Raw genomic sequence first — 56901 nt, forward strand, 5'->3', positions numbered from 1 at the left:
AGGATATCGGTCAGCGCAACACCGACCTTCACCGGCCCTGCCCCCTCATCCCCTTCCGGCCGGCCAGTCAGACTCATCAAGCCGCCCAACCCTTGGATCATGAAGTCGTAACCGGCACGCTTGGCGTAAGGGCCCGTTTGACCAAACCCGGTGATGGAGCAATAGATCAGTTCCGGGTTGATTGCTTTTAGCGAGTCGTAATCCAGACCATAGGCCGCAAGGCCACCCACCTTGAAATTCTCGATCAGGATGTCGGACTTGGCCGCCAGTTCCCGGATCAGCTTTTGCCCTTCGGGGCGCGTGAAATCAATCGTGACCGATTGCTTGTTGCGATTGGCCGACAGGTAATAAGCCGCCTCGGTCGTATTCTCGCCATAGGCGTCTTTCAGAAAGGGCGGCCCCCAGGCACGCGTATCGTCACCGTTACCCGGACGCTCGACCTTTATGACCTCCGCCCCCAGGTCCGCGAGGATCTGCCCGGCCCAAGGCCCAGCCAGAACCCTCGATAAATCCAACACCCGCAGATGCGAAAGCGCGCCCATGGCCGTTCCCCTATTAATAGAACGCTTGAATGCCGGTTTGCGCGCGGCCAAGGATCAACGCATGAACATCGTGCGTACCCTCGTAGGTGTTCACCACCTCAAGGTTCACTAAATGACGAGCAATGCCGAACTCGTCGGAGATGCCATTGCCGCCCAGCATGTCCCGCGCCATGCGTGCAATATCCAGGGACTTACCGCAAGAGTTGCGCTTCATGATCGAGGTAATCTCTACCGCAGCCGTGCCTTCATCTTTCATACGCCCAAGACGCAGACATCCTTGAAGCGCGAGGGTGATTTCAGTCTGCATATCGGCCAGTTTCTTCTGGATCAATTGATTGGCAGCCAACGGGCGACCGAACTGCTGCCGGTCGAGCGTGTATTGACGGGCGGTGTGCCAGCAAAACTCGGCAGCCCCCAGGGCGCCCCAGGAAATGCCGTAGCGAGCCGAGTTCAGACAGGTGAACGGCCCTTTCAAGCCACGCACGTCCGGAAAGATGTTTTCTTCCGGCACGAATACGCTGTCCATGACGATCTCGCCGGTAATCGAAGCACGCAGCCCGACCTTGCCGTGAATCGCCGGAGCAGTCAGGCCCTTCCAGCCCTTCTCCAGCACGAAGCCTCGGATATCGCCGGCGTCGTCCTTCGCCCAAACGACAAACACATCCGCGATCGGACTGTTGGTGATCCACATCTTGCTGCCGGTCAAGCTGTAGCCGCCTTCAACCTTGCGCGCCCGAGTGATCATCGCGCCCGGGTCGGAACCATGGTTCGGCTCGGTCAGGCCAAAGCAGCCTATCCATTCGCCTGAAGCCAGCTTCGGCAGATACTTCTGTTTCTGCGCCTCGGTGCCGAATTCGTTGATCGGCACCATGACCAGTGAGGACTGCACGCTCATCATCGACCGGTAGCCGGAGTCCACACGCTCCACTTCCCTGGCGATGAGGCCGTAGCTGACGTAATTCAGGCCGCTGCCGCCGTATTGCTCGGGAATGGTGGCGCCCAGGAGGCCCACTTCGCCCATTTCACGAAAGATCGCCGGGTCAGTCTTTTCATGACGGAACGCCTCCAGTACGCGCGGCGCCAGCTTCTGCTGAGCGAACTGCTCGGCAGTGTCACGAATCATGCGTTCTTCTTCGGTGAGTTGCTGGTCCAGCAACAAGGGATCGATCCAGCTGAAGCTCGCCTTACTGGCCATGAAAAAGTCCTCGCCAATCAAATGGAAAATCGTGGACTGATCCTAGGCCCGGTTTCCCACAAGAGCAAACGAGGATTCGGCATGTTGTTGTGCTAATTTCTCACTCGGTAAACGCCAAAGACCGCTGTTGTGCGGATAACGAGTGAGGCTTGCGTATATGCGTCGTAAAATCCCAAGCACCGCCGCCCTGATCAGCTTCGAGGCTGCCGCACGCCACGAAAGCTTCACCAAGGCGGCACTGGAGCTCTCTCTCACCCAAGGCGCTATCTGCCGACAGATTGCCAGCCTGGAGGACTTCCTTGGCGTGGAGCTTTTCCGACGCTCAAGACGCGGCGTCAAGCTGACTGAAGCGGGGCTTTCATATAGCCGTCGAATCGCCACGCAACTGGATGCCGTCGAGCGCGATACCCTTTCAGTGATGGGGCACACCGGCGCGAACGTTATCGAACTCGCCGTCGTGCCCACCTTCGGCACTCAATGGCTGCTGCCACGCCTCAAGGATTTCCAGCAGCAGCACCCTGAGGTGACGGTCAATCTCACCAACCGCACGCGCCCTTTCCTGTTCGCCGATACGGATTTCGATGCAGCCATCTACTTCGGCGACGCGGACTGGTCCGGCACCGAATCTCACAAATTAATGGGGGAAAAGCCGTTGCCGGTATGCAGCCCCTCCTTGCTGGGCAACCGCAAAACTCTGACGCCAGAGGCAATCGCCGAGCTCCCCCTGCTCCAGCAGACAACCCGCCCATACGCGTGGCGCCAGTGGTTCAACTCACAAGACCTTAATATCGCGCGCGACCTGACAGGTCCGCGCTATGAACTATTCTCCATGCTTGCCCAAGCCGCCATGCACGATATGGGTGTTGCCTTGATCCCGCCCTTCCTGATCCAGCGCGAACTGGCGGAGAAGCGCCTGGTCATTGCCAACCCCAATGCCCTGTCGAGCCTCAAGGCGTATTACCTGATGATCCCGGAACGGAAGGTGGAATCGGCCTCGCTGCGGGCATTTCGCGATTGGCTGGTCACCGAAGCTAGAAACTATGATGTTGAAAAATAAGGAAAAACGGACCGTGTAAATAAGTAGTAATACTATATTAAGCACTACAGATATAACTATTTGTCGCATTTAACCAAACTGTGATCATATCGGCACAAACGTCCTAGAACCGTTGAAACACGTGGCTTTAAGCCATATCGAGCGAGTCATATCGCTCCATTCATCTGACCGATGCAAAAAGAATCGTAATTACCGTTATCCCTTGATTTGTCTGGGTTTAGCGACCTTTACCTCGCCAGTTGCGACATTCGGTCACAGGGTGACTTGTAGTTATATTTACGTCACCCGTCATAATCCCTTGAAGGGCTGAATATTCGCCTGCAAAATGCCGCGCCCCGCCTGGTCAGGCGGGATCGTGCTGATCGGCCGCCCCAGTCGCACCATCCGAAGTGCCTGGGTTTACTCAATAAGATCACGCAGGAGATTTGACGTGCACATTGGTGTTCCTCTCGAAACCCAGACGGGTGAAACACGGGTTGCTGCTACCCCGGAAACCATCAAGAAGCTGGTCGGCCAAGGCCATAAAGTCACTGTTGAAAGCGGCGCCGGCATCAAGGCCAGCGTTATTGACAGTGCCTATGAGGCAGCGGGCGCAACCATTGGCAGCGCCAGTGATGCATTCGGGGCCGAACTGATCCTCAAGGTGGTCGCCCCCAGCGACAGCGAGCTGACGCTGATCAAGAGCGGCACCGTTCTGGTGGGCATGCTCAACCCGTTCAACAACGAAACCATCGCCAAGCTGGCCGAACGCGGCATCACCGCATTCGCCCTTGAGGCCGCGCCGCGTACCTCCCGCGCTCAAAGCCTGGACGTGCTGTCGTCTCAAGCGAATATCGCCGGCTATAAAGCCGTGTTGCTGGCCGCCCATCACTATCCGCGCTTCATGCCGATGCTGATGACCGCCGCAGGCACCGTGAAAGCGGCGCGCGTGCTGATTCTCGGCGCGGGCGTGGCCGGACTCCAGGCGATTGCCACGGCCAAGCGCCTGGGCGCTGTGATCGAGGCATCGGACGTGCGTCCCGCAGTGAAAGAGCAAATCGAATCCCTCGGCGCCAAGTTCGTCGACGTGCCTTACGAGACCGACGAAGAGCGTGAATGCGCCGTCGGCGTGGGTGGTTACGCCCGGCCCATGCCTGCCAGCTGGATGCAGCGCCAGGCCCAAGCCGTGCACGAGCGCGCCAAGCAGGCGGACATCGTCATCACCACCGCATTGATTCCGGGCCGCAAGGCACCGACTTTGCTGAGCGCCGAAACCGTCGCGCAGATGAAACCGGGCTCGGTGGTCATCGACCTCGCAGCAGCACAGGGCGGTAACTGTCCGCTGACCGTGGCCGATCAGGTGGTGGTCGAAAACGGCGTGACCATTTGCGGCCCGACCAACCTGGCCGGTGAAGTCGCGGCCGATGCTTCGGCGTTGTACGCCCGCAACCTGTTGGACTTCCTGAAGCTGGTCTTCACCAAGGAAGGTCAGTTCGACGTGAACCTGGAAGACGACATCGTCGCCGCGTGCCTGATGTGCCGCGACGGCCAGGTCATCCGCAAAAACGCTTAAGCAGGGATTCAGACAATGGAAGAGCTTATCTCCCCCGGTATCTACAACCTGATCATCTTCGTGCTGGCGATTTATGTCGGTTACCACGTGGTCTGGAACGTTACACCCGCGCTGCACACGCCGTTGATGGCGGTGACCAACGCCATCTCGGCAATCGTGATTGTCGGCGCCATGCTCGCCGCCGCCCTGACTGTAACGCCGCTGGGCAAGACCATGGGCACCCTCGCCGTGGCCCTGGCCGCGGTCAACGTGTTCGGCGGCTTCCTGGTGACGCGCCGCATGCTTGAGATGTTCAAGAAAAAAGCCCCGAAAGCCGTAAAAGAAGAGGCGCCCAAGTAATGAGCATGAACCTGGTAACGACGCTCTACCTGATTGCGTCGATCTGTTTCATCCAGGCCCTCAAAGGCCTTTCGCATCCCACCACCTCCCGCCGAGGCAACCTGTTCGGCATGCTCGGCATGGCGCTGGCAGTGCTCACTACCGTGGGTCTCATCTATAAGCTGGGGGCAGAGCTGGCCACTGCCGGCATTGGCTACGTCATCGTCGGCCTGCTGGTTGGTGGTACCGCCGGCTCGATCATGGCCAAGCGCGTCGAGATGACCAAGATGCCGGAGCTGGTAGCGTTCATGCACAGCATGATCGGCCTGGCGGCGGTGTTCATTGCCATCGCGGCGGTAGTCGAGCCGCAATCGCTGGGTATCGTCAAGCAACTGGGCGATTCGATCCCGGCCGGTAACCGTCTGGAGCTGTTCCTCGGCGCGGCCATCGGTGCAATCACCTTCTCCGGTTCGGTGATCGCTTTCGGCAAGTTGTCGGGCAAGTACAAGTTCCGCCTGTTCCAGGGCGCACCGGTACAGTTTGGTGGCCAGCACAAGCTCAACCTGATCCTGGGCCTGGCAACGCTGGGCCTGGGCCTGACCTTCATGTTCACCGGCAACCTCGGCGCGTTCGCCTTGATGTTGGCCTTGGCCTTCGTGCTGGGTGTGCTGATCATCATCCCGATCGGCGGCGCGGACATGCCGGTGGTGGTCTCGATGCTCAACAGTTATTCGGGCTGGGCGGCCGCCGGTATCGGCTTCTCGCTGAACAACTCGATGCTGATCATTGCCGGCTCCCTGGTAGGTTCGAGCGGTGCGATCCTGTCTTACATCATGTGCAAGGCGATGAACCGTTCGTTCTTCAACGTGCTGCTCGGTGGCTTCGGCAACGCCGCAGATGCGGCTGGCCCGGCAGGCTCGAAAGAAGCCCGCCCGGTGAAATCCGGTTCGGCAGATGACGCGACCTTCCTGCTGACCAACGCCGACACAGTGATCATCGTGCCGGGCTACGGCCTGGCGGTGGCACGGGCGCAGCATGCGTTGAAAGAGCTGACCGAGAAGCTGACCCACCATGGCGTGACCGTCAAATATGCGATCCACCCGGTGGCCGGTCGCATGCCCGGGCACATGAACGTCCTGCTGGCCGAGGCCGAAGTACCTTACGACCAGGTGTTCGAGATGGAGGACATCAACTCCGAGTTCGGCCAGGCCGACGTGGTGCTGGTGCTGGGCGCCAACGATGTGGTCAACCCGGCGGCGAAGAACGATCCCAAGTCGCCGATCGCCGGCATGCCGATCCTCGAAGCGTTCAAGGCCAAGACCATCATCGTCAACAAGCGCTCGATGGCCAGCGGCTATGCCGGCCTGGACAACGAGCTGTTCTACCTCGACAAGACCATGATGGTGTTCGGCGACGCCAAGAAGGTCATTGAGGACATGGTCAAGGCCGTGGAATAAGCTCCGCAGTGTTATCAAAACGCCCCGACTTGTCGGGGCGTTTTGATTTGTATCAAGGCTGAAAGTTACCGATACGGTAATGATGTTTTGCCTGAAACGCCCGTAATAGACGCCTCAAATGCGACTTTTGTAGCGGCTCGGGCACGGCGCGAATTCTCTACACTGCGCATCCTGCTTCCTGCCCGAGACAACCATCCATGTACCGTGACCGCATCCGCCTGCCTTCGTTGTTGGACAAAGTGATGAGCGCTGCCGAGGCAGCCTTGCTGATTGAGGACGGGATGACCGTTGGCATGAGTGGCTTCACCCGCGCCGGAGAAGCCAAGGCGGTACCTCATGCACTGGCCGAACGGGCCAAGCTCATGCCGTTGAAAATCAGCCTGATGACCGGAGCGAGCCTGGGCAACGATCTCGATAAGGAGCTCACGGAGGCAGGCGTGCTCGCGCGACGCATGCCCTTCCAGGTGGACAGCACCCTGCGCAAGGCCATCAACGCTGGCGAGGTCATGTTCATCGACCAGCATCTATCGGAGACCGTTGAACAGATGCGCAACGCGCAGCTCAAGCTGCCCGATATCGCCGTGATCGAAGCCGTGGCTATTACCGAACAAGGTCATATCGTGCCCACCACATCAGTGGGCAATTCGGCCAGTTTTGCGATTTTCGCCAGACAAGTGATCGTCGAGATCAATATGGCCCACAACCCGAATCTGGAAGGGCTCCACGACATCTATATCCCGAGCTACCGCCCAACCCGCACACCCATTCCCCTGGTGAAGGTCGAGGACCGCATCGGTAGCCCTGCCATTTCAATCCCCGCGGAAAAAATTGCCGCCATTGTCATCACCCATCAAGCGGACTCACCCTCCACCGTCCTGCCACCTGACAGCGATACACAGGCTATTGCCGATCACTTGGTCGATTTTTTCAAGCAAGAGGTGGCAGCCGGACGGATGACCAACAAGCTCGGCCCCTTGCAGGCCGGAATCGGTAATATCGCCAACGCCGTGATGTGCGGTTTGATCGATTCCCCGTTCGAAGAACTGACCATGTATTCCGAGGTGCTGCAGGACTCGACCTTCGACCTGATCGATGCGGGCAAGCTGAGTTTCGCTTCTGGCAGTTCCATCACCTTGTCGGCTCGACGCAATGCCGATGTCTTCGGCAACCTGGAAAGGTACAAGGACAAGTTGGTCCTGCGCCCGCAGGAAATCTCCAACCATCCAGAAGTTGTGCGCCGCCTGGGCATCATCGGCATCAACACAGCGTTGGAATTCGATCTGTACGGCAACGTCAACTCAACCCATGTGTGCGGCACGCGGATGATGAACGGCATTGGCGGATCAGGCGACTTCGCCCGGAATGCGCACCTGGCGGTGTTCGTTACCAAATCCATCGCCAAGGGCGGTGCCATTTCCAGCGTCGTGCCGATGGTCAGCCATGTGGACCATACCGAGCACGATGTCGACATCCTGGTAACAGAGGTCGGCCTGGCCGACCTGCGGGGGCTCGCACCACGGGAGCGAGCGAGGGTCATCATCGACAACTGCGTACACCCTATCTATCGCCAGGCGCTCAGCGACTATTTTGAAGCCGCTTGTAAGCTGGGCGGACATACGCCGCATATCCTGAAGGATGCGCTCAGTTGGCACCTCAACCTCGAGGAAACCGGACGCATGTTGGCGATTTGATACAGCTGGCCTAGCGATACAGCAATAACAGTTTCGGTGAATGCTTACGGCAGGGACAGTCGCCGTATAAAACTGTACTACTGTACGGGTGATTTCTTACACCCCACTCCTACAAAACCGGGAAGAACAGCCTAAAATGCACCTAAATTGTGCAGATAGGTACAGTCGCCTCAATATCGACCAGTACACCGCGCTTTAACAGTTAACTGGTCTCTCACAATACAAGTGAACTGTATCTAGAGAGACTGGCCAAACGAGAGGATCATGGGCACCAGTCAAACCACTACCTGATCCCGCCACAAGCGGAAGGATGTCAACCATGGAACGTACACTCAGTTCCGAGCTGTTTTTCGAAGACAAAGCTGAAAAAAACCAGGCTTCCCTGCCTCTTCGCGTTATTGCCAACCTGATGTTGTGGCAGCGCCGCATTGCCAGCCGCCATCAACTGGCTCGTCTGGATTCGCGTCTGCTGGCTGACGCCGGTATCAGCGAAGCACAACGCTACGAAGAGCTGAGCAAGCCGTTCTGGCGCTAACTCAGCGTCGCTGGCCCTGACCCACCGGGTCCATCGCCAGCATCGAATTGAATAAACGAGACCCGTCGTGGGAAACCACGACGGGTCTCGTCGTTTATGAGGCCAGGGTTGAATTTTTACTGAAACTGAACAGTTTTAAAATTTTCAACTATGACAGGTACAGTTCAAACTGCTCGCCTTATTATTGTTCTGTAGCTGTCAGCCGCCGCGTTCTGTCCTAATATCGATCCTGACGTGGCGAAGCGAGTCGAATCTGCGTCTCTTCCTTAACAGCTACACGCACCGGCATCCTTCATCATCAAGGAGTTACATCATGATCCGTCTTCGCCTGCTCAGCACAGCTGTCCTGCTGGCCGTAGCCGCCCATTCCAACGCCAGCAGCTTTATCGTCACGACTGACTCCATCGTCGGCGCACTAAAAGCCACTTCCGACGTAACCTCCGACGCCACCTCTTCACTGCGGGACAACAAGATTGTTCAAGCTGCCCGTGATGATGCCGCCAGCTTCGTGGCTAGCGAAGGGGCCATCCGTGGGGTGAAGCTGGAAAGCGCGCTGGATTTCATTCGCCAGCAGGCTCCCCAGCTCAACGCCACCGATGCGCAGTTGGCACAGGCCATCCTGGTTATTTGATGCAACATGAAACATCGGACACCCAGAGGTGTTCCGATGTTTCAGCGCTGGCTCTGGCCCGCCGGTTTGCGCTAGCCTTCAGGCTCGCCAACAACTGTCGAGTCCCATGCGTTTTTCAAATCTGTACCGAGCCTTTTTCTTCGCAGCTTTCTGCTGGTCTGTTCCGGCCCAAGCCTTTGACGTGTCCACCCAACAGCTGGTGGCCAGCGCTTATGCCACAAGCCTCGTGACCTCGGCGCCCTTCGACAATAAACTGGTCGTCGCCGCTCGCGATGACGCCGCAACATTCATTGCCAGCGATGGACAGTTGCGAGGCGCACAGTTGGAATCGGCCTTGGCTTACCTGCGCCGGAGCCAGCCAAAACTTCACGCCAGCGACCTTGAACTGGCACAGGCAATTCTCGTCCAATAGCTATCTGTTTTTTCTTTTCGGAGTCGTTCCATGCGTAGCCCGCTGATTGCTGCCGCCCTTGGCCTGCTGGTGTTGGCCGATGTGGCCCAGGCACATACCTTGGTAGCCACCAGTAACATCATCGTTCGCGCTTCCCAGCGCTCGATCGATTTCACCTCTGACACCACTACCTCCATCCGTGATTCGAAAGTCGTCCGTGAAGCCCACGATGACGCGGCCAGCTTCGTCGCCAGCAACGGCGAAATTCGTGGCGCTCATCTCGAGGCCGCTTTCGAAACCTTGCGTACCCGCGTACCGGAAGCTCGCGACGCCAGTGATCAGGTTCTCGCCGAAGCCATCCTCGCATTGTGAGGCGACTCGCCGCCTGGCTGACGGCCGGGGTCGTGCTGCTTATCGGCAGCACTGCCCAGGCCGGCCTGCAGCTACACCTCAATAGCGACGGCTTGAGCCCGGCGCAACAGCAGGCCAGTCAGGCATTGCTCGATGAAGCCATGCAAGCATTACCTCCGCGCTTCATCGAGCGATTGGACCGGCGCATCGATGTCGGCTGGACCGACCAGATGCCGGAAAACGCCTACGGCCAGGCTTCGCTGGTGTCACAGCTGGACCTCAACCGTAACCTGCTCGACAGCCTCACCGACGGCAGCGCCGCCAGGCAAAAGACCCAGCGGCCGCACGGCACGGTGCGGCGAGAGATGCTCGCCACGGTCCTCCACGAACTGACTCATATCTATGATCGCTCGCGTCTATGGCCGGATGCCGAACGTGCGCTGATCCAGCGCTGTACTCGACGCAACAGCAGTGCAGGATTGATCGGGCTCCAGGATGAATGCCGGGGCGAGAACGACCGCCGCTTCACCCTCAGCGATGATCCACGCTTGCTCGACTTGGCCGGTTGGCCGCAATACGTCGGCCGCCGCGGCGAACGGGAACAGCATAACCGCCAGGTCGCCCGCAGCCCGGACCTCTACGAGACGAGCAGTCCCAAGGAGTTCGTCGCGGTGAACATGGAGTATTTCCTCCTGGACCCGAGCTATGCATGCCGGCGCCCCGCCCTGTATCGCTATTATCAGGAACACTTCGGCTGGGCGCCTGCCGCCAAGGACACCTGCGCCCAGTCCTTCGCTTTTCTCAACGCCGGCAATGATTTTGCCAAGACGCCGCTGGGCAAGGTCGATCCGGAGCGCGTCTACGCCATCGATTACCTGCTGGCCGAAGCCAACCAGAACTGGGTCAGTCGCTGGGGCCACAGCATGCTCCGGCTGGTGATCTGCGCGCCGGGCCGACCACGTGGGCCGGATTGCCGGTTGGACCTGGATCAGCATCTGGTGTTGTCTTACCGTGCGTTTGTAGGTGATGTACAGCTGTCGAGCTGGGACGGACTGGTGGGCAAATACCCATCGCGCCTGTTTGTGCTGCCGCTGGCCCAGGTAATCGATGAATACACCAAGACTGAACTGCGCAGCCTGGCATCAGTTCCGCTGAACTTGTCTCGTGCCGAGATCGAGGAGACCGTCGAACGTGCCGCCGAAATGCATTGGAGCTACGACGGAAACTACTATTTCCTCTCCAATAACTGCGCAGTTGAAAGCCTGAAGCTGCTGCGCAGCGGCAGTAACAACGAGCAGCTCAAAGGCCTGGACAGCATCATGCCCAACGGCTTGCTGGAAATCCTCAAGGGTCGAGGCCTGGCGGATACCAGCGTACTGGATGATCCCAAGGAGGCACTGCGCCTCGGTTACCGTTTTGACTCGTTCCGCGACCGCTACCAGGCAATGTTCGAAGTCCTGAAAAAGCATCTGCCCATCAAACAGCAAACCGTAGAAGACTGGCTGGCCCTGGACGCCACTGAACGCCGCGCCTGGTTCGAGCAGGCAGACCTGCGCACCAGCGCGGCGCTGCTTCTATTGGAGCAGGCGAGTTTCCGCCGGCAATTGCTGCTGGCTCAGGATGAGGTCAAGCAGCGCTACCTCAATGCCCGCGAATTGCAGAACGGCGGTATGGAACGGGCAAACGCGACGCTGCAGCAGATTCTCGCCAACAGCGGTTTCCTGAGCCGCCCGGCCGAATTGCTGGGCAGCGGCGGCTATGGTCTGCCGCAACCCAGCGAGTGGCAACGACTGGAATCGGAAAGCAGCCTGCGCCAGAAGCAACTGCAAACGCTCACAGGCGACCTGGATAAGGAGGTTCGCGCGTTGCTGGAGCCGAGCCGCGCAGCTGAAATTGCTGCAAGCGAGGCCAACGTGAAGGTGATCGGCGAACATCTGCGCAAGCTGCACAAGGCAGGGGGCGGGTTGGAGTTGCCCTGACCCGTTTGGATGAAACTTTAAAAAGGGGCTCAGAACCCAGTTCTGAACCCCTTTTTTTGTTGCTGCAAACCGAACCTGGAATCAGCCCAGACGCGCCTTGCGCACGCCGTCAGCCAAGGCAGCACACAAGCTCAACACGCCATCGATCGCCTGCTCCGACGTGTCGGCACGGGCGATATGGTCGATCAGCGCCGAGCCAACCACTACCCCATCGGCCAGCCGCGCGATAGCTGCCGCCTGTTCAGGCGTGCGGATACCGAAACCGATACTGATCGGCAGATCGGTATGGCGACGCAAACGCGCCACGGCCTCTTCCACATGTTCCAGCGTTGCGGCGCCGGCACCGGTCACACCGGCAACTGACACGTAGTAGACAAAGCCGGAACTGCCGTTGAGCACGGTAGGCAAGCGCACGTCGTCAGTGGTTGGCGTAGTCAGGCGGATAAAGTCCAGGCCGACAGCCTGGGCCGGTTCGCACAGTTCGCTGTTGTGCTCGGGCGGCATGTCCACCACGATCAGGCCATCGACGCCGGAGTCCAGCGCCTCGCCGATGAAACGCTGCACACCATAACGATGGATCGGGTTGAAATACCCCATCAATACCAGCGGTGTCTCGGTGTTGTCCTTGCGGAACTCACGCACCATCTGCAGGGTTTTCGCCAGGTTCTGCTGGGCCCCCAGGGCGCGGATATTCGCCAGCTGGATTGCCGGGCCGTCAGCCATCGGATCGGTGAACGGCATGCCCAGCTCGATCACGTCCGCGCCGGCGCCAGGCAGGCCCTTGAGGATCGCCAGCGAAGTGTCGTAGTCCGGATCACCGGCGGTGACAAAGGTCACCAGCGCGGCGCGGTTCTGTTCCTTGAGTTCGGCAAAACGGGTTTGCAGGCGGCTCATCAATGTTTCTCCTGCTGGGACTGTTCCATATGGTGCATTACGGTTTGCATGTCTTTGTCGCCGCGGCCGGACAGGTTGACCACCATCAGGTGATCCTTGGGCAGGTTCGGTGCGCGCTTGAACACTTCAGCCAAGGCGTGGGCGCTTTCCAGCGCAGGAATGATCCCTTCAAGACGGCAGCATTTATGGAAAGCTTCCAAAGCTTCGGCGTCGGTGACCGAGGTGTACTGGACCCGACCGATGTCATGCAACCAGGCGTGTTCCGGACCGATCCCCGGATAATCGAGACCTGCGGATATGGAATGGGCGTCGATGATCTGACCGTCGTCGTCCTGCAGCAGGAACGTACGGTTACCGTGCAGCACACCCGGAACGCCACCGTTCAGGCTCGCGGCGTGCTTGCCGGTCTCGATGCCATAACCAGCCGCTTCAACGCCGATGATGTCGACGCTCTTGTCATCCAGGAACGGATGGAACAGGCCCATGGCGTTGGAGCCGCCACCGATGCATGCCACCAGGCTATCCGGCAGCCGGCCTTCCTGGGCTTGCAACTGATCGCGGGTTTCCTTGCCGATCACCGCCTGGAAATCGCGGACCATCGCTGGGTAAGGGTGCGGCCCGGCCACGGTGCCGATCAGATAGAAGGTGCTGTCGACGTTGGTCACCCAATCGCGCAGCGCCTCATTCATCGCATCCTTGAGGGTGCCGGTGCCAGCAACCACCGGGATCACTTCGGCGCCGAGCAGTTTCATCCGGAACACGTTGGCCTGCTGGCGCTCGATGTCGGTGGTGCCCATATAGATCACACACTCAAGGCCAAAACGCGCAGCCACGGTGGCAGTCGCCACGCCGTGCATGCCAGCGCCGGTCTCGGCGATGATGCGTTTTTTGCCCATGCGCCGCGCCAGCAGGATCTGGCCGATGCAGTTGTTGATCTTGTGGGCGCCGGTGTGGTTCAGCTCTTCACGCTTGAGGTAGATCTTCGCGCCGCCGCAGTACTCGGTCAGGCGCTCGGCGAAATACAGCGGGCTCGGACGACCGACATAATCCCGTTGGAAATAGGCCAGTTCCTCAATGAACGCAGGATCTTCCTTCGCCACTTCGTATTCACGGGCCAGATCAAGGATCAACGGCATCAGCGTTTCGGCCACGTAGCGGCCGCCGAACGCGCCAAACAGGCCGTTGGCATCGGGGCCGCTGCGCAGGTTGAAAGAGGTCGTAGGCTGGGTCATCGGGCGCTCCAGGCGAATGCGTAGAAAAACAGTGAGGGCCACTCTACCCCTGCCATCGCGTCCTGAAAACCGATAAGATCGCTGCAACCTGTCAGGAAAACTCACAGATACCATGAGCCACGACCTCCCGCCGCTAAACGCCTTGCGTGCCTTCGAGGCCACCGCCCGCCTGAACAGCGTAAGCCAGGCGGCGGAGCAGCTGCACGTCACCCACGGTGCCGTCAGCCGGCAATTGAAATTGCTCGAAGAGCACTTGGGTGTCAGCCTGTTCATCAAGGATGGCCGTGGCCTGAAACTCACAGATGCAGGTTTGCGTCTGCGTGACGCCAGTGCCGACGCATTCGAACGCCTGCGCACGGTTTGCGCGGAGCTGACGCAAAGCACTGCGGACGCGCCGTTCGTGCTGGGCTGCTCGGGCAGCCTGCTGGCGCGCTGGTTCATACCCCGCCTGGGCAGGCTCAACGCTGATCTTCCCGACTTGCGCCTGCACCTGTCCGCCGGCGAAGGCGACCTGGACCCGAGGCGACCTGGACTGGACGCCCTGCTGGTATTCGCCGAACCGCCCTGGCCAGCCGACATGCAAGTGTATGAACTGGCCAGCGAGCGAATCGGCCCGGTGATCAGCCCGCGCTACGCCGGATTCGCCCAACTGCGGGACGCACCGGCCAGCACACTGTTGGGCGAGCCGCTATTGCATACCACCTCTCGCCCACAGGCCTGGCCAACCTGGGCACGGCAAAATGCCTTGGAACCCCAGTCACTAAGATTCGGGCAAGGTTTTGAGCATCTGTATTATTTACTCGAGGCCGCGGTAGCCGGGCTTGGCGTGGCAATCGCACCGGAACCGCTAGTAGCCGAGGACGTTCGTGCCGGACGCCTGGTCGCGCCGTGGGGCTTCAGTGAAACTCCGGCGCGGCTGGCGTTGTGGTTGCCCAAGCGCGCCGCGGATGGACGCGCCCGGCAATTGGCACAGTGGCTCAGGCATGAGCTGAGCCCACCCATTCAGTCACCGCGCTTGCACAACAAATAAGCGGCCAGCAAACCAAGCGCCCCAACCGCGACACCGGCCGTGGTCCAGGGGTGTTCTTGAGCATAATCACGGGTGGCGATCCCGGTTTCACGGGTTTTCACCTTGACCTCTTCATACGCATCGCTGAGCAGATGCCGAGAGTGTTTCAGTGCGCTTTCGGCATTGGCCTTGAGCGACTTGAGGGTTTTGCGCGACTCGTCCGAAGCGTCGTCCTTCAGGCTTTCCAAGGACTTGAGCAGACTCTCGATCTCCGCTTCCATGCTTTGCAACGAGGCTTTACGTAACGAAGTGCTGGCCATTGTGGCTCTCTCCTGCAGTGGTTGAGTAGCGTGTGTGGATTGGGACTGCGACCGCTTGCGAAAGTGCAGTAAATCTGAACTTTCGCAGCGAAAACGGCGACACACGTAAGGCGAAAAATCGCTGCTAGGCTGTTAAAGACAACCAAGGAGAACGTCATGAGTGATCATCACACGTACAAAAAGGTCGAACTGGTCGGCTCGTCTCCCACCAGCATTGAAGACGCCATCAACAATGCCCTGGCGGAGGCCAGCAAAAGCCTCAAGCACCTGGAATGGTTCGAGGTCACCGAAACCCGCGGTCACATCGAAAACGGCCGTGCCGCGCACTTCCAGGTGACCATCAAGGTCGGGTTCCGGATCGCCAATAGCTGAGCTGATTTGAACTTGCACGCTGGCGGAGTGCCATAGGGAATGGCCATGCGCTATGGTTGGCGCATCAGGCCTTTCTGATACCTCCCTATTTGATCCGTCCAAGGAGTGCGAGCGATGAAGAAGTTGATGGTGGCCCTGGGTCTGCTGAGCCTTGCGGGTAGCGCGTTTGCGGCCGGCAAGCCCTGCGAAGAGCTGAAAAGCGAAATCGCGGCGAAGCTTGATGCCAAAGGTGTATCGGGTTATTCGCTGGAAGTTGTCGATAAAGGCGCAGCGGCTGACGCAAAAGTCGTCGGCACCTGCGAAGGCGGTTCAAAGGAAATCGTCTACAAACGCGGCTGATTGCGCGTTCAAATCAAAGCCGACGCGGTGCGTCGGCTTTTTTGTGGCTGTGATTCAGCCTTTCATGACTTGCGCCAGCAGCTCATAGGAGTGCAGCCGGTCGGTGTGCTCGTACAAATCGCTGGTAAAAATCAGCTCGTCGGCCTGGGTTTGCTCGATCAGCACCTCCAGCCTGGCGCGGATTTTCTGCGGCCCACCGATCATCGCCAAGCCAAGGAAGTCACCGACCGCTTCTTTCTCATGGGGCAGCCACAGGCCATTCATGGTTTCCACTGGCGGGCGCTGTACCAGACTTTGGCCGCGCATCAACGCCAGGATGCGCTGGTATACCGAAGTCGCCAGGTAATCGGCCTGCTCATCGGTATCCGCCGCCACCAGCGGTACGCCGAGCATGACGTAAGGTTTGTCCAGCACCGCAGACGGTTTGAAATGATTGCGATAGACGCGAATCGCTTCATGCATGAAACGCGGTGCGAAATGCGAGGCGAAGGCGTAGGGCAACCCGCGCTCTCCGGCCAGTTGTGCACTGAACAGGCTCGAACCCAGCAGCCACACCGGCACGTTGGTCCCCGTGCCCGGCATGGCAATGATCCGCTGGTCCGGGGTTCGCGGGCCGAGGTAACGCATCAGTTCAGCCACATCGTCAGGGAAATCATCGGCACTGCCGGAGCGTTCACGGCGCAGCGCCCGGGCGGTCATCTGGTCGGAGCCGGGTGCGCGGCCCAGCCCGAGATCGATCCGGCCCGGAAACAGGCTCTCCAACGTGCCGAACTGCTCGGCAATGACCAGAGGCGCATGATTCGGCAGCATCACCCCGCCGGAGCCGACACGAATGGTCGATGTGCCGCCCGCCAGATAGCCCAGCAACACCGCCGTCGCGGAGCTGGCGATGCCATCCATATTGTGGTGTTCCGCTACCCAGAAGCGGGTGTAGCCGTATTTTTCCACGTGTTGCGCCAGGTCGAGGGAGTTGCGCAAGGACTGGGCAGCGTTGCCGTCGGCACGAACGGGGACAAGGTCGAGGGTTGAAAATTTGACTTCGGACAGCTGTTTCATGGGCTGGCATCTCCAACGGCGTACCAGCTTTCCTGTGGGCGAAAGCCTGCCGTTTCTGTAGGTGTGTCCTATGAATGTGGGCATATACCCGAGATTCAATAGTAGTGGAGAAATTTCCTACTAAATTAGTCGACTAATCGACCAGGTGAACTTTATCAGCCGGTCTATCCTCACAACCCTGGCACTGAGAAATAACCAGGCGCGAACCCTCGCGCCGGATCATGAGGAGGCACACATGGCTATCGTCAAGAAAGCATCGGCTCACTGGGAAGGTGACCTGAAGACCGGAATCGGCTCCATCTCCACGGAAACCGGCGTGTTGCGCGAAGCGCCCTATGGTTTCAAGGCCCGTTTTGAAGGCGGCAAAGGCACCAACCCCGAAGAATTGATCGGCGCGGCCCATGCGGGCTGTTTTTCCATGGCGTTTTCGATGATTCTCGGCGATGCCGGGCTCAAGGCCGACAGCATCGACACCAACGCCGAAGTGACGCTGGACCAGGTTGATGGCGGCTTTGCGATTACCGCGGTGAAACTGATCCTCAAGGCCAAGATTCCGGGCGCCACCCAAGCGCAATTCGAGGAATTGAGCAACAAAGCCAAGGAGGGTTGCCCGGTTTCCAAGGTGCTCAATGCCAAGATCACCCTGGAGGCCTCGCTGATAAATTGATGAACTGAAAAGATCGCAGCCTCTCCACAGGCTGCGGTCTTTTTGATGGGTGATCTATTTGCCCGAAGGCAATTGTGATCGAATGCAGGCCTGCAGTTTCAGCGCACAGGCAGTGCGCGCTGTATTGAGAGATTCCAGCATGAAACGATTCGCCCTGGCAGTCATCGGTTGCGCATTGGCCACATCGGCCCTCGCGGCGCCCAAGCCCTGCGAAGAACTCAAGAACGAGATCGAAGCCAAGATCCAGGCCCAAGGCGTGGCCTCCTACACGCTTGAAATCGTCACCAATGAAGAAGCCCATGACCAGAACATGGTGGTGGGCTCCTGCGAGAACGGCACCAAAAAAATCATCTACCAGAAGAACGACCGCTAGGCAGCGCTACATCAGGCAACTGGCCTGCCGATCCTCGGCGACGATTTCACGCTTGGCGTTATAGAGCCTGGCGCTTGGAGAGTAAGCCAGGTTGCGAGCCTCCAGGCGATAACGCTGGCCGGCCTCGAAATGGTCGTAGCGTACGATGAGGTAGCACAGCCGCTCTTTCGGCTCGCTCATCATGCCCAGCCCACCGCCAGCGCCGAACACCTCGAAGTCGAAGCGCACCTTCAATTCATGGCTACCCGGCGAGACCTGGAAAAATCGCCCGTCCCGCAGTCGCTGGCCGTCCAGGCTTTCAGCCATCAGCAATTTGCCGCCCGGCATTGGCGTGGCGAAATCGACCCAGGCCATGTTCGGGTCCATTTCAGGCAATGGGCTCGTTGCACATCCGCTCAACGTGGCGAGAGCCAACAACAGCGTAGGTAGGCGCATGATCGGTTTCCTCAAGTCAGGCGCCGAGCATAGCGCCGATCAGCTTTGCTGGCAGCCCGCCGGCGTGCCTTGGCCCACCACCTTTCGTTGCTCGTCATAAAGCTTGGCCCACGGACGGAAGCCGATACTGCCGGCCTGCAGCTGGTAGCGCCGGCCCGCATTGAAATCCTTGAATTTCACGTTCAACCGGCAATCACGCCACAACGGTTCGGCATCCGGGCCGATGTTGCCCGGTTCCACCGCAAATTGATAACGCACCGTCAGCTCATGGCTGCCGGGCTGCACTTCGAAATAACGACGGTCGATGGAGGCTTTGTCATCGACTTCCAGCGCTTGCAAAGCCGTGTCCCGATGGTTTCCCAGGTCGATCCACGCTTGAGAGGGATCGGGATCAGGCAAACCGGCACAACCGGTCAGCAGCAACAGGCCACAAGTCAGCATCAACACGCGCATAGCGAAGCTCCGGGCAGGCGAGATAGTCTTGAGGCAGACTTCCCAGGGTGATTCCAAATTGATCAGGCAGCGTTCACGCCATCGGTTACTCGACCGTGTTTTCAGGATTTTGTTTCCGGCCCTCGTGCTTTTGTTACTCAACGGTTGTTCCAGCCTCGGTTACTACAGCCAGCTCGCCAGTGGGCAGATACGACTGCTGCAAGCTCGAGAGCCGATCGAGCGGGTCATCGCCGACCCCGCCCGTGATCCAAGATTGCGCGCGCATCTGGCCCAGGCGCGCGAAGCCCGGACGTTCGCCAGCGCCCACCTGCACCTGCCCGACAACCAAAGCTATCGCCTGTACGCGGACATTGGCCGTCCCTTTGTCGTCTGGAATGTCTTCGCCACCGCGGAATTTTCCCTGGCCCCGCAAATCCACTGCTTCCCCATTGCCGGTTGTGTGGCGTATCGCGGCTACTACAGTCAGAGTGCCGCCCGAGGCGAGGCTGCGATGCAGCGCTTGCGTGGCATGGATGCCTCGATTGGTGGCGTAGAGGCTTATTCGACACTGGGCTGGTTCAATGACCCGATCCTCAGTTCGATGCTGCACTGGGGCGACGAGCGCTTGGCGACGCTGATCTTTCATGAACTGGCGCACCAGCGCTTCTACGTGAAGGACGACACCGAATTCAATGAATCCTTTGCCACCTTCGTCGAGCAGGAAGGCACCCGCCAATGGCGCGCCCAACGCGGACTGACACCGGACAACGGCAACAAGGTGCGCCAACGCGAGCAGTTCATCCAACTGATCCTCGACACCCGCCAGCGGCTCGAAACCCTTTACGCCCTCCCCCTGCCGGCCGAACAGATGCGCCAGCGCAAGGCCGCAGAATTCGAACGCCTGCGTGCCGACTACGAGCACTTGCGCGACATCCAATGGGCCGGCGACAAGCGCTACGACGCCTGGGTCTACGCACCACTGAACAACGCCCGATTGTTGCCCTTCGGCCTGTATGACCAATGGGTGCCGGCGTTCGCGGCGTTGTTCAGGCGTGAGGGCGAAGATTGGGTCAGGTTTTATGCCGCCGTGGAGAAGCTGGGTCGGTTGGCGGTGGATGAGCGAAAGGCAGCGTTGAAAGCATTGGCAGCATCGCCAACGGCGAGCCTTCTCACCACCAGAACGAGCCACCTGCCATCAGCGCCCGCAACTGCATCACACTGATACTGCGCCGCTCAGGATCAAGGGCCAGCGCCGTGCGCAATGCTGTCCAGTAACGCCTGGGCAAGTTGCGCGGAGCCTTGAGCTCACGCTCCAGCCCGGTATTGCGAGCTTGGGTTGAAGGCAGACGCCGATATGGGTGTCTGCCGCTCGCCAGTTCGTACAGCACGCAAGCCAGGCTATAGAGATCGGTGCATGCAGACAGGGGGCTTCCCTCCAGCAATTCTGGGGCGGCGTAGGCCGGCGTCCAGGCGTCGAGACGTTGGCGGTTCAGCGAAGGCAAGCCTTTCAAGGGGCCCTCCTCTGTCAGGCCCAGGCCGAAGTCAAACAAACGCACACCCTCTGCACTCAGCATGACATTGCTCGGTTTGATGTCACCATGCACTACGCCTCGGCCATGGGTATGTGCGATGGCGTCAAGCAGTGGAATTGCGATCGGTTTCAACTCGGGCCAGGGCAAACCGAGGGGGGATTCGCAGAGTAACTTGTCCAGGGTCAAGCCGCGCATCAGCTCCATTGTGATGAAAACCCGTCGCTGGGCAGCGTCGACTTCAAACGTGTATGGGCGCAGCACGTTCGGATGGCTCAAGCGCCGGCTCAGGGCAAACTCGCTATAAAGCAGCGCACCCGCGTCCGGGGCATCACCGAGTTCCCCGCTGAGCATTTTTACCGCAACGTAAGGATCCGGATCGCCGTACTGTTCATGGAGGAGGTCGCGGGCCCGATAGACCACCCCCATGCCACCGGCACCGAGCAATCGTTCGAGACAATAGCGACCGGCAAGTATCTTTGGCATTTCGCCAATACAGCGCTGACTCGATGGCAAAGCAGACGACACACGGGAGGCGGAACAGATGAGACTACCCTCATCGCCGTCTGGGGCACCTGAAGTTGTGGCGGGACCGGTCACTTACGTATCACCACCGCCGTCAGGTTGTCCCTCGCCCGACCGCTCAAAACCCCTGCGAAAAGATGTTCCAATGCTCTGCTCGGGGAAGCCAGGCTCATCGCATCACCGAGCGCTTTTCCGCCAAGGTCCTGATACAAACCGTCGCTGCACAACAAAAACGTATCACCGTAATGAACGTCCAACTCCAGGATTTCCAACGTCAGTTCGTGCGAGGCGCCTACTGCACGGGTCAGCGCCTTCGCCGCGGGGTGAGCATCTGCCTCCTCGAGACTGGCCTGATGCTCGTCGATCAGTTGCTGGCGCAGGGAATGATCCTTGGACAATTGATACAGCTGCCGATCACGCCATAGGTAGCAGCGGCTGTCGCCAGCCCAGATACAAGCGGCACGTTTGCCTTCTAGTAACAGCACCACGACGGTGCTTCCCATGATGCCGAGCGGATTTTCAGCAGTAACTGTCAATTCCTGACTCAGTCTTCGATTGGTCCAGCGCAGGCACTGGCGCACCGCTCTCGAACGCTCATCGATATCTCGATGAATGGGCAGCTCCGCGAGGTTGGCAACTACCAGTTGGCTGGCCATATCGCCGCCCGAGTGGCCGCCCATTCCGTCGGCAACGGCCCAGATTCCCTGCTCCGGACATTCCAGGTAGGCATCCTCGTTACGCGAGCGAACCTTGCCGGGATCGGTACGCGCAGCGCTGCGCCACCTGCCGGAGTGAAGCATCAGAGCTGTACCGGCATCCGGAAGGTACGCAAGGTGCTCATGTCGAAAGGGTTCGGCGTGCGCTGGCTCATCAATAGATAGTTGGCCCGCAGGCCACCGAGATCAGCCTTGAGCACACGCACATCGCGACCGACCAGGTATTCCATCTGCATCAAGTCGAATAAACGAAACAGCGACCAGGGCCCGGTGCTCTTCTCGATGCCAACCCCCTGCCCGCCGACAATCCTGTCCAGTACCAAGGCCGCTCGACCGTCCTGCGCCTCGATTGGCCAGGTGAAAGCGACAGGCTGTATCGGCCCATGCCGGTACTCCAGCGTCTGGTCGCCAAGGCGTAATTCGGATCGGCTGACCGCCGGGTCGAGCGTGTAGGGTTCGAGCTTGAATTGGACTTTTGGCTCGACAGGATCTTCCGCAAAGAAGCTCTGGCGAATGGTATGTGTCGTTGCCATTTGCTCCAGATAGACCCTGGACATGGGCAGGCTCTGGCCATCGACACTGCGCAGACGGTAGTGCCCCGAATGACCACTGACGAACGGCCGCATGTAACGCTCGAAGAACCGATCGACTATGCCTTGGTCCTTGAAAAACTCCCGGAAGTCATTGATCGCGACATCGCTGGCGCTGTGGGCATTGAACGGATACCGCTTGTTGATTGCCTTTGCGTAGAACGTGTAGAGCTCGCTCTGGTAGCGCTGGTTCAGGTATCGATATGAATCATCGAGCACCAGGCGCCAGCTATCCTCTGCAAGCCCGTTGAGCCATCCACTGAGCGGGCGCGGCAAGCGTGCCGACGCGCTACGCAAATTGCTCAGCGCATCTTGCTGAACACCCATGCGATGTCTCGCCAATTCGAAGGCGGCTTGCTCCGGTGCACTCGCGCGGGTCAGAGTGGCCAACTGCGAGTCGACGTCATCAAGAGCGCGCAACGCCAGGATCAGGTCGCCTGTGGGGCCACCTTCAGCGTCCAGCAGACGGTGCAATGGCTCAAAACGCCGTTGTAAGGATTTCTGCCCGACTTCCGGCAGCCTCGCTGCCACGGAGCTGGCGGCTTTGCCAGCGAGGGCGACCGTATGCAAAACGGTACTGCTGCTGTTTCCGATCGTTTGCGTCGCTTCATCCATACGTTCGGCAATGCCTTGGATGCGCGTGTGCTCACGCACCTGCACCAGCAATTGCACCAGAGGCGAATACGCCGACGTCAGCTCTGCCAATTGCCCGGCGGCTTCACTGGTGCTATCAGCCCTTCGCAAGCCGACCCGCCCGATCGCCTCGCTCCAGCGTTCGGCATAGTCACGAAAGTACAATTGCTCCAGTTCGCTCATGAGACGACGCATGTCCATGCCGCTGGGATTCGCACCTTCGCCCAGCACCCAGTTGTCCTGTAGTAGTCCGGTAATCAGCGTCGTGCCTTGGACTGAAAAGTACTGCTCATAACCTTGACGGGTATAGAAGCCCGGAATGATCTGGTCAGTGCCGACCAGCAACGCACCCTGCGGGCCCAGATGTTGGCTGAGACTGTATGGCGGCAGCGGGTTGGCCTGCTCGCGAAGCATTCGGTAAACGACGTCCGCCAGGGACTCACCGCGCAGGATTTTCCGAGCCTGGGCCACCAATGACTCGTCCACCTCATAGGCGAGCGGCAGGTCCATTAGACGCTCGAAGTGAGTGTTCAAGCCGTTCTGTATCGCTGGATTGCCGGGATAACGCAGCGACCAATCGCGGGCAAGCCGATCCTTGAGCCATGCCGCGTCGCGTCGCTCGGGCCTGGCCAGCATCAAATACGCGCGCAGACTGTTGAGCAAACGTTCACGGTCACCCAGATTGCCCTGAATATGCTCCTCAAGCATTTTCGCGACCCGAGGCAGGAGTCGCGATTGCAATTCGTGTTCATAGGCGCCAACCACCATGGGGCTGGTTGCATCCCCCTGATATAAACGAATGCGTTCATGCAGTGGCACCGCTTTTTCCGGAGCAAAGACCTGAGTGGCCTCGAAGCGGACATCAAGCGAATCGAGCAGCGCAATCGAGTCGTCGCTGGCCATCGGCGCCAAGCGCAGTTGTTCCCAACGTTGGCCCAACATCCACAAATGTTCCAGACGTTCGTGGTTGGCCGAAAAACCCTGTGCCCACAGCAGCCCGAACAATCCAACGGGCGCCAGCGCTGCGAAATAAACCATACGCTGGTTCCAACGGATACGCCTATGTTCGCTCCGCCCCAAGCGGGCCAGATCGGCTTCGGGAAAAATGACCCGCGTCAGCAAGTGGTGGATAAATCGGGAGTTGATACCTTCGCGAGAGGACCGCGAAAGCTCGCGGCGAGTGCCAGGGCTCGCATCGCCGGGGCTGGCAGCCGCAGCGCCAGGCCGCGAGGCGCAGGTCAAGTAAAAGCCCCGAATTGCGGACGCCTTGCCATTGGAGACTTGCTCGAGCAGCAGACAGAGATGCGTGCCCATCTGCGCCAGTTGCTGGGGAAAATCCAGGATGAGACCACGACGTCCGGCATCTCGCTCCTGATGCAGACGCGTGAGCAACTGACTGTTGAGCCTGTGCAGTAGAGACTCGAATTCGGTTCGCGATACGGTCACATCGTTACCGTGCGGGCCCCGACCAAAACTCGCGCCCAGTACCTGGTCGCTCTCCTCCCGGGTCATCGAGTCGAAGAATTCGTTAAAGCCAGGCACGCAGTCCGCCTTGCTCAGCACGAGGTAGACCGGCATGTCGGCGCGCAGTTGGCGCTGGATATCCTGCAGACGGGCCCGGATATGACTGGCAAGCCGGGCAACCTCATCCTCGCTTCCCAGCAGCACCTCGACAGGCACCGTCAACAGCACGCCATTCAATGGACAATGACGGCGACGCTTGCGCAGCCATTCGAGCAACCCGCTCCAGGCATCAGCATCGACATCTGGATCCGCCTGGGTCAGGTAGCGTCCCGGCGTATCGACCAGCACAGCCTGTTGGGCAAAATACCAATCGCAATGTTGTGTACCGCAAGCGTCTTCCGAGGGATCACGCTCAAACCTGTCGAACGCAAATTCGAGACCCGAACAGGCCAGCAGGCTGGTCTTTCCGCTGGCAGCAGGGCCCATTATCAAATACCAGGGTAAATCATCACGCCAGTACTCGCCGTGGCCGGAATACAGGCTTGAGGTCTTTAACGTTTCCAAAGCCTTCTTGAAGCGCGAGCGCAGCTCGCGGCGCTGATCGTCTATCCTGGTCCGACTGAACGTACGTGGCGAATTGGCTTCGGCTTTCTTCTCGCTTTCCGAGACGCGCTCAGAGTAGAAAACCATGCCCAGTCCCCATGCCAGAAACATCGCGCTGATCGTCAGCAGACGTGCCGTCGGGCTCGCCCAGAACTTGTAATCGGCAACAGCCAGCAACGGTCCGACAAACCACACCAGCAATCCGATAAAAAGCACCAAAGACAGCGTCCAGACCCAAGTCCGACGCAACCAGGCGCCCATTTTCCTGAAAAGCGATTTCATGATACGTCCCTGTTCTACGGCAGCGGCTGAGCGATAACCGGCTCTGGCAATTGATAGGGTTGCAATGCGCTTTGGCGTTGCTCCTGCAGGACCCAGGCGAAGCCCGAATACATCGCTCCCAGACTGACCAGGGCGAAGACCATCACCATCCAGGCGGGGACAATGCGCACCGGGGCGCGGCGAGGAGTAACAAAACCGTCCCCAACATGGGAAAACTGCCGAGGGGGGTCGCCGCGAACGTGCCGGATCGACCGGTAGAGAGCATCGCGCACGCCTTCGAGCTCAAATCCGCCACGGGCATGCATTCCATATTTGCCTTCAAAGCCCAGGGACAGGCACAGGTATGAGAGCTCAAGCATATGCAAATGCTTGACGGGGTCTTTCGATAAGCGATCAAGCAACTGGAAAACTTTTTCGCCGCCGAAAGTCTCGTTGTGAAAACTGCTCAGCAGGCTGATTTGTGACCAGTTGCTTCCCTGCCCCCCAGGCGCAGCCACCACCGCTTCATCGAGCACCGTGCATAACACATAGCGGGCGGCGATCAGCTGGCTTTCCACTACGTTCAACCTCAATGCATGGGCTTCGAAGTCTTTCAAGTCGAGGGCCAGCTCCTGTTTGAGCATATTCAGATCTCCGCGGTCGCGGCCCTGCCTGAGCAGCACCACCCGGGATAACAGCCCGGACGCTGCCGTCACCAACGGATTGAGGCTGGCAACGAACATTTGCGAATGCGGTTGACGAGCGGCATAGATCATCCGCTCGTGCAGATGTTCTACGCGCGGCGGCGTCACGGCATCGGTCAAAGGACCCGAGGCCGGACGCTTTCCCTCAGCATCGAGCAGAACGGTTGTTTCGTCCTGAGGACTTTCCATATCCATTTCGGTCAGTTCCTGATCGCCCAAAAATTCAGTTCAAGCTCGGAAAACTCTCCAGAGACATGGAAGGCAAAGCCAGCTGAGCGCTTCACTTGAGCTAAATCTTCAGCACTGGGTTCGAGGATGAAATAGGCTTTGTTGGCATGGAACGCAATCTGCCGCGGCACTACGGGTAACGGCCTGATCCTGATGCCCGGCAGATGCAGATTGACCAGTTGGCGAATCTGCTCGACCGAACCGATCTTCAGATGCGACGGCAAGCGACGACGCAGCTCTTCACCGTCACAGTCGGCGCTCGCGGCCAATACGAATGAAGCCGAGTCCAACAGCGAAAGATCGTTCACTTGAGAAACAAGGATGCCGTACTGGCGAGCCTGCAATTGCAGTTCGATGGCGTGCTGCTCAAGTACCATCGACAGTACCTGACGGATTGACTGCATCAGGCTTCGGAAGCACTCGCCCTGGTTGCTGTGCTGATACCGATTGTCGAGGGGCGGTCGCTTGCTGTCAGTGGAAAATGTCGCCAACTCTCCCAGCAGGGCCAACAGCATCCGGTATAGCGTTTCGGGTTGAGCCAGCTCCAGTTCCAGTTGATGCCGCAGCAACAACTCGGTGCGGTTGATCAATTGCAACATCATGAAATCGCCGACTTGTGCCCCGCCCGACTTTCCGTAGGAGCGAATTCGCTCGGCGAGGCTTTCGCCCCGGTGGCCCAGCATGCCGATCACTTCCTTGAGACACGACAACAGGTAAGCGGACGACTTGACCTGGATAAACGTAGGCACGAAATCCGAATCGAGCGTGATCGCACCGTCGGGCGTGGTATCAAGCACTTCACAGAGTTTCAGTTTCACAAAAACCTGATCGCCCTGCTGCTCACCCAGCAGAAGACGAAAATCCAGGCGGCCACAGCTGATCTGGCTGCTGGAGGAATCCGCAGCGTTTGAATCAGACACTTGTGCGTCATAGGTGATGTAGCGCGCCAGCACATCCGACTGCTCTGGACGACGAGACTCGATGTGATTGCCCGTTACTAGTGGCAGCGCGAGGTAGATCGGCGTATTGCAGATATTGGACGGGACTTCCAGGACGAGCGGTTCAGCGCTGCCGTCCAACTCGAACAAGCTACCGTCCGGCAGGACACCGGAGGCTCTGTTGACGACCAGTCGTCCCATGTTGAGGAACTGCGCATCGATTTCCAGCGCCAGGAAGCCCCAGGTGTAGCCGCTCAATAGCCGCGTGCGGACCTTCAACTGGTGATCGAAATAGCGGTCGTTGTGCTGCAGATGTTGCGGCCGCAGCAGCATGCCTTCCTGCCAGATGACTTTATCGTGATTCATCGATCACCCACCCTGCCGGCTTTCCAAGACGAGTGGCGATCCCATCCTGATCAAGCGTCAGGCTCGCGTCAGTCACTCGCCCCGCAATGATCGGCAGCGTGTAGCGCCACTTTGCTTGCGGCAGATCACGGTATGCCGCGAGTATCCCGACATAACGACCGCCCCCTGCAATGTCGAGCCGGAGCCTGACGGTTTCGCCGGGACGCAACTCCAGCTCTTCGCTGGCGATCAGGTCAGGTGAAAGAGTTTCCCTGGCACGCTCGTAAAGGCTGAAGAAGTCCGCGTTCTCAAAAGCCACTGGATGCTTGAGCTCAAGCAAGCGCACCACCACGGGAGATGGCCGTCCGTTGAGATCCGGGTTGAGCTGATTGCCGGCGATCAGGGTGAGGTTGAGCTTGGTCATCGTCGAAAACGGTGACAGCGAGGCGCAGCCGGTCATGAGCGTCGAGGTTACGAACGCCAACATCAAAGGCTTGAATAAAGGCACGGTGCTGCGAGACATGTACGTCATCCATGAGAGTCGTTTTGCAGGGTGGAGATCAGGCGAACCTGCTCCTCATAAGCCTTGGCGAAATCCCGGGCCAGCAGTCGCTCGGTCCAGTCGTCGTCCAGGCAAAGCGCCTGGTGATAACGACCATATGCTCGCCAGTAGCGACCATGTGTGCTGATCAGCAGTCGTTGCTCTCGTTCCAGTCGAAGGATCAATTGCCGAGGTGAAAAATGCTCCAGCGTTGCGCGCAAGGTGGCGCGACTGGCGGCGAGCAACGCCACTTGATGAGCCTGAAGATCGCTGAATGCGCTAGCGATGGCATCGGTCGCCGACAACATTCCTGGCGATCTCGGTTGCAATAACATCTGCAGGGCGTCATCGGTGTACTTCAATGGATTTTTCTGGTCGCGTTGAATCTGCGTTGGCGCCAGGCGCAATTCGCTTTTCAACTCCCTACGGGTTCGCACGCTCTGTTGCAGCCCTCGAATGCTTTGCTGGAACAACCGAGCAACATCAATCGCCAGGGCCTCCCGGCCTTCGTTGTCCAAATTGTCGAGATCCATGCCCAGCGCAACGCCGAAGCGTCTCCAGAAATCCTGGCTTACCAGCGCAGCGGGTTCTGACGACAGGTGTAGCTCGGGTTCGCGCGGTGCTTCGACCAGTTCAGGAAGCAGAAGGCTCTCCGTATCCACACGCCCATGGTCCGGGCAACTGGACCCGAACGTGGCCGCCGCACCGGGGTTGATCAGCTCATCAATCCCACAATATGCCCGTTCCTGTTGATCGAGGGTTTTCAGCGGATCAAGATTGAAGAACGCGTCGTCCGGTATGAAGCCGTCGACCGGTACTGAACGGCAGCGGTCTGCAACGCGGCTCGCCGCCCCCTCTACCAGCCGCGCCTGGACAGTGCAGTCGCCCATCACATACACATCCCCATCCTCGATGTGCACTGGCTGCCCCTTGGGTAATCGCATGCCGCTTTTACGATGGGATATGCCGTTGCCACTGGTATCGGTCAGAAAAAACCTGCCCTCCTCGAAACTCACTCGTGCGTGACGCTTGGACAGGAGGCGCTCGCAGTCCGGAATGATCCAGTCGCAATCATCCCCCCGCCCAATCACACCGCCGGCCGGCCCGAAAATCTTCCGGCAGAGTTCCGGGGTGATGAACTGCCTGGCAGTGAGCATTTCTAAAACGAGTTCCATCGACAACGCTCCTTCGTTCACTGGCCACGACTGACCGCTTGTGGATCACCTAATGGGCGATAATCTTTATCGTCGAATTTATAATTGCCGCTGCAGGCGCCAAGGCCGAACAACACGATGAAAACAAGCAGAACGGTCTGACAGGCACGATCAGGCATCCAGAGCCTCCGGAGACTTGAATAGATGGGAGCCAATGAGGGAGTGGGATTCATACTTCAACATCCCGACGGCTTATTTTCAGCCGGTGCATACGATAGATCAGTGTCCGACGGGGCAAGCCGAGCTCACAGGCAGTGAGCGTCTGGTTACCGAGGTTCTTGCGCAGGCAATCAATTACCAAACTGCGCTCGATTTGCTCCATCCGTTCACGCAGGCTAACGTGGCCCTCTTCGGACAGATCTTTGATGTGCAGGGAAAAATGCTCTTCCAGCAGTTCGGCGCCGTCGCACAGCAGCACGGCTCTTTCCACGATGCCTTTGAGCTCGCGTACGTTGCCTGGAAAATCATAGGCCGCCAGGTGAACCAGCGCTGCGTCGGACCAGCGCGGAACGTCTCGTTGCAGGAGTGCGCAGGCCTTGTCAGTGAAGTGTCGCGCCAGTTCAATGATGTCAGGGCCGCGCTGACGTAGCGCGGGCAACTGGATCGGAAACTGTGCGAGGCGGTAATACAAGTCTTCGCGAAACTTGCCCTCGTTCATCAATTGCTTCAGGTCCCGATGGGTAGCGGCAATGATGCGCACATCGATCTTGTGGGTATGGTTGGACCCCAGCGGACGAATCTCGCCTTCCTGCAATACCCGTAGCAGCTTGGACTGGAGAGACAGCGGCATGTCACCGATTTCATCGAGCAACAACGTGCCTCTGTCAGCCGCATCGAACAGCCCGGGGCGATCCCGATCGGCACCCGTGAAAGCCCCCTTGCGATAACCGAACAACTCACTTTCCAGCAAATGCTCGGGAACCGCGGCACAGTTCTGAACAATGAATGCCTCCGTGCGGCGCGGACCATGATCATGAAGGGCCTGGGCAACCACTTCCTTGCCAGTCCCGGTCTCGCCACACAACAGCACGGTGTATGGGCTGTTGATTACCTTGCTGACCAACAGGCAGGTCTGACGCATCGCGTCGCTCTTGCCGATCAAACCATAGCGGTTGGCACTTGGCAGGGTAATGGCAACTTGCCGGAGGCCGTCGGCAGGAAGTTGCCTGCACTGCAGCAGGTGCATCTGCCTGAGCGCAAACATCCCCAGATGCCCGAAGGACTCAGCGAACCCCTTCAAGTCGAGATGCTTGACGCTGGCGCAGAGCAACAGTCCGGCGGTGGCGCCTCGCATGTCGACAAGCGGCACGCAGAGCAGTGATTGCCAAGGCGCGGCACGAACCGGCAGGAACGCCGTATCGTGCAAGCTGTCACTCAACGCGCCCAGGCATACCACACGATTCTGGCGCAGGACGTACTGCAACAGTTGTACATCGTTATAGTCGCAGGACACGCTTGCCCGATCAGGAAATTGCAGCTGCTCTTCGAGACATTCGGCGTACATTTCCAACCGGGCGTGCGTGGTATCCAGAAGGTATAGTTGCGCCACCTCACACGTACTGAGCCGTGCGATGCCCCTGATGAAATCCCCAAGCAGTGATACGTCGTCGCCAGATCGCGACAGGGTTGAAAACTCGGCCACAAGGGCTTCTGCATAAGCCAGCGGCTGCGGTACCTGCGTGAACATTGCGCTCATCAAGTGAACTCGCACACTACGCTGGCTTGATCATCAAGCGTGGCGTGGACATGCCGCAGCTGTTCATTGTTCGCCATCGCCATGAGCAATCGGTCGGCCAATCGCGGCATCAGATGAAGATCGAGCAAGTGATCGATAAGCCGCGCGCCGCTGTCGCTGCGGTCACAACGCTCGACCAGCTGGTCCACAAGCTGCGCGCAATAAGTGAATCCCAACTGACGACGTTTCAGCCGCTCGCCCAAGCGAGCCATTTTTATCTCCACGAGCTCACGCAACACCGCACCACTTACCGGGAAGTACGGCACCACACACATCCGCGCCAGCAATGCAGGTTTGAAATGCTGACTGAGCAATGGACGGATAGCTTCTTCGAGATGTTCAGCGCTTGGCCGCGTGTTGTTTTGGCACAATTGACTGATGCATTCACTGCCCAGATTCGACGTCATCAGAATCAGCGTGTTGCGAAAATCGATCTCCCGTCCTTCGCCGTCATTGGCCAGGCCCTTGTCGAAAATCTGATAGAACAGATTCAGCACATCCGGATCAGCTTTCTCAACCTCGTCGAGCAACACAACAGAATAGGGCTTATGCCTGACGGCTTCGGTGAGCATGCCGCCCTCGCCGAACCCGACATAACCCGGTGGCGCGCCGATCAGTCGGGAAACGGTATGTTTCTCCTGGAACTCGCCCATGTTGAGCGTCGTAATAAAACGGTCTCCGCCGTATAGCAAATCCGCCAGGGCCAACGCCGTTTCGGTCTTGCCGACACCGCTCGGGCCCACCAGCAAAAACACACCCGCAGGAGCATCGACCTTGTTCAAGCCAGCAGCGGCCGCCCGCATCGCGCGATCAAGGGCCTGCACGGCTGGTTCCTGCCCCTTGATGCGCGCGCGCAAGTCATCCGCGAAACGGGTGATCCTGCTGCTGTGCTCGCATGCCAGCTGCGACAACGGCACGCCAGTCCATGCGTTGATTACTTCAGCTACCAGGCGTGGACACACTTCAAAGCTGACCAGGCGCTCGTCGGCCTGGGCGATTAGCAGCGCATGGTGGATTTCGTCCAACGCCGCTTCCAGCGTCTCGACTTCCATGACCTGCGACCCATCCTCCCGCGCCCCGACCAATTGCTGGCGTAGTGTTAACAGGCGTTCGGCAAGCACTCGTTGCTCGACCCAACGAGACTCCAGAACCTGGCGCTTTTCTTCAAAAGCTTCCAGGTTCACCTCAAGCGTCGCCAATGCCTGGTGATCGATCGGCAAGCCGGCCTGTGCATCACGACACAAGGCCTGGCGTTGTCGCTCGCCTTCGGCCAGTTCTCCACGCAGGCGCTCAAGGCTTCGCGGCGCTGCAGCCAGGCTGATACGCACCCGAGCACAGGCGGTATCCAGCACATCGACGGCCTTGTCCGGCAATTGACGACCGGCCAGATAGCGAGCTGACAACCGCGCCGCGGCGACCACCGCATCATCACGCAGATAGATGCCATGACTCCGCTCATAAACCCGGGCCAACCCACGCAGGATTGTCACCGCATCACTGACGGTCGGCTCGTGTAGTTGCACTGGCTGGAAACGACGTGCGAGGGCCGCGTCGTTTTCGAAGTATTTCTTGTACTCGGCCCATGTCGTGGCCGCAATTGTGCGCAATTCACCTCGGGCCAGCGCCGGCTTGAGCAGGTTGGCCGCGTCTGAACCGCCGGCGCTTCCACCTGCGCCGACCAATGCATGGGCCTCGTCAATGAACAGAATAATGGGAGTGGATGAAGACTTTACGCCGTCGATCACCCCTTTTAGGCGACGTTCGAATTCCCCTTTGATGCTGGCTCCGGCCTGCAGCAGCCCCATGTCCAGCGAAAGGATTTGTACCCCTTCAAGCCCTGACGGCACTTCCCCTGCGGCGATGCGCAACGCCAGCCCCTCGACGATGGCAGTCTTGCCGACCCCGGCTTCACCGACAACGATCGGATTGTTCTTGCGGCGACGCGAAAGGATATCGATCATTTGCCGGATTTCGCCGTCCCGGCATAGCACCGGATCAAGCTTGCCGTCACGAGCCTGCCGGGTCAGGTTATGAGTGAAGCGCTCCAGTAACGAATCGCCCGGCATGGCGGGTTGATTGTCGTTCGTCTGGGACTGTAGGAACAGGGCGAAATCCATCAGCCGCTCGATGCTCAACCGGGCGAGCAACGGCTGGTACCGAGTGCCTGCATGACGAATGGGGTTGCGTAACAACGCCAGGATCAACGCGGCCTCCGTGACACTGCCTTGACCTAGCTCGAGATTCGCCACCAACAACGCATCCTGCAGCCATTGCACCAGCTCAAGGGCAAATACCGGATTACGTGAAGCGCCGTGTTCAGCCCGAGGTTGAAGAACCGAGCTCAACTGGCCTGGACTTATCCCGGCATCCAGCAAGGCACGCACAAGCAAGCTCTGGCTACGTTCCAGCAGGCTCAGCAACAGATCATCCACCAGGATCTTGTCTGCGCCACGATCCGCACATCGCTGCGCCGAGCGCTCCAGATCGCCCCGGGTATCTGCGTCCAGCGCTTGGATAAGTTGCTGAAGATCCACATTGATCATTTCACTCGTTCCTGATGAATGCTGCTGCCGAGGGACACCACGCCGTCGGCGTGTTCAAGCCCCAGCCAACTGGTCCATCCCAGGCGGCAAGTGTTCTGTTCTCCAATACGCAGCTCATGTATTTCCTGCTGGCGCAAGACCAGGCGAATGTCATATTCGAGGGGATCACGCAGGGTGAAGCGCACCAGTGTGCAAAGAGGTTGGTAGCCAACACCGATTGGCAGAAATTCGTGCAGACGTTGCCAGTCCAGTTCGCGAATATGGATCCGGAACTTGCCGCTGCGATCACGAACCCTTTCGCCCAGCACAAGGTCTTCGCTCAACAGGCTATTGGCGCCTCCAAGTCGATTGCGCTGCTCGGCGAGAATCTCGACCCGGCGCTCTACGCACTGTTCCAGGCTTAGCTCGGCGTGCTTGAAGTAATAACGCAGCACCGCTTCGATCAAGGCTGCCGAATGGGCTCGGAGACTCAACAGGCCCAGGTAGGGCAGCAGGCGTTTCCAGTTCAGTTGAGTAGCCTTGCGAATTTCTTCGCCTCCCAGACCGATCAGCGCGAACAGTTGCTCCGAAAACGGGTCCCTAGCGCCAGTCTGGAAACTCTGGTAGTAACGATATTTTCGCCATATCGGCAGCATCAACCGCTGAAGGCGATGGTGGAACACGTCGAGGAACTGGCGAGTCGGATTGCCATCGCCGTCTCCCAACGCCTGCTCGCCATAAAACGCCGGTACCGGTGATCCTGTTCCCACCAGGCCGATCAGGTTGATACTCAGGCGAGCCCGCACCTGCCCATGCTCCTGGAAAAATTCCACGCGCTCGATATCACTGGCCGGAAACCCCAGGCTCGGGTTGGCCTGGAACTCCAACTGGTCATACAGTGCTTCGTCATCCAGCCCGGGATGGGCGCCGCGCAGCCGCTCGATCACCAGTAAGATCGCCTGGAACAACGAATACTCGCGTATACCTCTCGTCAGCGCGCTCATAGAAGCGGCTGCTGGCCCATACGGGGTGTCCATTGGTACACCTCTCCCTGCGTACTGTTTACCCGCAACTGGTGATACGAGTTGAGGCTGGCGTAGAGCGCGAAAAACTCGTTGAGGACGGACGCGAAGACGTACAAATCACCTTCGCCGATATAGCCCTGAGGATTGATCGTCAGCTCTGTACATATGCCACGAACGGGCAAGCCGTGATGCAGTCGATCAACATGGTGGTGTTCAATCGCCTTCAGGCCGCTCAGCAGAAGCTTGCTGACCTTTTCGGTCTGTTCGTCGTGGTAACGCGGAAAGTCGTAGGTCTCGAGTATTACTTTCAGCGCATTGACGTCCACCAGCGACAGGTAGTTGAGCGACATGTTGCTGATGAGCTTCCAGAGGAAGTCACGATCCAACGGAGGCGCGTAACTCGGCGTAACCGGACCGATATTGCGGAAACCAAGCGACGCCGGGCTCTTGTCGCCCGGTTGATTGATATCACCCGGATTGAGCTGGCGCGGCAGGTTCCGATTGGTGCACATCAACTCGATCGACAGCGTCTCGTGGGTCGGGTTGGGCCGGATGCCGAATCCCAGGCAAGTGTCAAAGCCACCGTGAAGCAACGAGGGCCGTTGGCGAACGCTGTAATAACCGCGATTGCCAGGTACGTCGAAACTGGAATCGTGTTCGAAGGATTCGAAAGGAACGTAGGCTTGGTAACCCAGCCCACCGGGGTTCCAGCCAGTAACGCTTTCGACGGAAAACACGCCGCAGTGTTCAGGGTCGTATCGGGCCGGCAAGAGCAGGTATTCATCCTGCTTCCCATCCAGGCGAATCGGCTGCGCGTCATGTTTGAACAGATTGACGATGGGCGTGCAATAAAGCTTCACGTTATCCAGCGTCGGACGTAACCGCTGATTACCGCTCTTGCCGATGTCGAAACGCAGGTCCAGCCCTCGCATCTGTTTCAGGATGTCTTGCGGCAACGTGTTGAGTACATCGAGGCCATTGACGTCGATGAACAGGAATTTTTCCTGGAACGCGAAATATTCTTGCAGGTAGCGATAGCCGCGAAAGGTGTTCAACGGATAAGGGACCAGCGCGTGCTCGTCGGCGAACCCCACCGGCCGGACTTGGCTGGCGGCGATCCTGAACGTCAGGGGATCACCATTCGCAGCGGTTACGGGACCGCCATCACCGCCCAACGGGATCAGCTCGACATGTTCCAGGTTGCGCATCAGATTGAGGTAGAGCATCTGGCTGATATAACGCTCGCCGGTCAGATGCAGGCGCAAACGGCTTAGCTGCAATTCTCCCAGGTGGCCATCGCAAGTCATCTGCAGACGCAGGCTCAATAACGAGCCGTTTCCCTTTACCGAGTAACCGAGCCCAGTCAGATCCAGCGACAATACCTCGGTCGGGTAACAGGTTCGAAAACGACAGATCACCTCTTTGATCGGCTTGCTCTCCACCGGCGTATCGCGCTCGACCTGCAATGCGGGACCAGCCCGCTGTAGCGGATCAAACTGCAAGATACCGAAGGACGGTAGCGGCCTCATGTAGTTGGGCCAAAGCAGTTGCATCAACGAATGGCTCAACTCCGGCAGTTCGTCATCGAGCTTCTGCCGCAAACGCCCTGTCAGGAACGCGACGCCCTCCAGCAACCGTTCAACATCAGGGTCGCGCCCAGCCTGGCCGAGGAACGGTGCCAGCGCAGGATTGCGCTCGGCAAAACGCTGGCCCAACTGGCGAAGCGCGCTCAACTCGCTCTGGTAATACTGATTGAATGACATATCTATCCTTGAATGACCTTGATCTGGCCATTGCCGTCCAGGCATGCGGAGAAATTCACCGCTCCCCTGAAGCCTTCCACTTCCAGAAAGGCGTCAATGCGAAAAGACAGGCGGAGCTGGTCGGCGTCATTGGGCGCTGAAACGACACAGACATTCCTCAGGCGCGGCTCGTAAGCCTCGATAGAGGCCTGGATCGCACGACAGGCCTGACCACGGGCGTCGTGCAAACTCAGCCGCATATCGTTGAGGTCGGGCAATCCGTAATCGGCTGCGGTTTGTGCGCTGCCCGCTCGGGTGCAAAGCATTTTTGCCAGATGGGCAGCCACGGACGCTCCGGCGCAGGCATCGCGACTCAATCCCGAGCGTGCTTCGGTATCGCCATTCAAGCGTTCGAAAAGGCTGCCGTATCCAGTCATGGCGCGAGCTCCGTTTACTCTTTGTCCAGCTTGCCGACCAGCGACAGGGTGAAATCGGCGCCCATGTACTTGAAGTGTGGGCGGACATTCAGGCTGACGCGATACCAGCCCGGCTCACCCTCCACGTCTGTAACGATGACCTGGGCCGCACGCAACGGCCGCCGGCCACGGACTTCGGAGCTCGGGTTCTCCTGGTCGGCGACGTATTGGCGGATCCACTTGTTCAGCTCCAGCTCAAGGTCGGTGCGTTCTTTCCACGAGCCGAGCTGCTCACGCTGCAGCACCTTCAAGTAATGAGCCAGGCGGTTGACGATCATCATGTAAGGCAGTTGCGTACCGAGCTTGTAGTTCAACTCGCTCGCCTTGCCTTCGGCACTGATGCCAAAGAATTTCGGTTTCTGCACGGAACTGGCGGAGAAGAACGCAGCGTTATCACTACCTTTACGCATGGTCAGTGAGATGAAGCCTTCTTCGGCCAGCTCGTATTCGCGACGGTCGGAGACCAGCACTTCGGTCGGGATCTTGGTTTCGATCTCGCCCATGCTTTCAAAGTGGTGCAATGGCAGATCTTCAACCGCGCCGCCGCTCTGGGGGCCGACGATGTTCGGGCACCAGCGGAACCTGGCAAAGCTATCGGTGAGCCGAGTGCCGAATGCGTACGCCGTATTGCCCCACAAATAATGCTCATGGTCATTGGCAACGGTTTCCTTGTAGACGAACGATTTGACCGGGTTTTCCTGCGGATCATAGGGTGTACGCAAAAGGAACCGCGGCACGGTAAGACCTATATAACGTGCGTCTTCCGATTGACGAAAACTTTGCCATTTGGCGAATTGCGGACCTTCAAAATGCCCTTTGAGATCCTTGAGGTCTGGCAGGCCAGTGAAGCTTTCCAGACCAAAAAATCCTGGACCGGCCGCAGCGATGAAGGGCGCATGGGACATGCACGCCACGCTGGCTACGTACTGCATCAGCTTCACATCGGGGGATCCGGGAGACAGGAAATAGTTCGCGATGATCGCCCCGACCGGCTGGCCGCCGAACTGACCGTATTCGGCGGTGTAGATGTGTTTGTACAAACCCGACTGCATGACTTCCGGCGAGTCTTCGAAATCATCCAGCAAATCGTCTTTGGAAATATTGAGCATCTCAATCTTGATGTTCTCGCGAAAATCCGTGCGATCAACCAATAGCTGCAGGCCACGCCACGCCGATTCCAATGCCTGGAAGTCGGCGTGATGAAGGATCTCGTCCACCTGGCGGCTGAGCTTGGAGTCGATCTCGGCGATCATGCGGTCAACCATGGCCTTCTTGACTGGCTCGCCACTGTTCTGCGGCTTGAGAAGCTCTTCGATGAATGCCGACACGCCTCGCTTGGCAATGTCATAGGCGTCGTCTTCAGGCGTCAGGCGCGTTTGAGCGATGATGCTTTCGAGAATGCTGTACTCGCCGCTATCTCGGTGCTGCGCTGCGTGATTATTCATATGGCGACTTCCTTGGCTGAGAGAGAATCAAACGTCCGGGGCTGAGGCAACCAGGCCCAGTTCGTCCAGCACGCGACTGCGAGATGTATCGTCGGCAAGCACGCCTTCTATGGCCTTGCGAAACGCCGGTGCGTTGCCCAACGGCCCTTTGAGCGCCACCAGCGCATCTCGCAGCTCCATCAACTTCTTGAGTTCAGGCACTTGGTCGACCAGGTTCGCCGGGTTGAAATCCTTCATCGAACGCAAGCGCAGTTGTACGGCGAGCTCGTCGGTATCGCTCTCTTGCTGGAGGCGGTTCGGTACGCTCAGGAGCAGGCTCAGCTCTTGCTTGGCCAATACTTCGTCGAAGGTCATCCTGTCGATGCTGATCGGTTTGCGGTCCTCGATCTTGCGTTCGTCCTTGCGATGGATGTAGTCACCGATTGCCAACAGTTTGAGGGGCAGTTCGATCTCTTCCTGGCCCCCTCCGATAGCAGGCTTGAAGGTGACGTTGATGCGTTCCTTGGGGGCGACAGAGCCTTCTTTGGCCATGACTATTCTCCTTGCGATTAGAGGCCTGCAGGCCTATTCGATGACCCGTTCCAGGTCGAGATGACACAACCTGCGGTAGGTTTCATCCTTGCGCTCGCGAACGAGGTGGTTCTGGGGCAATAACTCACAGCAGTGATGCAGCAGATGCAGGACCTGTAGCTCGAGATCGGGCTCCCAGGCATTCAAGCCCGCGTCTTGCAACGCCTGGTTCAGCGCTTCGAGCTGGACCTTGGCAAGCTCGTATTTCTTGGCCGAGAAGCACAAGCGAGCCAATGAGAATCGCCAAAGGAAAAGCGCCCGCGCACCCTCAGCGGTTTGCATCCCTTGCCTGAGAAACTGAACGGCAGGCTTGAGGCCGTCTACGGTCAGTATTGATCCGGCTTCTTCCAGGGCCAGCTCCCAAGGCGCCTGGTTATCGATGGTCTCGACTCGTGGCGCAGTGTTGGGGCGTTCCAGGCGAGGCATGACCTGCGCAGCGATCCAGGCCCGGGTGGCCGGGTCGGCGAACGGCTCGCCGTCGTGCCAGCGCAGCTCGACGACGCCCGGAAGGCGATGGATGAATAGTGCGAAATGGACCTCTACCTCGCGCATGGCCGATTCGGCATTCAACTCTTGAAGACACTCCCATGCGAGCCGCTGACCGTCGAACCAGAACGGCGCCTTTGTCAGGCTGGTCTCGATCTCTACCAGCAGGTCCGCGTACTCGCCCCGCTCGCGTCTGTCCTGATAAGCCTTGAGCTTATCCACCGGAAGCCTGCGTAGCTGGGTAACCTGTTCGGCATTGCGCTCCGGCACCGCGTCGATGCCTAACCAGAGCAAGGTGCGGTTGAGGCGCAGCGCGCGCGCATCCGTCACTTTTTGCTTGAGCCACCAGGCGCATAACGTACGAGCGCTCTCCTGCTGAGCCCGCAACACCCTGTGGGCATCCCTTTCGTTTTCGATCGGAGCACCGGAAGCGAGCAGTTGGGTAGCGGCTTGCTTTACTTGAGCCACCATCGTCCCGACAGATCCAGGCTGCGGCTGGCCACTGGTCACACGCTGGATCATGCCCTTGAGACGTCGGCACAGCGGCAATACCAAAGGCGCGTCATTGCCGAGATGAGTGGTGAAGACGGCATCAAGGTCTTCAAGTTGTTCTGCCAGATGACGGAACAACGGCAGTTGCTTGCCTATCGCGACATCTTCACTTAACGCCTGCTCCAGGCGAGGCACCAACCAATGAAAACTGGCGGCACGGGTTCGGGTCTTGACCGGGTGGAGCTCAAGCCAATGGTTCTTGCACAGGTGTCGCAAAAGCCCGAGGCCGGCTAGCAACCCTTGGAACGACTCACGCTGGTACAACGCCCAGGTCAGCCAGGCGGCCACTCGCAAATCTTTTGACTGGGTACGCAGCAGGGCTTCACTTTTTTCAAGGACCTTCAGCCAGTCGATCTGGCCGTTCTCATGCATCGACTGGGCTTTGCCGAGCTCGCGTTCCAAAACTTCATATTCATCTGAAAAACGCACATCTACCCCCGCGAAGTTTTCGCTGGAAACGGGACAACTGGCAAGGACCAGATAATGGGCAGAGAGTTTTTCAGAGTAAGACATGTATGCCTTCAAAATTTGCTCAGCTTTATTAATCCGCGGCAAGCCATCAACACTAGTTTTGACGTAACCGTCAGAATTTTTTCATCAGCGATAACTTATGCAAGCGGATTTGGCTCATGCACCGCTATCCGTTCGACGCGAAGCATGCCAAGGTTCTAAAAATAAAAGATGTAGGAAACTTCTCTAAATACGGTATTAATCAAAGAAATCTTTAGCACTCAAACTACAACCCCTAGAGCCCTACTATTTTTTTCTAACTTTTAACATACCCATTCGAAGCAGAATTGAGACGAATGATTTCTACCTACGCTTAATTTAGAAAATTCTTACATACCCGTCTTTTTTCATCGTAATGGAGTGCGGTAGTCCTCTGGCTTGCTTCAATGAAGGGAAGCCAGCCCATTGCGAAGGAACGGAGCATGCCCACTCATCACGCGTTTCCAACGTTTCACCTTGATATCGAGGACTTCGGGCGTGATCTTCAGGTACTGAAATTCGAAGGTCGCGAAGCAATCAGTACCCCTTATCTGTTCGATATAGAACTGGTCAGCGAACGAAAGAATCTGGACCTCGACAAACTCTTGCACAAGCAGGCGTTTCTTGGGTTTAACGCAAAGGACTGTGGCGTCCATGGACAGATCCACCGTGTAACTCAACGCGACTCCGCAAAACGCCTGGCTCATTACAACGTGCAACTGACGCCCAGGCTGGCTTATTTGCAGTACCGCACCAATCAACGCATCTTTCAGCAAATCACTGTTCCCGAGATCATTTCTTCAATTCTCAAGGAATATGGAATACTGGCTGACGCCTATAGCTTCCGACTGGGTACGAGCTATTCACCGCGTGACTACTGTGTCCAGTACCACGAATCGGACTTGGCTTTCATCGCGCGCCTGTGTCAGGAAGAAGGCCTGCACTACCATTTCCAGCATAGTAAGTCGGGCCATCACCTGGTGTTTGGCGATGACCAGACCGTATTCCAGAGGCTTGATCGTCCCACGGCTTATAAACAAGGCAACGGCCTGCTGGGCGAGGAGCCGGTTGTACAACGTTTCGATGTGCGGCTGGAAACCCGGGCCAGCAGGGTTACTCGTCGTGATTATGATTTTGAGAAATCAACGTTCACCCTCGAACAGGACTACCAGCCAGCGATCAACAAAATCCGACCGGACCTGGAGGCTTATGACTACCCCGGGGGTTTCATCCAACAGGAGCATGGGAAGCGATTGACCCGGCGGGCCTTTGAAAGCCATCGCGCCGACTATCGCAGGGCCGAGGGTACAAGTGATCAGCCAGAATTGGTGTCCGGCCATTTCCTGATGTTAAGTGAGCACCCGCGCCCGGAGTTGAACGACTTGTGGCTGTTGACCGAGTTGCATCATGAAGGCAGCCAGTCGCAAGTGCTGGAGGAAGGCCTGGACGACGACATCGGACGCCCTGAGAGCGAAGGCTACCGGAACAGCTTTGTCGCCACGCCGTGGGATTCGATTTTTCGCTCACCACGGGCTCATGAAAAACCGCGAATGTCCGGAAGCCAGACGGCTATCGTTACCGGTCCGCAAGGCGAAGAAATCCATTGCGACGCGTACGGCCGGGTCAAGGTCAGGTTCTTCTGGGATCGCGCCGGCGATACCAGTGAAAACAGCAGCTGCTGGCTGCGGGTGGCGTCCAATTGGGCCGGGAACGGCTTCGGCGCAGTCACCATCCCCAGGGTAGGCATGGAAGTACTGGTGACCTTCCTGGAAGGCGATCCAGACAAACCTCTGATCAGCGGTTGCCTGGTCAACAGCAGCAACGCCGCGCCCTATCAGTTGCCCGCACAAAAGACCCGAACGGTGTTTCGTTCCCGCAGCTCACCGGGTGGCCGAGGTTTCAATGAGCTACAGCTGGAAGACCGCGCGGGGCAGGAGCTGATTTACCTCCGAGCCCAGCGCGACATGGAGCAGAAGATCGAGCATGACAGCCGACTGGAGATCGGCAATGAACGTCGAGAAAACATCAAGGGCAACAGCACCACGGTGCTGCAAGCCAGTGAACACCGGACCATCGCTGCCGATCGCACGGTCCAGGTAAAAGCCAACGACTACCTGCACGTTGCCAATCGCCATACCCACGCGGACCAGGCGCTGGTCGTCGAGGCCGGCCAGCAGGTGCATATAAAAGCCGGTGCTCATCTGGTCCTGGAAGCGGGAGCGACGCTCAGCCTGAGTGCCGGAGGCGAGCATATCGTGATCGGCCATGGCGGCATTTTCAGCAGTAGCGCAATCCAATTGGGTGGCGCCCCGCTTCCCGGTGCACGTGCCGCAGCATTCGATCCAGGGTCGATCGACCCGTTGGCTACGCTGCTCAACCTGCCGCCCACGCTTGCGCCCACCCAACGCGCCCTGATGACAACCAGCAAGGTCGCCGGAGCGGATTTCTGCCCCCTTTGCGAAGCCTGCCGCGAGGGCGCATGCCCGATGGAGCCCATAGCCGCATGAACGATACCCAACCTCGGCAGTGGCTGCTTGAACACCTCCGCCTCGGCCATGCCCTGTGTGTGATCCTGGATGCGGACGGCGAACAACCGATGCTCCAGGCCCTGATCAAGAACAGTCGACCCGATCAATATCTGAGCGTCTACAGCAAAACCCTGATTGCCGATCTCAGCGAGGTCGGGCCGTTTGTCTTCACCTTCGATAACCCCAACGATAAAAATCTCCAGGAGTTGCTCAATCGACCGGACAGTCATTGGGGTTGGCTCGCCAGCCTCCCCAAGGGCCACCTCCCCCAGTTAGTCGGGCACTGGCGCGAACGATTGATTGTTGGGGAGCGTCCTCATCAAGCGGTGTATCGCTTCCACGACAACCGGGTATTGGCCCGGGCGCTTGCGTATCTGCCAGTCGAAGCGCATGCCGCCTATCTCGGTCCGGCCAATAGCGTGTGCTATTGGCAAGGTGACCGCTGGGAACACATCGACAATCCCTCCCCCGGGACACATCCGGTGCCAGAGGTGCTGCTTTGGTTGCAAGTCCCCATACCCGAACAGCAAGCACGAGCAACGCGCCGGATCAATGCCCGACGCTTTTTATTGGCCGAGCACCTGGACGCCTACGCGAAGCTCGCCGAACACGAGGACCCGGACGCCTGGTTGCATGCCACCCTCGACCAGGCCGAAGCATGGAACTGGTTGGCGCCCGAACAACTGGCTTTTTTCCTGGCCCAGCGCCTGCAAACGCCAACACGGACGCCGACGCAGTGGCAAGCACGCCAAGGCGAGAGCCCTGAGGAGCATTTTGAACGGGTGCGGTTGATGGTGGACTTCTGGCAAGGAGAAGCATCGCCATGACACGGGTCTTACGGGGCACATGCCTGGGCTGCTGCATGGCAATCACTGCGGGATGTGCCGACAGACAACCAGACACATTTACTTTTACGGGTGATTTGCCGCCTGGCTTTGCCTATGAGGCGGCGGTGTATTACGTCCCCGCTCCTGGGGAAACCTGCACCGTCGAGAAAAAATACAACAAGGCACCGGTGTTCAAGAGCAAGGACAAACCCATTGCCGAAATTCTTATCCGTAGAACTCGCAGCGGCTGTCCGCTGGTGATCAGTCGTATCGAGCTTGAAATTAGCTCTATCTACGGCCCGCATTGGCTCGATTCCAGTCGAGATACTGCCAACGTGGTTATACGTGATGAGCTGGAGGAGCAATACAAGGGCACCTTCAGCAAGACGGGGGAGAGCATCTTCCACGGCCAATGCCAGTGGCTGTTCCGCACCTCGGGGGCCAAACGACGCATCGTAAAAATCCTCGATTGCAAAAAAACCAACCCAAAGGGCGACGTTGGAAACGGTCGGCCTTTTTCGGCGTTCACGCTTGATCAACTGCCGGGGAAAACGGTGAGGATGAAGATCAAGATGGCAGACGAGGAAAGACCTTACATGAAGGACACATGGGTCAAGTTCGCCAATGGCTGGAAACGCTGCATGGGAGACAATTTCGAAGATCGATACGCTTTTTGTCTCGGCAATTACAAGGATTTCAGTGGTTTTCATATGCCGGACGGCGAGCCATGCACCATTTACCCAAGTTGTACCGAATAAGGAAGTTTACGCATGATGTTGTCGAAAACGGCTTCGGAGTCACGCCTTAGGAGTCGCATGCTCGACTGCCCTGCGGGCGGTAAATGGACCAGCTTTCAATTGGTGGATGAATTGGGTTCTGGCGAGCCTTACGCATGGCTGGCCTATGTTGTCACCGACTCGGAAGGGCAAACGTACCGCGGCGATCTCGATGCCACGGGAAGGGGCAAGGTCAGCAATCATTTCGCCGGGCCGATCGCCTTGACCTTGGATCAGGAATATCAGGGCCAGGAACGGTTATACATAGAGCTCCAGAGCAGAGATAGCTACCCGCTCAAAATCACCGAACTCCAAGTTCGCGCCGAACAAACCCCCTACCTGAACGACAACGCCACCAGCACCCGAGAGAACCCCGCCCAAGCCTGCGCCGGTCAGTTCTTCCAGGTGGAGGTGCGCGACCTAGTCAAGCATGTCGCCCATCTGCCGCCGCGGGTGTACCGACATTACCCAACCAACCAAGGGCCGGCACGGCTCATGGGAAAGTTTGGCGAGACTGGCGTAGCGTTGATGCCTCAACTGCATACCGTGTTGGAAGTGCGCCCGCTGCGGGCCTTGCGGCCCATGCTGTCCATCACTCCGCAATTCTGCGCGCTCAACCTGTACCAGTTGGCGCTCATGGCGACCTTGAGTTACTGCCCCTTCGGCCAGAAGCCCGGCGAGGCTCCAATACACTTATCGGTGAGTTTCCCCAAGCAACCGAGCGTGGGCAACTGGTTCGGCGATGCCTTGGCCAAGTCCGAGGAGCTTTGGAAGGTTGACCCGGGACAGGTAAAACACCATTACCCCTTGTATGAGGATGTGCCCTACTCCAAGCGACTGGAAATCGTCCCGTTCGACCCTGCTCTGTACCCTATGAACAATCCGGAACTGGGTGTGAAGCAGGAGCATCCCGCCAAGGTCCATTTTCTCGATGACACTGCAAAAGAAGAAAGCACCGATACCCAAGCTTTCATCACTCACAACGACGAAATAATTCTGATCGCAGTGCGCGGCACAGCGCAGATGCTTGCCGATGGCCTGCGTGACGCCGACGCGCTCCAGGTTCCCTTTGAGGAAGGTGGCGGTAAGGTGCACCAGGGGTTTTACGGAGCAGCCAAAAAAGCTGCTGCCTTCGTAATTGATTACCTGGAAAGGTTTCATGCCGGTCAGAAACTGCTGATCTGTGGCCATAGCCTGGGCGGCGCCGTGGCATTGCTGCTCGCAGAAATGCTACGTCTGAGGGAAGGATTCAGCTACGACATCCAACTCTACACCTACGGTGCCCCTCGCGCCGCCGACGCCGTCTTCGTCGAAAATGCCGCCCCCCTGGTGCATTACCGCATGGTCAATCACAACGACCCGATACCCAGCGTACCGGGCAGTTGGATGGACACCAAGGCGAGTGTCTATGGCACGGGTTTCGCGCTGATGTTCGCCAACGTGCCGGCCGGCTTCTCAGTGTTCGTGGCTGGCATCTACAACTGGACGGGGGAGTCCTATGAACACCACGGCACCTTGCGCCATTTCCTGCCCGTGGAGTTCGGTCGTCAGGAGCGGTCGACGATCCTCTGGACGCCAGGCTGCGACACCCTCACGCAACATGCCGCTTGCGAGCTGGCCTTGGAGCAGAGACGTGGCCTGCCGGACCGGGCGAAGTTCACCGCCCAGCTCTTTCAGGCCGGTAACCACCTCATGACCTCCAGCTATCTTCCTGCGTGCTGGGCAACCCTGCGCCGCTGGCAGGAAGCTTTGGAGTCGAAGAGCCCTCTGGTGACACAGCGTGAGTACGAATGCATCGAAAATGCGCTGGAACAGATCACTCGGCAGTTGCGTAACGAAAGCAGACAGTTGATCGGGCGTCCAGATGGCTACGAGCGCACCCACCAACCGATCATTGATGCCCTCGCCCGTGAGGTTGACAAGGTGCACGCCACACGGGCTCGCCTGAGAGGGCTGCACACGACGTTGGTCAGCGACCAAGACGTTTACGGCAGCCTGTCCAAATACCCTGAGCAACTGGCGCAACACCTGACCCGCTGGCAGGCCCATCCGGAAAATCGCGTGGCTGAACAACTGGCCATGGCGCCTGCGGCCGGCACCGATATCGAGCTGGTCCATGGTGCTCATGGGTACGTCATCGGTAAGCCTTCTACGCTGGATATCGATGCGATCATTTGACAAAAAAGTCCTTGGCGAAAGCGACAGGAAGCGCCTGCCGTGGTTAACATACGACCCGCCGATTGCCTCATGAAATCGAAGCTGATCAGACGCCTTGGCGTAGCCTTGGTCAGCGAGCCATCACCCACAGGGAAGGGGCGCAATGGAAGGCTTCATATCGCTTGAAACCATAGCTGTCGAACGCTCCGCGCGCATGAGCCCGCGGCATGTCTGATGCGCTCTGGGCCGCCCGCCTGGGCGACGCGCTGGACCACACCTCAATGATGGCCGACATACTTGGCGGCGTACTGGAGGTGGCGGCGAACATTGCGATCACCGCCCTGGCGACCGCCGCGGTGGTCGCGGCCACGGGCATTACCGTGGTTACCGGCGGGCTGGGTTGCTTCGTGCTCGGTCTGGTGGTGGGCACCGTGGTTGGCCTGGCGATGAGCAAGACCGGAGCCGACAAGGGCCTGAGCAATATATGCGAGGGCATCGGCAACGCCCTTTTCCCGCCCACGGTGCAGGCCAACATCCTCACCGGCTCCGACGATACCTTCACTAACAACATTCGCGCGGCCCGTGCGGCCGGGGCAATCGAGTCTCACGTTGCCGCCGCCGGTACGGAGCTCGAAGCCCCTGAGCCTGAAGAAGAGCCCAGCTACCTGGACATGGCCGGGGCTTTCTTTTCGCAGATGTGGCGCCCCACCGTCGCCACGCCCGCGCCGGGCGCGGTGCCCAAGCCGGAAGACCTGGTGCTGTGTACCAAGCACCCGCCAATGCCACCGCAGTTCATGGCCGAGGGCTCGGACAAGGTCACCATCAACGGCCAGCCCGCCGTGCGCAGTGGCGACCGTAGTACTTGCGATGCCAAGGTCGTGTCGTCCGGGCTGATTTCGCCCAACGTCACCATTGGTGGTGGCTCGGTGGTGGTGCGCGAGATCCGCAGCGGCAAGACGCCGGGCGTGGGGCTGGCGGTCACGGCACTGCTGATGCTCAAGGGCGGCAAGGGCAAGTTCTTCAGCAAGTTGCCCTGCATGCTGGTGGGCGGCGCGGTGTCCATGGCCGCGAGCAGCGCGGCCAATGCCGCGGCCAACGCCGCCATGGGCTCGTCGAACCCGGTGCATGCTGCCACGGGGGCCAAGGTGCTGGGCGGCGATGCAGAACTGGACTTCGTGTTGCCTGGCATCCTGCCGATTGACTGGCAGCGTTTCTACAACAGCCGTGACGAACGCCGCGACGGATTGTTCGGCGCCGGCTGGAGCGTTTCCTACGAGGTTCAGGTCGACATCCTGCCCCACCCCGACGGCGGCGAGACCCTGCTGTATACCGACGAACAGGCCCGCCCCATCGACATGGGCTCGATCCCGTTGGGCGGCGCGGTGTTCAGCCCCGGCGAAGGCCTCGCAGTGCGGCGCCATGTGAGCGGACAACTGCTGATCGAAAGCGACGACGGCTTGTACCGTTTGTTCGAACCGACGCCTGGAAACTCATCGCGGCTGCGCTTGAGCCAGTTGGGTGACCGCAACGACAATCGCATCCATCTCGACTATGACGAAGCTGGCCGCCTGGTGCGGCTGCGCGATACGTTTGATTTGCTCCAGATCGAGCTGACTCGTGAAAACGAACGCGTCAGTCGGGTCGAACGCCTCTACCCCGACCAACAGCGCGAAGTGCTGGTCAGCTACGCCTACGATGCGGCGGGCAATCTCACCGCAGTGCGCGACGCTGGCGGCCAGGTGCAGCGGCGGTTCAGCTACGACGCCGGGCAGCGGATGGTCGAACATCAACTGCCTGCCGGCCTGCGCTGCTTCTACGAATGGGCCTTGATCGAAAACCAGGAGTGGCGCGTGGTCCGCCACTGGACTGACGAAGGCGACGCCTACCAGTTCGACTACGACCTCACGGCCGGCATAACGCGTATCACCGACAGCCTGCAACGCATCAGCATCCGGCATTGGAACAGCCAGCACCAGATCACCCGGTTCGCCGACAATCTCGGCCAGACCTGGTCGTTCGAGTGGAACGACGAACGCCAGTTGCTCAGCGCCACCGACCCGCAAGGCGGCCAGTACCATTTCAGTTACGACGAGGCCGGCAACCTGATCGGCGAAACCGACCCGCTGGGCCGCAGCGAGTCTACCCTCTGGCTCGAGCATTGGGCGCTGCCACTGGTGGATACCGATGCCGCCGGCAACAGCTGGAAATACCGCTACGATCAGCGCGGCAACTGCGTCGCCGAAACCGACCCGCTGGGCCAGGTCACCCGCTACCGTTACGACACCCACGGCCAGGTGGTGGAAATCATCGACGCCACCGGCAAGAGCAAGAAGCTGCGCTGGAACCCGTTCGGGCAGCTGGTGGAACACATCGACTGCTCGGGCTACCCGACGCGTTTCAGTTATGACCCGCGCGGCTATCTGCAAACCCTCACCGACGCCCTCGGCGAGCGCACCCGATTCAGTTACGACGCCCAAGGGCGCCTGCTCGGCAGCAAACTGCCGGATGGTCGCACCGAGCACTACCAGCGCGACAGCGCCGGCCAGCTCACCGGCCACACCGACCCGGCCGGGCACACCACGCATTACCAGCACAACCGCCGCGGCCAGGTGCGCCAACGCATCGACGCCCAGGGCCGGCAGGTGCAGTTTGCCTACGACAGCTTCGGCCGGCTGCAAGCGCTGATCAACGAGAACGGCGAAAGCTATCGGTTCGCCTGGGATGCCGCGGATCGGCTGGTCGAACAGCAGGACCTGGATGGCAGCGCCAAGCGCTACGCTTATGACCGGCTGGACAACGTTGCGCGGGTGACGGCTGTTCCGGCGGCTCACGGCAGCGGCCTGGCGCAGGTTCCCGAAACATCACCGGCGCCTGTCGTCCACCGTCTGGAACGCGACGCCGCGGGCCGGTTGATCGCCAAAGTCACCGATGATGGCCGCACCGAATATACCTATGATCCGCTGGACCAGCTCACCGCCGTTACCTTCACTGACCTGCAAGGCGCCGCGCAGTCCCTGAGTTTCGCCTACGATGCCCTCGGCCAGCTGCTCGCCGAAAACAGCGCCGCCGGCAGCCTCCGGCACCACTACGATGAACTGGGCAACCTGATCCAGAGCCAACTGCCCGATGGCCGCTGGGTCAATCGGCTGTACTACGGCAGCGGTCACCTGCACCAGATCAACCTCGACGGCCAGGTCATCAGCGATTTCGAACGCGATCGCCTGCATCGCGAGGTGCTGCGCACCCAAGGGCAAATCAGCACCCGCAGCGAATACGACCGCAGCGGCCGCCTGCGCGCCCGTCAACGTCGCCACAGCAGTCAGCCCGCGCTGCTGCCGGCGGCGGTGCAGAAACACTTTGAATACGACCCCGCCGACAACCTGATTGGCAAGCTCGACCAGCAACCCGCCACTCAGCAGCGCCAGTTGCTGCACTACGACGCCACCGGTCGCATCATCGCCAGCCAGGACAGCCTGCACGGCCAGCGCGAGACCTTTGCCTACGACGCCGCCGCCAACCTGCTGGACGGCCCGGCGCCCGGCGCCGGACTGGTGGTGCACAACAAGCTGCTGACCTATCAGGACAAGCGCTACCGCTACGACGCTTTCGGCCGGCTGATCGAGAAACGCAGCGCCACCCGCGGCCTGCAACGCTTCGCCTACGATGCCGAAAGCCGTTTGATCGAAGTGCGCAACGACAACGGCAGCGTAGTCAGGATGACTTACGACCCGCTGGGCCGGCGCATCGAAAAAGCCGAGCACGACAGCCACGGCTACCCGCTGGGCGAAACCCGCTTCACCTGGGACGGGCTGCGCCTGCTGCAGGAACATCGCCACCAGCAAACCAGCCTCTATCTTTACGAAGACGACGGCTACGAGCCGCTGGCCCGCGTCGACGGCAGCGGCCCGCTGCAAAAGATCCGCTACTACCACAACGACCTCAACGGCTTGCCGGAACAACTTACCGAAGCCGATGGGCACTCCGTCTGGCAGGCCACGTATCGGGTGTGGGGCAACACGCTTGAGGAGGTTCGCGAACCGTATTACATCGAAGAGCAGAACCTGCGGTTCCAGGGGCAGTACCTGGACCGGGAAACCGGGCTGCATTTCAATACGTTCAGGTTTTATGATCCGGATATAGGGCGGTTTACCACGCCGGATCCGATCGGGTGGCTGGGAGGATTGAACCTCTACCAATATGCACCAAACCCCCTGACCTGGATCGATCCATGGGGATGGGCTTGCCGAAGCGCAGTCAGTGGCAATAAAGGCCGAACCAAGGCGATCAACGATCTCAAACGCAACAAGTTCAAGATCGTCGCGGAGGAAGTCACCATGAAGGTCAACGGTAAACGTATTCGCGCCGACTTTGTCGCCAGAGACCAACGTGGAAAACTGCACGTATTTGAAGTCAAGCACGGCACCGGGAAACTGACCCCCAACCAGACCGATTCAAAAGTCTTTGACATGACCAAGCCGGCCAACACTACGCAACATCTGGGTGGGGGCACGATCAAACCGTCCGCCGGCACGAAGGGATCGTTCAAGGTTGATACCAAAGGCAAGCCTGGCGTACCGCTAGGCGGCAAAGGCGCACTGCACAATGCCACCTTCAATCTTTTAATTTACAAGTGATTACGATGAGCCAAGAAATTCGCAAAAATGTGGAAGTGGAGTTACTGGCGACGCTGAAAAACAAAACGTCACCACACCTGGATCTGAAGGCCAGCAAAAATAAAATTGGTCTGTTCAAAGCCAAAGAAAAGCTTGGGGAAATCTACATTCAGCACCTGACCAAAGCCGATGGTTATTACGCTGGGTTGGAGATCCATGCATGCGAGGCTTTCAGCTTCTGCAAAGAGCAATCGCCGCCCTACCAGAGTCGGTTGTTGAACGCGTCATTTTTGTCGAAGAGTTCCTTGTCGGAAGAGACGAAACAATTCGGTGACGAACTGGGAGGCATCATCAGAACCCCGTCTCCCCAGGCCCTCAGCGCAACCGTCAACAAAATAAGCGAACGGCTCGAAAAGTTTTACCTGTCCAAGGCAGAGCACTGCATTCTCGGCATGCCTGCATTGATTGATGATGTATTGGCCGAGCCTGACAACTACGCATTCCCGTTCCTGACGATTCTCTTTGCAGCGCAAAAAAACGGTCTGGGTCTGGATTCAGATGTGCTCAAGAAAGCTCTGGCGACCAAATCAATATTCGGAAACAAGCAGTTCGACCTGGCGCTTGCGAACAAACTGCTGGGCTAGGGCTAAAGCTTCCTGACCATGGGGTTTGTTACGGACGTAAAAAAGGCATATCGACTTCATCGGTATGCCTTTTTGTTGCCGCTTGCTTTCCTCGACCGAGGTAGTCGGCGCAATTATGGGTTAACGCTGTCCTTCAGGAATTTGCCTGGCTTGAACGCAACCGTGTTGCTGGCCTTGATTTTTACCGGCTCGCCGGTTTGTGGGTTCTTGCCGGTGCGGGCGCCGCGGTGGCGTTGCAGGAAGGTGCCGAAGCCGACCAGAGTAACGCTGTCCTTGCGATGCAGGGCGCTGGTGATTTCTTCGAGAACAGCGTTGAGGACGCGGTTGGCTTGTTCTTTGGTGAGGTCCGCTTTTTCCGCAATGGCGGCGGCGAGTTCTGGTTTACGCATGAATGAAGCCCCTTTGACGATTTTTTTGTTGTTATGTCCGTGCTGTTCTCTTCGGAACAACCCCTAAGGCGCCGCAGGCTCTACTCTGCGGCAGACCGGAGTGAGGATGGCACGGGGCCGCAACCGGCGCCAGTGTCCGGCGGGCGTTTGTGGCCGGAAAAGCAGGGCATATGCGACAGAGCGACCAGTATTTACGCCAGCAGTGCCGGAAGCTGCTTGTTCAGCGCCAGTTTCTCCATCACCGCCGTACCGGTCAGGGCGTAGCCCAACAGATTGCCATGGGCGTCGCGGCACAGGGCCTTGATGTCGGCGCCCTCCCCTTCGACGCTCCACGCGCCTTCGCTGCCCCGTGGTGGCGGCGATACCACCAGCGGGCAGACCGGGGTTTTCACAGTGATCGGCATGGCGCCGTAGCTGACAGCGGTCGGGTTGCCAGCCAGGGTCTGGGCCAGGGCGCGGGCGCAGCTCATCAGCGGCATGACGTAGAGCAGGTTCAAGCCATCGACTTCGGCACAATCGCCTAAAGCGTAGATATTGGCGTGGGAAGTTTTCAGCTGACGATCAACCACCACGCCGCGATTGACCACCAGCCCGGCGGCAGCCGCCAGGTCGATGCGTGGGCGCAGGCCGATGGCCGAGACCACCAGATCGCAGGGAATCACCTGGCCATCCGACAGATGCGCCTCCAATCCGTCGGCCACACGTTGCAGACGGTTGAGCACCGGCCCCAAGTGGAAATGTGCGCCGAGGCTTTCCAGCCCGGCCTGGACGGCTGCGGCAGCGGCCGGATGCAGCAGCGTCGGCATGACTTGCTCGCAGGGGGCCACCAGTTCCACTTCGTAGCCGCCGAGGACCAGGTCGTTGGCGAATTCGCAGCCGATCAGGCCGGCACCGAGCAGCAGCACCCGGCGCTTGCCAGCGGCGGCGGCCCGAAAACGTGCGTAGTCTTCGAGATCGTTGATCGGGAAGATCAGGTCCGCCGCATCGCCCTGCACCGGCACGCGCACGGTTTCAGCGCCCCAGGCCAGGACCAGATCGCGATAACTCACCGCTTCCTCGCCAATCCACAGGCGTTTGTGGCCCGGGTCGATGCCGCTGATGCGCGTGTGGGTGCGCACTTCGGCCTTCAACTGCTCGGCCATGGCGCCCGGCTCGGACATGCTCAAGCCATCGGCGTCCTTGTTCTTGCCGAACCCCGTGGAGAGCATCGGCTTGGAGTAGGAGCGGCCGTCGTCCGCGGTAATCAGCAGCAACGGGGTTTCGCTGTCGAGCTTGCGAAATTCCCGGGCCAGGTTATAGCCAGCCAGGCCGGTACCGACGATGACGACAGGTGCGCTCATGTTGCTCTCCGTTTGATGAAACGATCAGTTGATTTCGATCATTTCGAAATCCATTTTGCCGACGCCGCAGTCCGGGCACAGCCAGTCCGCCGGCACATCTTCCCAGCGGGTGCCGGGCGCGATGCCATCGTCGGGCCAGCCGTCAGCTTCGTTGTAGATCAGGCCACAGACGATACATTGCCACTTTTTCATTCCGATACTTCCTCAAGATGTCAGGCCTTGGCCGGTATTTTCCGGCTCAGGGCCGTTTTGTACTGATCGGTCGCGACAGATGCAAGCGGGATCGGCGCAGCGGCGCCCTGGCTCGGCCAAAATCGCCGACCGGCATGGTAAGCTCGCGGCCTCATTCGCTGCCATTCAAGACCCTTGTGCCGCCTACAAATTCGATATTTCCTACACTTCGATGGCTTCCCCAGCACCTGCTGTCGCCCCGTCCCGATGCCTGCGTGCTCGACTGGTTGTTCGATCAGGGCTCCCTGACCCGGCGCCTTACAGGCCTGTCGGATGACCACTTCAGCGTGACACCGCTGCTGGAGGGCTGGCAGCCGTTGCGCGCCGACGAGTGTGCCGCGCTGGACCTGGCCGAGGGCAGCGAAGGCTGGGTGCGCGAAGTCTACCTGCGCGGCCATGATCAACCATGGGTGTTCGCCCGCAGCGTGGCGGCACGCAGCGCGTTGCAGGGCGACGGTTTGCAGATGGACGCACTGGGCAGCCGCTCCTTGGGCGAGCTGCTTTTTTGTGACCAGGCATTCCAGCGCCGGGCGATCGAGGTGTGCCATTACCCGAGCGAATGGTTGCCACCCGAGGTTCGCGCCCACGCGTTGTGGGGCCGTCGCTCGCGTTTCGATCGCGGTGCGTTGAGCGTGCTGGTGGCGGAGATTTTCCTGCCGCCGCTGTGGACCGTCGCTCGCGCCTATTCGGAGAATTGCTGATGTACGTGCAACTGCTCAAATCCTTGAACCGCCTCAATCCGCGGGCCTGGGACTTCGTGCAACTGACCCGCATGGACAAGCCCATCGGCATCTACCTGTTGCTGTGGCCGACATTGTGGGCGCTGTGGATTGCCGGCGAAGGCTCGCCGTCCTTGGCCAACATCGTGATTTTTGTGTTGGGCGTAGTGCTGACCCGTGCCGGCGGTTGCGTGATCAACGACTGGGCCGACCGCAAGGTCGACGGCCACGTCAAACGCACCGAGCAGCGCCCGCTGGTGAGCGGCAAGATCAGCTCGAAGGAAGCCCTGGTGTTCTTCGCGGTCTTGATGAGCGTGAGTTTCCTGCTGGTGCTGTGCACCAATGCGCCGACGATTCTGTTGTCCTTGGGCGGACTGGCGCTGGCGTTCAGTTACCCGTTCATGAAGCGCTACACCTATTACCCGCAAGTGGTGCTGGGCGCGGCGTTTTCCTGGGGCATGCCGATGGCTTTCACCGCCGAAACCGGCCATCTGCCGGCCGCCGCATGGCTGCTGTACATTGCCAACCTGCTGTGGACGGTGGGCTACGACACTTACTACGCGATGACCGACCGGGACGACGACCTGAAGATTGGCGTGAAATCCACGGCGATCCTGTTTGGCGATGCCGATCGGGTGATCATCCTGACGCTGCAAGGCCTGGCCTTGGGCTGCCTGCTGCTGGCCGGGGCTCAGTTCAAGCTGGGAGGCTGGTTCCATCTCGGTCTCGTGGCCGCCGCCGCGTGCTTTGCCTGGGAGTTCTGGTACACCCGCGGAAGGGACCGGATGCGTTGTTTCAAGGCGTTCCTGCACAACCACTGGGCCGGGTTGGCAATTTTTGTCGGGATTGTGCTGGACTATGCCCTACGGTGACATCCGGGCCGGTGGGAGCGAGCCTGTTCGCGAAAGCGGTGAGCCAGTCAGCGACTTGACGACTGTACAGACGCCTTCGCGAGCAGGCTCGCTCCCACATGGATCAGCTGTTACTTGGCCTTGGCGACTTTCCAGGCACCGTCCATTTTGCCGTCTCCGGTCATATCACCGGCCTGCTTGTCCATCACGAAGGTGTACAGCGGCATGCCCTGATAGGCCCACTGCATCGAGCCGTCATCACGCTTGATCACGGTCCAGTCACCCATGGATTTATCGCCCTCTTTAGCCATGAGCGGCGGCCAGTTGGCAGCACATTTGTCATTGCACACTGACTTACCGGCCGAGTCCTTGGCGAAGGTGTAAAGGGTCATGCCCTTATGGTCGGTAAACATGCCGTCCTTCTCCATCGCAGGATCGGCAGCCATCGCAAATCCAGGCAGAGTCAGGGCGGCAGACAGCAGCAGGGTTTTAAAAGAAATAGTCATTTGCGTCATGGAAACCTTCCTTTGCAGTTGTCAGGATTCGGACCCAAAAGCCTAGCCCAAGATCGCCTCTGCTGCCGTCCGGGGAAATAACTGTCACACGACTGCAATAATTCCGTTATCTAATGCGGCGCAAGACAGTTAAATGACAAGAGGATTACCCCATGGTTGGCAGGAGCATTCTGATCGTCGACGACGAGGCGCCCATCCGCGAGATGATCGCCGTTGCGTTGGAGATGGCCGGCTATGACTGCATGGAAGCAGAAAACTCTCAACAGGCCCACGCCATCATCGTCGATCGCAAGCCCGACCTGATCCTGCTCGACTGGATGCTGCCAGGCACCTCCGGCATCGAGCTGGCGCGGCGTCTCAAGCGCGATGAGCTGACGGGTGACATCCCGATCATCATGCTCACCGCCAAGGGCGAAGAAGACAACAAGATCCAGGGCCTGGAAGTCGGTGCCGACGATTACATCACCAAGCCGTTTTCCCCTCGGGAGCTGGTGGCGCGCCTCAAGGCCGTGCTGCGTCGTGCCGGGCCGACCGATGGCGAAGCGCCGATCGAAGTTGGCGGCCTGCTGCTGGACCCGATCAGCCACCGCGTGACCATCGACGGCAAGCCCGCCGAGATGGGCCCGACCGAATATCGCCTGTTGCAGTTCTTCATGACGCACCAGGAGCGCGCCTACACCCGTGGGCAACTGCTGGATCAGGTCTGGGGCGGCAACGTGTACGTCGAGGAGCGCACCGTGGATGTGCACATCCGGCGCTTGCGCAAAGCCCTCGGCGACGCCTATGAGAATCTGGTACAAACCGTGCGCGGCACCGGTTATCGTTTTTCGACAAAGGCCTGACCCGAGCCCTTACCGCCCGACAAGCTGACAAGGACGCGCGCTCAAGTGAATCAAAACTGGCATGGCACCCTGATCCGCCACATGTTGTTGCTGGTGACCGGTTGCCTGTTGATCGGCCTGATCACCGGCTACTACGGCTGGAGCCTGGCCGTGGGCCTGGCGCTTTACCTGGCCTGGACCCTCAAGCAATTGCTGCGCCTGCACGAGTGGCTGCGCCTGCACCAACCCGACGAGGCCCCGCCCGACGGCTACGGCTTGTGGGGCGAGGTGTTCGACAGCATCTACCACCTGCAACGGCGCGACCAGCG

Annotated in this window: 54 protein-coding genes (2 of these 54 running past the window's edge); 26 read left to right on the forward strand and 28 right to left on the reverse strand. The window is 59.1% G+C overall.

Features of this window, described 5'->3' with window-relative positions; all coding sequences use genetic code 11:
- Together J3P84_RS26760 and J3P84_RS26765 are read right to left on the reverse strand one after the other, a co-directional pair.
- Positions 1–542, reverse strand: the start of a protein-coding gene (locus J3P84_RS26760; RefSeq protein WP_434626690.1) for a CaiB/BaiF CoA transferase family protein. The gene continues 679 nt to the left of window position 1, outside the view; the window shows 542 of its 1221 coding nt (coding positions 1–542); its start codon is at positions 540–542; its stop codon lies off the left edge, out of view.
- Positions 543–555: 13 nt separating this feature from the next.
- Positions 556–1737: an acyl-CoA dehydrogenase gene (locus J3P84_RS26765; protein ID WP_434626692.1), complete on the reverse strand. Its 1182-nt coding sequence runs from the start codon at positions 1735–1737 to the stop codon at positions 556–558.
- Between the two features lie 157 nt (positions 1738–1894).
- Here J3P84_RS26765 and J3P84_RS26770 point away from each other — a divergent pair, with 157 nt between their 5' ends.
- The 10 genes from J3P84_RS26770 to J3P84_RS26815 all read left to right on the forward strand — a co-directional run bounded on the left by J3P84_RS26770 (position 1895) and on the right by J3P84_RS26815 (position 11699).
- Entirely contained in the window at positions 1895–2794 is a 900-nt protein-coding gene (locus J3P84_RS26770) for a LysR family transcriptional regulator (RefSeq protein WP_434626694.1), read from the forward strand.
- A gap of 430 nt (positions 2795–3224) precedes the next feature.
- Positions 3225–4346 (forward strand): Re/Si-specific NAD(P)(+) transhydrogenase subunit alpha, encoded by a 1122-nt coding sequence (locus tag J3P84_RS26775; RefSeq protein WP_434626696.1) that lies wholly within the window; start codon positions 3225–3227, stop codon positions 4344–4346.
- A 15-nt stretch (positions 4347–4361) separates the two neighbouring features.
- Complete coding sequence (locus tag J3P84_RS26780) at positions 4362–4685, forward strand: NAD(P) transhydrogenase subunit alpha (protein ID WP_003187010.1); 324 nt, start codon at positions 4362–4364, stop codon at positions 4683–4685.
- A complete protein-coding gene (locus J3P84_RS26785; protein WP_305497645.1) occupies positions 4685–6121 on the forward strand; it encodes an NAD(P)(+) transhydrogenase (Re/Si-specific) subunit beta in 1437 nt (478 codons plus the stop codon). The genes J3P84_RS26780 and J3P84_RS26785 overlap by 1 nt, the downstream gene beginning before the upstream one ends.
- 197 nt (positions 6122–6318) lie before the next feature.
- The gene (locus J3P84_RS26790) at positions 6319–7812 is read left to right on the forward strand and encodes an acetyl-CoA hydrolase/transferase family protein (RefSeq protein ID WP_434626698.1); all 1494 of its coding nucleotides are present in this window, start codon (positions 6319–6321) and stop codon (positions 7810–7812) included.
- A gap of 319 nt (positions 7813–8131) precedes the next feature.
- Positions 8132–8347, forward strand: a complete 216-nt coding sequence (locus J3P84_RS26795) for a DUF1127 domain-containing protein (protein WP_003187014.1) — start codon at positions 8132–8134, stop codon at positions 8345–8347.
- Positions 8348–8660: 313 nt separating this feature from the next.
- On the forward strand, positions 8661–8978 hold the full coding sequence (locus J3P84_RS26800) for a DUF2388 domain-containing protein (RefSeq protein ID WP_305497647.1): 318 nt from the start codon (positions 8661–8663) through the stop codon (positions 8976–8978).
- Positions 8979–9084: 106 nt separating this feature from the next.
- A complete protein-coding gene (locus J3P84_RS26805; RefSeq protein ID WP_434626702.1) occupies positions 9085–9390 on the forward strand; it encodes a DUF2388 domain-containing protein in 306 nt (101 codons plus the stop codon).
- A 30-nt stretch (positions 9391–9420) separates the two neighbouring features.
- A complete protein-coding gene (locus J3P84_RS26810; RefSeq protein WP_434626705.1) occupies positions 9421–9741 on the forward strand; it encodes a DUF2388 domain-containing protein in 321 nt (106 codons plus the stop codon).
- Positions 9738–11699 (forward strand): DUF4105 domain-containing protein, encoded by a 1962-nt coding sequence (locus J3P84_RS26815; protein ID WP_434626709.1) that lies wholly within the window; start codon positions 9738–9740, stop codon positions 11697–11699. Before J3P84_RS26810 ends, J3P84_RS26815 begins: the two co-directional genes overlap by 4 nt.
- 81 nt (positions 11700–11780) lie before the next feature.
- Here the strand turns inward: J3P84_RS26815 and trpA are convergent, their stop codons facing one another.
- Together trpA and trpB are read right to left on the reverse strand one after the other, a co-directional pair.
- Entirely contained in the window at positions 11781–12593 is an 813-nt protein-coding gene (gene trpA / locus J3P84_RS26820) for a tryptophan synthase subunit alpha (protein ID WP_434626712.1), read from the reverse strand.
- On the reverse strand, positions 12593–13825 hold the full coding sequence (trpB, locus tag J3P84_RS26825; protein ID WP_305497651.1) for a tryptophan synthase subunit beta: 1233 nt from the start codon (positions 13823–13825) through the stop codon (positions 12593–12595). Before trpB ends, trpA begins: the two co-directional genes overlap by 1 nt.
- A 112-nt stretch (positions 13826–13937) precedes the next feature.
- Between trpB and J3P84_RS26830 the strand changes: the two genes are divergently transcribed.
- Positions 13938–14855, forward strand: a complete 918-nt coding sequence (locus tag J3P84_RS26830) for a LysR family transcriptional regulator (RefSeq protein WP_434626715.1) — start codon at positions 13938–13940, stop codon at positions 14853–14855.
- On the opposite strand, the gene J3P84_RS26835 is transcribed toward J3P84_RS26830, so the two are convergent.
- The gene (locus J3P84_RS26835) at positions 14828–15154 is read right to left on the reverse strand and encodes a DUF883 family protein (protein ID WP_186611411.1); all 327 of its coding nucleotides are present in this window, start codon (positions 15152–15154) and stop codon (positions 14828–14830) included. The genes J3P84_RS26830 and J3P84_RS26835 overlap by 28 nt on opposite strands.
- Before the next feature lie 156 nt (positions 15155–15310).
- Here J3P84_RS26835 and J3P84_RS26840 point away from each other — a divergent pair, with 156 nt between their 5' ends.
- Complete coding sequence (locus J3P84_RS26840) at positions 15311–15526, forward strand: dodecin (protein WP_003177209.1); 216 nt, start codon at positions 15311–15313, stop codon at positions 15524–15526.
- A 114-nt stretch (positions 15527–15640) separates the two neighbouring features.
- On the forward strand, positions 15641–15865 hold the full coding sequence (locus J3P84_RS26845; RefSeq protein ID WP_434602430.1) for a DUF1161 domain-containing protein: 225 nt from the start codon (positions 15641–15643) through the stop codon (positions 15863–15865).
- A 54-nt stretch (positions 15866–15919) separates the two neighbouring features.
- On the opposite strand, the gene J3P84_RS26850 is transcribed toward J3P84_RS26845, so the two are convergent.
- The gene (locus J3P84_RS26850) at positions 15920–16921 is read right to left on the reverse strand and encodes an LLM class flavin-dependent oxidoreductase (protein WP_434570546.1); all 1002 of its coding nucleotides are present in this window, start codon (positions 16919–16921) and stop codon (positions 15920–15922) included.
- A 235-nt stretch (positions 16922–17156) separates the two neighbouring features.
- On the opposite strand from J3P84_RS26850, the gene J3P84_RS26855 reads away from it, so the two are divergent.
- Together J3P84_RS26855 and J3P84_RS26860 are read left to right on the forward strand one after the other, a co-directional pair.
- Positions 17157–17588: an OsmC family protein gene (locus J3P84_RS26855; protein ID WP_434626718.1), complete on the forward strand. Its 432-nt coding sequence runs from the start codon at positions 17157–17159 to the stop codon at positions 17586–17588.
- A gap of 139 nt (positions 17589–17727) precedes the next feature.
- A complete protein-coding gene (locus tag J3P84_RS26860; RefSeq protein ID WP_434626720.1) occupies positions 17728–17961 on the forward strand; it encodes a DUF1161 domain-containing protein in 234 nt (77 codons plus the stop codon).
- Positions 17962–17967: 6 nt separating this feature from the next.
- Here the strand turns inward: J3P84_RS26860 and J3P84_RS26865 are convergent, their stop codons facing one another.
- Positions 17968–18396, reverse strand: coding sequence for a hypothetical protein (locus J3P84_RS26865; RefSeq protein WP_434626723.1), 429 nt, complete (start codon positions 18394–18396; stop codon positions 17968–17970).
- 39 nt (positions 18397–18435) lie between these two features.
- Complete coding sequence (locus J3P84_RS26870) at positions 18436–18849, reverse strand: hypothetical protein (RefSeq protein ID WP_434626725.1); 414 nt, start codon at positions 18847–18849, stop codon at positions 18436–18438.
- Between the two features lie 58 nt (positions 18850–18907).
- Here J3P84_RS26870 and J3P84_RS26875 point away from each other — a divergent pair, with 58 nt between their 5' ends.
- Complete coding sequence (locus J3P84_RS26875; RefSeq protein ID WP_434631547.1) at positions 18908–20050, forward strand: aminopeptidase; 1143 nt, start codon at positions 18908–18910, stop codon at positions 20048–20050.
- Here the strand turns inward: J3P84_RS26875 and J3P84_RS26880 are convergent.
- The 16 genes from J3P84_RS26880 to tssA are packed head-to-tail and all read right to left on the reverse strand — an operon-like array spanning position 19998 to position 40185.
- Positions 19998–20903, reverse strand: coding sequence for a serine/threonine-protein kinase (locus J3P84_RS26880; protein ID WP_434631550.1), 906 nt, complete (start codon positions 20901–20903; stop codon positions 19998–20000). The genes J3P84_RS26875 and J3P84_RS26880 overlap by 53 nt on opposite strands.
- A gap of 50 nt (positions 20904–20953) precedes the next feature.
- Positions 20954–21682 carry a PP2C family protein-serine/threonine phosphatase gene (locus J3P84_RS26885; protein ID WP_434626727.1) on the reverse strand — a complete coding sequence of 243 codons (729 nt, stop codon included), beginning with the start codon at positions 21680–21682 and terminating at the stop codon, positions 20954–20956.
- Positions 21682–25170, reverse strand: a complete 3489-nt coding sequence (tssM, locus tag J3P84_RS26890) for a type VI secretion system membrane subunit TssM (protein ID WP_434626729.1) — start codon at positions 25168–25170, stop codon at positions 21682–21684. The genes J3P84_RS26885 and tssM overlap by 1 nt, the downstream gene beginning before the upstream one ends.
- Before the next feature lie 14 nt (positions 25171–25184).
- Positions 25185–26048 (reverse strand): type IVB secretion system protein IcmH/DotU, encoded by an 864-nt coding sequence (gene icmH / locus J3P84_RS26895; RefSeq protein ID WP_434626731.1) that lies wholly within the window; start codon positions 26046–26048, stop codon positions 25185–25187.
- A gap of 5 nt (positions 26049–26053) precedes the next feature.
- Complete coding sequence (tssK, locus tag J3P84_RS26900) at positions 26054–27385, reverse strand: type VI secretion system baseplate subunit TssK (RefSeq protein WP_434626733.1); 1332 nt, start codon at positions 27383–27385, stop codon at positions 26054–26056.
- A complete protein-coding gene (tssJ, locus tag J3P84_RS26905; RefSeq protein WP_434626735.1) occupies positions 27372–27887 on the reverse strand; it encodes a type VI secretion system lipoprotein TssJ in 516 nt (171 codons plus the stop codon). The genes tssK and tssJ overlap by 14 nt, the downstream gene beginning before the upstream one ends.
- 5 nt (positions 27888–27892) lie before the next feature.
- Entirely contained in the window at positions 27893–29080 is a 1188-nt protein-coding gene (tagH, locus tag J3P84_RS26910; protein WP_434631553.1) for a type VI secretion system-associated FHA domain protein TagH, read from the reverse strand.
- A 17-nt stretch (positions 29081–29097) separates the two neighbouring features.
- Positions 29098–29238 carry a type VI secretion protein gene (locus J3P84_RS26915; RefSeq protein WP_434626737.1) on the reverse strand — a complete coding sequence of 47 codons (141 nt, stop codon included), beginning with the start codon at positions 29236–29238 and terminating at the stop codon, positions 29098–29100.
- Between the two features lie 50 nt (positions 29239–29288).
- Complete coding sequence (locus J3P84_RS26920) at positions 29289–30806, reverse strand: sigma-54 interaction domain-containing protein (RefSeq protein ID WP_434631556.1); 1518 nt, start codon at positions 30804–30806, stop codon at positions 29289–29291.
- Positions 30807–30814: 8 nt separating this feature from the next.
- Positions 30815–33397: a type VI secretion system ATPase TssH gene (tssH, locus tag J3P84_RS26925; RefSeq protein WP_434626739.1), complete on the reverse strand. Its 2583-nt coding sequence runs from the start codon at positions 33395–33397 to the stop codon at positions 30815–30817.
- Positions 33394–34413, reverse strand: coding sequence for a type VI secretion system baseplate subunit TssG (gene tssG / locus J3P84_RS26930; protein ID WP_434626741.1), 1020 nt, complete (start codon positions 34411–34413; stop codon positions 33394–33396). The genes tssH and tssG overlap by 4 nt, the downstream gene beginning before the upstream one ends.
- Positions 34377–36164 carry a type VI secretion system baseplate subunit TssF gene (gene tssF / locus J3P84_RS26935; protein WP_434626743.1) on the reverse strand — a complete coding sequence of 596 codons (1788 nt, stop codon included), beginning with the start codon at positions 36162–36164 and terminating at the stop codon, positions 34377–34379. Before tssF ends, tssG begins: the two co-directional genes overlap by 37 nt.
- Before the next feature lie 2 nt (positions 36165–36166).
- Positions 36167–36580, reverse strand: coding sequence for a type VI secretion system baseplate subunit TssE (tssE, locus tag J3P84_RS26940; protein ID WP_434626745.1), 414 nt, complete (start codon positions 36578–36580; stop codon positions 36167–36169).
- Positions 36581–36594: 14 nt separating this feature from the next.
- Positions 36595–38064, reverse strand: a complete 1470-nt coding sequence (gene tssC / locus J3P84_RS26945; RefSeq protein WP_434626747.1) for a type VI secretion system contractile sheath large subunit — start codon at positions 38062–38064, stop codon at positions 36595–36597.
- Between the two features lie 27 nt (positions 38065–38091).
- Positions 38092–38595 (reverse strand): type VI secretion system contractile sheath small subunit, encoded by a 504-nt coding sequence (gene tssB / locus J3P84_RS26950; protein ID WP_434626749.1) that lies wholly within the window; start codon positions 38593–38595, stop codon positions 38092–38094.
- 33 nt (positions 38596–38628) lie between these two features.
- Positions 38629–40185 carry a type VI secretion system protein TssA gene (tssA, locus tag J3P84_RS26955; RefSeq protein ID WP_434631558.1) on the reverse strand — a complete coding sequence of 519 codons (1557 nt, stop codon included), beginning with the start codon at positions 40183–40185 and terminating at the stop codon, positions 38629–38631.
- Positions 40186–40604: 419 nt separating this feature from the next.
- On the opposite strand from tssA, the gene J3P84_RS26960 reads away from it, so the two are divergent.
- The 6 genes from J3P84_RS26960 (at position 40605) to J3P84_RS26985 (ending at position 51706) form a co-directional block, all read left to right on the forward strand.
- Positions 40605–42668: a type VI secretion system tip protein VgrG gene (locus J3P84_RS26960; RefSeq protein WP_434626751.1), complete on the forward strand. Its 2064-nt coding sequence runs from the start codon at positions 40605–40607 to the stop codon at positions 42666–42668.
- Positions 42665–43516 (forward strand): DUF4123 domain-containing protein, encoded by an 852-nt coding sequence (locus J3P84_RS26965; RefSeq protein WP_434626753.1) that lies wholly within the window; start codon positions 42665–42667, stop codon positions 43514–43516. Before J3P84_RS26960 ends, J3P84_RS26965 begins: the two co-directional genes overlap by 4 nt.
- A gap of 35 nt (positions 43517–43551) precedes the next feature.
- Positions 43552–44274 carry a hypothetical protein gene (locus J3P84_RS26970; RefSeq protein ID WP_434626755.1) on the forward strand — a complete coding sequence of 241 codons (723 nt, stop codon included), beginning with the start codon at positions 43552–43554 and terminating at the stop codon, positions 44272–44274.
- Between the two features lie 57 nt (positions 44275–44331).
- Positions 44332–46470 carry a lipase family protein gene (locus tag J3P84_RS26975; protein WP_434626757.1) on the forward strand — a complete coding sequence of 713 codons (2139 nt, stop codon included), beginning with the start codon at positions 44332–44334 and terminating at the stop codon, positions 46468–46470.
- A 206-nt stretch (positions 46471–46676) separates the two neighbouring features.
- Positions 46677–51083, forward strand: coding sequence for an RHS repeat-associated core domain-containing protein (locus tag J3P84_RS26980; protein ID WP_434626759.1), 4407 nt, complete (start codon positions 46677–46679; stop codon positions 51081–51083).
- A 5-nt stretch (positions 51084–51088) separates the two neighbouring features.
- On the forward strand, positions 51089–51706 hold the full coding sequence (locus tag J3P84_RS26985) for a hypothetical protein (protein WP_434626761.1): 618 nt from the start codon (positions 51089–51091) through the stop codon (positions 51704–51706).
- A 113-nt stretch (positions 51707–51819) separates the two neighbouring features.
- Here J3P84_RS26985 and J3P84_RS26990 read toward each other — a convergent pair whose 3' ends face one another.
- The 3 genes from J3P84_RS26990 to J3P84_RS27000 form a co-directional block, all read right to left on the reverse strand.
- Positions 51820–52095: an HU family DNA-binding protein gene (locus J3P84_RS26990; protein WP_065758133.1), complete on the reverse strand. Its 276-nt coding sequence runs from the start codon at positions 52093–52095 to the stop codon at positions 51820–51822.
- A gap of 191 nt (positions 52096–52286) precedes the next feature.
- On the reverse strand, positions 52287–53435 hold the full coding sequence (locus J3P84_RS26995) for an NAD(P)/FAD-dependent oxidoreductase (RefSeq protein WP_434570564.1): 1149 nt from the start codon (positions 53433–53435) through the stop codon (positions 52287–52289).
- Positions 53436–53459: 24 nt separating this feature from the next.
- Positions 53460–53627 (reverse strand): rubredoxin, encoded by a 168-nt coding sequence (locus tag J3P84_RS27000; protein ID WP_003177199.1) that lies wholly within the window; start codon positions 53625–53627, stop codon positions 53460–53462.
- 134 nt (positions 53628–53761) lie between these two features.
- Here J3P84_RS27000 and J3P84_RS27005 point away from each other — a divergent pair, with 134 nt between their 5' ends.
- Complete coding sequence (locus tag J3P84_RS27005; protein ID WP_434626764.1) at positions 53762–54367, forward strand: chorismate lyase; 606 nt, start codon at positions 53762–53764, stop codon at positions 54365–54367.
- On the forward strand, positions 54367–55257 hold the full coding sequence (ubiA, locus tag J3P84_RS27010; RefSeq protein ID WP_434626766.1) for a 4-hydroxybenzoate octaprenyltransferase: 891 nt from the start codon (positions 54367–54369) through the stop codon (positions 55255–55257). The genes J3P84_RS27005 and ubiA overlap by 1 nt, the downstream gene beginning before the upstream one ends.
- Positions 55258–55367: 110 nt before the next feature.
- Here the strand turns inward: ubiA and J3P84_RS27015 are convergent, their stop codons facing one another.
- On the reverse strand, positions 55368–55751 hold the full coding sequence (locus J3P84_RS27015; RefSeq protein ID WP_434626768.1) for a COG4315 family predicted lipoprotein: 384 nt from the start codon (positions 55749–55751) through the stop codon (positions 55368–55370).
- Between the two features lie 152 nt (positions 55752–55903).
- On the opposite strand from J3P84_RS27015, the gene phoB reads away from it, so the two are divergent.
- Entirely contained in the window at positions 55904–56593 is a 690-nt protein-coding gene (gene phoB, locus J3P84_RS27020) for a phosphate regulon transcriptional regulator PhoB (protein WP_003177195.1), read from the forward strand.
- 81 nt (positions 56594–56674) lie between these two features.
- On the forward strand, positions 56675–56901 hold the start of the coding sequence (gene phoR / locus J3P84_RS27025) for a phosphate regulon sensor histidine kinase PhoR (RefSeq protein ID WP_434631561.1). Its footprint extends 1060 nt past the window's final position; 227 of the gene's 1287 nt are visible here — the first part of the coding sequence; its start codon is at positions 56675–56677; its stop codon lies beyond the right edge, outside the window.

Source organism: Pseudomonas sp. Z1-29, assembly GCF_051131995.1.
Classification (GTDB): Bacteria; Pseudomonadota; Gammaproteobacteria; order Pseudomonadales; family Pseudomonadaceae; genus Aquipseudomonas.

What these genes read in the sequence shown, in the direction of transcription:
- J3P84_RS26765 (WP_434626692.1), bottom strand. Translation starts at nt 1,737, where the DNA reads ATGGCCAGTAAGGCGAGCTTCAGCTGGATCGATCCCTTGTTGCTGGAC.
- J3P84_RS26770 (WP_434626694.1), top strand. Translation starts at nt 1,895, where the DNA reads ATGCGTCGTAAAATCCCAAGCACCGCCGCCCTGATCAGCTTCGAGGCT.
- J3P84_RS26780 (WP_003187010.1), top strand. Translation starts at nt 4,362, where the DNA reads ATGGAAGAGCTTATCTCCCCCGGTATCTACAACCTGATCATCTTCGTG.
- J3P84_RS26785 (WP_305497645.1), top strand. Translation starts at nt 4,685, where the DNA reads ATGAGCATGAACCTGGTAACGACGCTCTACCTGATTGCGTCGATCTGT.
- J3P84_RS26790 (WP_434626698.1), top strand. Translation starts at nt 6,319, where the DNA reads ATGTACCGTGACCGCATCCGCCTGCCTTCGTTGTTGGACAAAGTGATG.
- J3P84_RS26795 (WP_003187014.1), top strand. Translation starts at nt 8,132, where the DNA reads ATGGAACGTACACTCAGTTCCGAGCTGTTTTTCGAAGACAAAGCTGAA.
- J3P84_RS26800 (WP_305497647.1), top strand. Translation starts at nt 8,661, where the DNA reads ATGATCCGTCTTCGCCTGCTCAGCACAGCTGTCCTGCTGGCCGTAGCC.
- J3P84_RS26805 (WP_434626702.1), top strand. Translation starts at nt 9,085, where the DNA reads ATGCGTTTTTCAAATCTGTACCGAGCCTTTTTCTTCGCAGCTTTCTGC.
- J3P84_RS26810 (WP_434626705.1), top strand. Translation starts at nt 9,421, where the DNA reads ATGCGTAGCCCGCTGATTGCTGCCGCCCTTGGCCTGCTGGTGTTGGCC.
- trpA (WP_434626712.1), bottom strand. Translation starts at nt 12,593, where the DNA reads ATGAGCCGCCTGCAAACCCGTTTTGCCGAACTCAAGGAACAGAACCGC.
- trpB (WP_305497651.1), bottom strand. Translation starts at nt 13,825, where the DNA reads ATGACCCAGCCTACGACCTCTTTCAACCTGCGCAGCGGCCCCGATGCC.
- J3P84_RS26830 (WP_434626715.1), top strand. Translation starts at nt 13,938, where the DNA reads ATGAGCCACGACCTCCCGCCGCTAAACGCCTTGCGTGCCTTCGAGGCC.
- J3P84_RS26835 (WP_186611411.1), bottom strand. Translation starts at nt 15,154, where the DNA reads ATGGCCAGCACTTCGTTACGTAAAGCCTCGTTGCAAAGCATGGAAGCG.
- J3P84_RS26840 (WP_003177209.1), top strand. Translation starts at nt 15,311, where the DNA reads ATGAGTGATCATCACACGTACAAAAAGGTCGAACTGGTCGGCTCGTCT.
- J3P84_RS26845 (WP_434602430.1), top strand. Translation starts at nt 15,641, where the DNA reads ATGAAGAAGTTGATGGTGGCCCTGGGTCTGCTGAGCCTTGCGGGTAGC.
- J3P84_RS26850 (WP_434570546.1), bottom strand. Translation starts at nt 16,921, where the DNA reads ATGAAACAGCTGTCCGAAGTCAAATTTTCAACCCTCGACCTTGTCCCC.
- J3P84_RS26855 (WP_434626718.1), top strand. Translation starts at nt 17,157, where the DNA reads ATGGCTATCGTCAAGAAAGCATCGGCTCACTGGGAAGGTGACCTGAAG.
- J3P84_RS26860 (WP_434626720.1), top strand. Translation starts at nt 17,728, where the DNA reads ATGAAACGATTCGCCCTGGCAGTCATCGGTTGCGCATTGGCCACATCG.
- J3P84_RS26865 (WP_434626723.1), bottom strand. Translation starts at nt 18,396, where the DNA reads ATGCGCCTACCTACGCTGTTGTTGGCTCTCGCCACGTTGAGCGGATGT.
- J3P84_RS26870 (WP_434626725.1), bottom strand. Translation starts at nt 18,849, where the DNA reads ATGCGCGTGTTGATGCTGACTTGTGGCCTGTTGCTGCTGACCGGTTGT.
- J3P84_RS26885 (WP_434626727.1), bottom strand. Translation starts at nt 21,682, where the DNA reads ATGCTTCACTCCGGCAGGTGGCGCAGCGCTGCGCGTACCGATCCCGGC.
- tssM (WP_434626729.1), bottom strand. Translation starts at nt 25,170, where the DNA reads ATGAAATCGCTTTTCAGGAAAATGGGCGCCTGGTTGCGTCGGACTTGG.
- icmH (WP_434626731.1), bottom strand. Translation starts at nt 26,048, where the DNA reads ATGGATATGGAAAGTCCTCAGGACGAAACAACCGTTCTGCTCGATGCT.
- tssK (WP_434626733.1), bottom strand. Translation starts at nt 27,385, where the DNA reads ATGAATCACGATAAAGTCATCTGGCAGGAAGGCATGCTGCTGCGGCCG.
- tssJ (WP_434626735.1), bottom strand. Translation starts at nt 27,887, where the DNA reads ATGTCTCGCAGCACCGTGCCTTTATTCAAGCCTTTGATGTTGGCGTTC.
- tagH (WP_434631553.1), bottom strand. Translation starts at nt 29,080, where the DNA reads ATGGAACTCGTTTTAGAAATGCTCACTGCCAGGCAGTTCATCACCCCG.
- J3P84_RS26915 (WP_434626737.1), bottom strand. Translation starts at nt 29,238, where the DNA reads ATGCCTGATCGTGCCTGTCAGACCGTTCTGCTTGTTTTCATCGTGTTG.
- J3P84_RS26920 (WP_434631556.1), bottom strand. Translation starts at nt 30,806, where the DNA reads ATGTTCACGCAGGTACCGCAGCCGCTGGCTTATGCAGAAGCCCTTGTG.
- tssH (WP_434626739.1), bottom strand. Translation starts at nt 33,397, where the DNA reads ATGATCAATGTGGATCTTCAGCAACTTATCCAAGCGCTGGACGCAGAT.
- tssG (WP_434626741.1), bottom strand. Translation starts at nt 34,413, where the DNA reads ATGGACACCCCGTATGGGCCAGCAGCCGCTTCTATGAGCGCGCTGACG.
- tssF (WP_434626743.1), bottom strand. Translation starts at nt 36,164, where the DNA reads ATGTCATTCAATCAGTATTACCAGAGCGAGTTGAGCGCGCTTCGCCAG.
- tssE (WP_434626745.1), bottom strand. Translation starts at nt 36,580, where the DNA reads ATGACTGGATACGGCAGCCTTTTCGAACGCTTGAATGGCGATACCGAA.
- tssC (WP_434626747.1), bottom strand. Translation starts at nt 38,064, where the DNA reads ATGAATAATCACGCAGCGCAGCACCGAGATAGCGGCGAGTACAGCATT.
- tssB (WP_434626749.1), bottom strand. Translation starts at nt 38,595, where the DNA reads ATGGCCAAAGAAGGCTCTGTCGCCCCCAAGGAACGCATCAACGTCACC.
- tssA (WP_434631558.1), bottom strand. Translation starts at nt 40,185, where the DNA reads ATGTCTTACTCTGAAAAACTCTCTGCCCATTATCTGGTCCTTGCCAGT.
- J3P84_RS26960 (WP_434626751.1), top strand. Translation starts at nt 40,605, where the DNA reads ATGCCCACTCATCACGCGTTTCCAACGTTTCACCTTGATATCGAGGAC.
- J3P84_RS26965 (WP_434626753.1), top strand. Translation starts at nt 42,665, where the DNA reads ATGAACGATACCCAACCTCGGCAGTGGCTGCTTGAACACCTCCGCCTC.
- J3P84_RS26970 (WP_434626755.1), top strand. Translation starts at nt 43,552, where the DNA reads ATGGCAATCACTGCGGGATGTGCCGACAGACAACCAGACACATTTACT.
- J3P84_RS26975 (WP_434626757.1), top strand. Translation starts at nt 44,332, where the DNA reads ATGCTCGACTGCCCTGCGGGCGGTAAATGGACCAGCTTTCAATTGGTG.
- J3P84_RS26980 (WP_434626759.1), top strand. Translation starts at nt 46,677, where the DNA reads ATGTCTGATGCGCTCTGGGCCGCCCGCCTGGGCGACGCGCTGGACCAC.
- J3P84_RS26985 (WP_434626761.1), top strand. Translation starts at nt 51,089, where the DNA reads ATGAGCCAAGAAATTCGCAAAAATGTGGAAGTGGAGTTACTGGCGACG.
- J3P84_RS26990 (WP_065758133.1), bottom strand. Translation starts at nt 52,095, where the DNA reads ATGCGTAAACCAGAACTCGCCGCCGCCATTGCGGAAAAAGCGGACCTC.
- J3P84_RS26995 (WP_434570564.1), bottom strand. Translation starts at nt 53,435, where the DNA reads ATGAGCGCACCTGTCGTCATCGTCGGTACCGGCCTGGCTGGCTATAAC.
- J3P84_RS27000 (WP_003177199.1), bottom strand. Translation starts at nt 53,627, where the DNA reads ATGAAAAAGTGGCAATGTATCGTCTGTGGCCTGATCTACAACGAAGCT.
- J3P84_RS27005 (WP_434626764.1), top strand. Translation starts at nt 53,762, where the DNA reads ATGGTAAGCTCGCGGCCTCATTCGCTGCCATTCAAGACCCTTGTGCCG.
- ubiA (WP_434626766.1), top strand. Translation starts at nt 54,367, where the DNA reads ATGTACGTGCAACTGCTCAAATCCTTGAACCGCCTCAATCCGCGGGCC.
- J3P84_RS27015 (WP_434626768.1), bottom strand. Translation starts at nt 55,751, where the DNA reads ATGACGCAAATGACTATTTCTTTTAAAACCCTGCTGCTGTCTGCCGCC.
- phoB (WP_003177195.1), top strand. Translation starts at nt 55,904, where the DNA reads ATGGTTGGCAGGAGCATTCTGATCGTCGACGACGAGGCGCCCATCCGC.